The organism is Winogradskyella sp. KYW1333 (assembly GCF_003335675.1).
GTDB lineage: Bacteria > Bacteroidota > Bacteroidia > Flavobacteriales > Flavobacteriaceae > Winogradskyella.
Genome location: NZ_QPHL01000017.1, coordinates 403,701 through 461,371 on the forward strand (window position 1 = coordinate 403,701; position 57,671 = coordinate 461,371).

Here is a 57,671-nt window from a genome sequence, read left to right on the forward strand (position 1 = left end):
TCTCCGGCAAGACGAGTTAGGGATAATACGGTTAAACACACATTAACCAATGCAGAAGAGGTTAAAGAAGTTGTAATAAATGTAGTTAATTATGATTTGGTACATCAAATGTCACTGACTAGTACAGAATATCCAGAAGATGTCAATGAATTTGATAAAGCAGGATTAACAATGTTGCCTTCAGAAGAGGTAAAACCATTTAGAGTTGCAGAATCTCCTGTGCAGTTAGAATGTAAGGTCAATGATATAGTATATTTAGGTAAGGAAGGTGGTGCAGGTAATTTAATTATTTGTGAAGTTGTGAAATTTCATGTTGCAGAAGAAGTTTTAAATGGTGATGGTTCAATTAACCAAGAAGCGCTAGACTTGGTTGCTAGAGCAGGAGGAAGTTTTTACAGTAGAGCAAAAAAGGGGTTTTTTCAGATCCCCAAGCCATTAAAAACAATGGGAATTGGTGTAGATGCTATGCCAGAAGAGGTTAGAAACAGTATGATCTTAACGGGAAATAATCTTGGTATGTTGGCAAATGTGGAGGCCTTGCCAAGCAAAGAAGAGGTTAATAGTTTTATTAATCATATTAGTGAACGCTATCCAGATATAAAAAATACCACTCACAGAAAAAAACATAAATTGGCTCAAAATTATTTGAGTTATGGTGATGTAGAAAGTGCATGGAAGTTATTACTTTCGTAAACTCAATTAAAAATCAATATTAAAATAACATAGATTAAGTAAAAAATGGAAGTACAAGGAAGAATTAAGGTGATTGGAGAGACACAGACTTTTGGTAGTAATGGGTTTAGAAAACGTGAGGTTGTCGTAACTACAGAAGAGCAATACCCACAACATATTATGATAGAGTTTGTTCAGGATAAGTCGGAATTATTAAACAATTTTCAAGTCGGGCAACAGGTTAAAATCAGCATTAATTTAAGAGGTAGAGAATGGGTAAATCCACAAGGAGAAACTAAATATTTTAATTCTATACAAGGATGGAGAATTGAGGCGTTACAACAAGAAGCGGGTAATGCAGATATGCCACCTGTTCCTCCAACTGATGCTTTTGAGCCTATAACAGACTTAAATGAAGAAGACCACGATGATTTACCGTTTTAGTAAAAATACCAGGTAATAAATAATGAAGACTTGTTTTTTTAAACAAGTCTTTTTTATTTTTAAAATAAAAAAGTCCTGATGGTTAGTCAGGACTTAATGTTGTGGTTTTAGGTTTTGACCTTTACAAACAAACTTAAAAAAAAGCAATGATGAACAAAAATTTATAAATAAAGGTCGGGTCAAATATCAATAAAATTAAGTTACTATCAAAGTCAAAGGCCTTATTTAACAACAAAAACAATGAAAAAACCGTATTATAGCAAGTAAAATGCACTTTTTAAATCAAAAAATTGAATTTCCCGATGTCAATGAGGCTTCTATAGAAGGCTTACTTGCTGTTGGTGGTGATCTTTCTTCAGAACGACTCCTTCATGCATATGCTCATGGTATTTTTCCCTGGTATGATGCAGATGACCCAATTCTTTGGTGGTCTCCTGATCCTAGGTATGTTTTGTTCCCAGATGATTTAAAGGTATCTAAAAGTATGAAACAAGTCTTGCGTAAAAAACAGTTTAAGGTGACATATAACAAGGCATTTACTGAGGTAATCAATAATTGTGCATTGGCAAAGCGTGAAGGGCAAGAAGGCACATGGATTACAGAGGATATGATTGACGCTTTTATAAAACTTCATGAGCTAGGTTATGCAAAGTCTGTTGAGGTTTGGGAGAATGCGGAATTGGTAGGAGGTCTTTACGGTATTGACTTAGATAACAAAGTTTTTTGCGGTGAAAGTATGTTTGCAAAAGTTAGTAATGCTAGTAAAGCAGCATTTATAACCTTGGTTCAAAGTAATGAGTACCAATTGATAGATTGTCAATTACACACTAAACATCTCGAAAGTTTAGGTGCTAAGCATATTTCTAGAACGGAATTTTTAAAATCTTTGAAGTAGTTTATTAGACTTCGTTATATCTGAAGCACGACATTTCATGGTCGTTTACCATTCCAGTGGCTTGCATGTGTGCATAAATCACAGTAGTGCCAACAAACTTAAAATCACGATTTTTTAAGTCTTTACTGATGATATTACTTAGAGAAGTATTTGCAGGTGCATTTCGATGATCTTTAAGTTTGTTCTTTATTGGTTTGCCATTAACAAAAGCCCATATATAGTCTGAAAATGAACCAAATTCATTTTGAATTTTAATGAAAGCCTGCGCATTAGTAACCGTTGCTTTTACTTTCAGCTTATTTCTTATTATACCTGCATCTTGAAGTAATGCATCAATCTTTGATTGCTTGTAATTTGCTATTTTTTTATAATCAAAATTGTCAAAAGCTTTCCTAAAATTTTCACGTTTCCGTAATACGGTTATCCAACTTAATCCAGCTTGAAAAGTTTCTAATATCAAAAACTCAAACAACTTATTTTCATCATATAAAGGAACACCCCATTCCTCATCATGATATCTTTCATATAATGGGTCGCCTACACACCATCCGCATCTGTGTTTTTCCATTTTGTAAGTTTTTAAATTCTTTACTACTAATGTAACAACTGTTGCAAAATAAATTTCAACATAACCCTAATTTTACACTATGGAAGTTCAAGATAAATTAATGATAAACGATATAATTAAAGATAGCTTAAATAATAGTATTAGCTACAACGAATACAGAGATTTGGTTTTAAACCTTGTTGCAGTAAATTCAACAACTGGCAACAAGAAAACGGAAGCATTAGCTAATTATACAATGCTTAACGATAGACGAATGAAGCGTTGGGATAAAACTGTAAAACTGTCTGATAATACCAAGGAGAAGATTGAGTCTTATAACAAAAAGGTTACTTGGTTGGTAATAACAGAGAGTTGGTGTGGTGATGCTGCTCATATTATGCCTGTAATTAATAAAGTGGCAGAGTTAAATGATAATATTGACTATAGAATTGTTTTGCGTGATGACAACGATGATTTGATGAATGAATTTTTAACAAATGGAGGACGTGCTATTCCAAAATTGATAATGATAGATATATCTTCTAATGAAGTTGTAAATACCTTTGGACCACGACCAACAGTAGCAACTGAGATGGTTTTAGATTATAAAGCACAACACGGTAAATTAACGCCAGAATTTAAAGAAGATTTGCAGCGTTGGTATAATAAAGACAAAGGCCAATCAACAGTTGAGGATTTGGTAAATCTACTTAAGTAAATTAGTTTTTCCCTTTAAATAAAAATGTAATTGTGCCCAATTGATCTGTACGATCTGAAGCGTCAAATTGTACGGACTTAGCATAGTCAATGGCATGATAAATTAAGCATTGGTTTTCTGAATTTGAAGATCCGTTTATATAAGCATCAAACACATTACCCTTTTCATCCACTCTGATGGAAACAACAATTTTTCCACCTCTTTCACAAAGGTATCTCGGTATTTGATAATAACCCAAAGTACGACCCTTTAGCGAATAAGTCAATGTGCTTCTTCTATTGGCATGCTCATCAGCTATTTTTTGGTTTTCGAGGCGTTTGTTCAGTTTTTCCTGTAATGCTTTATAAGAATCGGTTTCTACATTATTTAATGCATAAGCATTATTGTCATTTATAGACTTATTTATGTTTCTTTCTTCAATTAAGTCTTTGGTATTATCAGTATTGTCAAGTTCCTTGGTGGTTCGCTGAAAATCGTTTGATGCTAAAGTTTTAAAGTTGCGCATCATCTGCTTGAATTCTTGATCTTCATTAAAAGCCTTATTGGTTGAAGGTCCTTTCATTTTCTCAAATTCCTCAATTAATTTTTCCTCTTCTGTTTCAGGTTCTATTTTATAATAGCTTTCTGATATTAGAGTACCTTTTTGCGTTAATTGAATTGTAAACAAACCTAAAACCACAATTCCTGATAACAGGAAGGTGATAATTGCAGCTTTATGTTTATCGATTAAATTCATAATGACTATATACAACCGTAATTGAATATACGAAATTTAAGGCTAGTTGGTTCTTGAATAGTATTTGCGCACTTATTGATGAAGAGGCAATTCATTAATAAATTCATCAATTGTTAGAGCATTTTCAACTTTAAAATCACCAATGCGAGTTCGCCTAAGTTCAGATAAATGTGCGCCAGAATCTATGGCTTTTCCAAAGTCATTTGCTAAGGATCGTATGTAAGTTCCTTTACTACAGACTACTCTGAAATGTAATTTTAAACCATCGATTTCTGTTATCTCAAATACTTTAATTTCAACCTGTCTAGATTTAATTTCAACATTTTCACCAGCTCTTGCAAATTCATATAATCGTTTACCATCCTTTTTAATAGCAGAAAAAACTGGAGGGAATTGGTTGATAATTCCTAAGAATTTTTTGGTTGTAGTATGAATAAGTTCTTCTGTAATATGTTCAGTAGGATAGGTTTTGTCAATTTCGGTTTCTAAATCAAAAGATGGTGTAGTACTTCCAATAGTGAATGTGCCTGTATATTCTTTGTCTTGTCCTTGAAATATGTTTATTTGCTTGGTCATTTTACCTGTGCAAATAACTAATAAACCTGTTGCTAAAGGATCTAAAGTACCAGCATGACCAACTTTAATCTTTTTTATGCTGAATGCCTTTCTAATTGCCCATCTTAATTTATTCACTACTTGAAAAGAAGTCCATTCAAGAGGCTTGTCTATTAACAACACCTGTCCATTCTTAAAATCTTCTGCAGTATACATTAAATGAAATTAGATTTATTGGCTCACCGCCCAAATTATAGCAATTAGGCCAACAATAGCGCAATAGATAGAAAAATAGGTTAGCTTGCTTTTTTTCACTAAGGCAATCATCCAGGTACACGCAAATAATCCTGCAATAAAGGCGGCTACAAATCCAACGCTGAGTGGTAAGAAATTTGAACTTTCATAGGTTAATTCACCGCTAAGGACATCTTTTGCAATTTTCCCAAAAATTAAAGGAACAACCATTAAAAACGAAAAACGTGCAGCCTTTGTTTTGTCATTACCCAATAATACTGAGGTAGAAATTGTTGCTCCAGATCGGGAAATACCTGGTAAAATGGCAATTGCCTGTGATACACCAATTACAAAAGCATTAGAAAAAGAAACACTTTTTTCAGTGTTTTTTGCTCTATCAGCTAAATATAGAAGTAAGGCCGTAATTATGAGCATAAAACCAACTAGCGCTATTTGCCCACCAAATAATAGTTCCAATTCTTCCTCGAAGAATACGCCAATTATAGTTGCTGGAATCATGGAAATCACGATTTTTGATAGAAACTTCATGTCTTCGTTCCATTCAAATTTTAAAATTCCTTTTATGATGTTAAGAATATCCTTTCTAAAAACTACAATGGTACTGAGAGCTGTTGCAAAATGAAGTACAACTGTAAAAAGTAAACTTTCTTTTGGTACTGAATTATCTCCCAATATAGCTTTTCCTAATTCTAAATGACCACTAGAGGAAACAGGTAGAAACTCAGTGAGTCCTTGGATTATTCCTAAAATAATTGCATCAATTACTTCCATGGAGCAAAAGTATCAATTAGAAACAAGTTTCAAAGCAAATGATCCTAAAATCGTTAATCCTAATTTTTATTTTAATTTTATAGGAACTAACTAATATAACCAACAACCAGGATCCAAATTTTCTTTCATGTATAAAACCAACCTAATTGAAGGCGCTAAAAAGGTGCTTAATTCTAATTTTAATGAAGAAAAAGGATTTACAATTCCGTGCGAAGGATTATATCCATTCCAGTGGCACTGGGACTCTGGATTTATAGCTATTGGTTATGCACACTACGATATTGAGAAGGCTAAGCGAGAAGTTGAATCATTATTAAGTGGCCAGTGGGAAAATGGATTTATTCCACATATAGTTTTTCATAATGAAAGTGACACCTATTTCCCTGGACCAGATTACCACAGATCAGATTTACATCCTTCTTCACCAAAAACTATAAAGACCACAGGAATTACACAACCACCAGTATTGGGATTTGTTTTAAAAGAAATCTATGATATAGCCAGAGATAAGCAGGATGTGTTAGAATTCATAAGACGAAATATCGATAAGATATTTAAGAATCATGAGCATTTTTATAAGTATAGAGATCCACATGATGAAGGCCTAGTATATATCTATCACAACTGGGAATCTGGCACTGACAATTCTCCTATTTGGGATGAAATTTGGAAGATAATGGATCCTCCTAAATACAAATATGAAAGAAAAGATACGACTCATGTTGATGCTTCTCAAAGGCCTACTAATAGAGAATACGACTGCTATTTACATTTATTAGAAATAGCAAAAGCACATAATTATGATGATGCAAAAATCGCTGAGTTATCTCCATTTTTAGTTCAAGATCCTCTATTTAATGCCATTCTTATTAAATCTAATGAAGCCTTGATTGAATTATATCATATTCTCGGAGGCAATGAGGATAAGGTTGAGGTATTAAAGTCCTGGCAAAATAAAGCTAAGGATAGTTTTGAGGCAAAATTATTTAATGAAGAATTAGGCTCATATGTGTATTATGATTTAAGAAATCAAAAGCAGATTGCATTTACTACATCTTCGTCATTTACACCGCTTTTTGCTGGTATACCCAATACAGGTAGAGCGAATAAATTGGCACATAGGTTGTTGAAAAATTTTGGAAGTGAAGATTTATTTTTTTGTGCCTCTTTTGATCCAAAGAGTGAGCAATTCAAGCCTAAAAAGTATTGGAGAGGACCAGTTTGGATAAACCTAAATTGGTTGATTTATAAAGGGCTAAAAAGATATAAGTACTATGAATTGGCTGAACGATTAAAACAAGAAACCATCAAATATATTGAGAAGCATGGTTTTTACGAATATTTTGATGCACGAAAGGATCAGTTTGAAAACGCTGCTTATGGCGGTAAGAATTTTTCATGGAGTGCCGCCTTAACATTAGACTTATTAAACGAATAATAAATTATTATGAATTGGTTAGACTATACTATAATTGCTATTTATCTCATAGGTTTTATTGCCATGGGCTATTTCTTTAAGGATAATAAAGATTCCAAAGACTATTTCTTAGGTGGTAAAAGTTTGGGTTGGTTTCCGTTGAGCTTATCAACCATGGCAACACAGTTGTCTGCTATAAGTTTTATTTCGGCACCAGCTTTTGTTGGTTTAAAGGCTAATGGTGGTATGAAATGGCTCACTTTTGAGTTCGCTGTACCTCTGGCAATGATTGGGATTATGTTTTTCATAATTCCACCGTTATACAAATCTGGAATAGTTAGTATTTATGAGTATTTAGAACAGCGATTTTCAAAATCTACTCGTAAAATAATAAGTGTTGTTTTTCAGATTAGTAGAGCATTAGGTACAGGTGTTATGGTATTTACCATGGCATTAATCATTCAAGCTGTCGTTGGTATTAGTTTTCATTATACCTTGATCATTATTAGTGTTGTAACCTTAGCCTATTCCTATCAAGGTGGTATGAAGGCTGTAGTTTGGGGTGATGCTATACAAATGATAATTCTTTTTGCCGGTTTAGTTATTTGTTTGATAGTTGGGTATTCTTTACTTAAGGATACAGGAACTTTCACTGGCTTTGACACTGACAGGTTACAAGTTATAGATTTTGATAACTTCGGAATATTTAGTGGTGACGAATATGGCTTTTGGCCTATGCTTTTAGGTGGATTGTTTTTGTATCTATCTTATTATGGTACAGATCAAACCCAAGCGCAGAGATTACTTTCTGCAAGAGATGAAGGTACCATCAAGAAACTATTAATGGCTAACGGATTATTGCGATTCCCTGTTGTATTGGTGTATTGTGTAATGGGATTGATAATTGGTTATTTAGTAAGCAACATTCCTGAGTTTTATGAAAGTATACAAGAGACGACTCGTATTCACTATCCAGGTGAATATGCTAAATCAGGGTTTAAGCCAGATCTAATGATACCTGTTTTCATAACCAATTATTTGCCAAATGGATTAATAGGAATTCTTATGGTGGGAGTAATGTCTGCTGCAATGTCTTCATTAAGCTCAACTATTAACTCATTAAGCGCTGTGACTATTGAAGATTTTTTCAATAGTGGCGAAAAGAAACTAGAAGGTAAACGTTACATGTTTATATCTAAGGGATTGGTTGTTTTTTGGGGTTCGGTATGTATTTTGGCAGCTTATTTATTCGGTAATAGCCAGAGTACAGTTATTGAACTAATAAATGCTATTTCTTCATTGTTTTTTGGACCAATATTAGCGGCATTTATATTAGCAATTTTCTTTAGAAAGGTCAACCATATTGGTATGAATGTGGCTATCATAACTTCGGTAGTTGTTAATTTGGTATTTAAGTATTTACCAGATTTAGTCTACTTGTTTAATCAAGGCGGTTTTTATAATGGTAATGCATCTATTCATAGCGCTTTAGCGGATACAGGTATTACAAATGTTCCAGATTTATTTTGGATATGGTATAACCTTACTGGATTTGCAATTGCATTAGTTGTGGCAGTTATTGTAAGCAAGTTAACAAGCAAAACACCTGCAAAGCAATTGGAAATACAGTATTCGTTCAATGCTAACGAACTAGTTCAAAAGGAGAGTGTCATATTGATTAGTTTCTTTGTATTGATATTAGTATTTAGTTATTTCTTACCAATAATTTTGGGTTAACTATATGCGTATAATATTAGCACCAGATAAGTATAAAGGTTCAATAACTGGTTTAGAATTTTGTAACATAATAGAACCAGTCCTTCGTAATCATTTTGATGCAGAAATTATCAGATTACCCATGGCTGATGGTGGTGATGGCACAATTGAAGTTATTGATTTTTATTTATCAGGACAGACAATCAAGACTAAGGTTAGCGATCCCTTATTTAGAACAATTGAAGCTTCATATCTATTTTCTGATGCTTCAAAAACTGCTTTCATAGAAATGGCCGAAGCTTCGGGTTTAAAATTATTGAAGCTAGAGGATCAAAACTGCATGAGCACCACATCATTTGGAACTGGAGAATTAATCCTTCATGCTTTAGATAAAGGTGCTCAGCATATTATTTTGGGTATTGGTGGTAGTGCAACGAACGATTGTGGCATTGGTATGGCATCAGCATTAGGCTATCAGTTTTTTGATGAAAGAAATAATCAAATCACACCAATTGGTAGAAACCTTGCAAAAGTTAATAGAATTGACGATTCTCAAGTAGAAAAACGCTTGGCCAAAGTAAAAATTCAGATTGCATGCGATGTAAAGAATCCTTTGTATGGCCCACAAGGTGCAGCTTATATTTATGGAAAACAAAAAGGCGCAAACCTTTCTGAAATTATGGACTTAGATAGTGGGTTACACAATGTATCTTCTGTAATAGACCATCACTTTGGGTTAAAAACTCAAGATATTATTGGCGCTGGTGCGGCAGGCGGAATGGGAGCTGGTACCGTCGCTTTTTTAAATGGAGAGCTAATTCCTGGGATTGAATTAATGATGCAGATTGCCGATTTTGAAAAGAAAGTAGAAGGTGCAGATTGGATAATTTCTGGCGAGGGCCGATTAGATGACCAGACATTATCAGGTAAAGCAATGAGCGGTATTATTAAATTGGCACAAAAACACAATATTAAAGTGGCTTCTTTTTGTGGTAGTACTGATCTAGACTCAAATGAAATTAGTGAAATGGGCATTAATTATAGTAGCACCATAATGGATAAGGCTAATAGTTTAGATGATGCCTTAGAGAATACAAAGCTATACTTAGAGCAACTGGTAGAAGATTTTATTTCTTCCCTTTAGATTTCTTTTTGTCAGGATTTAAAAGGATAGCGTAAACCTGCATGCCAAAACCAATCAACACTAAGGTTGGTGCTAATCGAATCCGTCTCCAACTAAAAATTGATGGATCAAAAACATTTGGATTATCACTTCCTCCACCTGCCATAAGGATAAAACCTAAAGCAATAAATGCCAACCCAATGAAAAGCCACTTATAGTTTTTCTTTCCAAAAATAAATTCTGCTTTAGAGTCTTGCTTACGTTTTTGTTCTCCCATTAGTTATTAAATTCTGTAAAGATAATTTCATCTTCAATGGCTAGTTGTGAAATATGTTCGGATGTCATGCCACCCAATACTTTAGCCAAGTGCAAAGTAACAGTTTTATTTAAAACTTTTGTCTTAAGAGAATCTAAATTTAATGCTCTTTCCAGGCCGCGGTTAATATAATAGAAGTCTGTGCTATCGTCATGGAATACAATATCTTTTACACCAGCTTCCGTAATATTGGTAACTTTTACTTTAACGACTACACAGTCTTCAGGTTTAGGATTTTGAATAATGCAAGACTTAAGCAATAAGAAACAAACGGTAATAATCGATAATCTAATTATAGAAGAAAGTATTTTTTTCACGATTGGTGGTTTTCAATAAAAACGGAAAGTCGTCTGATTTATTACACTAAACTTAATAATACAATTGGTCTGTCTTGAGATTAAGAAAGCGTTGGGTAGCAATAAAAGTGCTTATCCAAGTAATAACAACACCCAAAAGAAATATACCAATAAAAAGTGCAATGATTAAGATTGTATTTCTAAGCAATTCTAATTCCGGGAAAGTTAAATCAAGATAATATAGTACTACGGCCATCCCTGCTAATGCAACAACTGCACCGATGATTCCAAGTTGTACGCTCTTCCAAATAAAAGGTCTTCTAATAAAACTCTTAGTGGCACCAACCATTTGCATTGTCTTAATGATAAATCGTTTAGAATAAACAGCTAATCGTATGGAACTATTTATTAAGAGGACTGCAATTAATGTAAAAACACCACTAATTATGAGTACCCAAAACGTTATCTTTTTAACATTATCATTCATTAATTCAACCAAGTCATTATCATAACGAATTTCTTCGATAAAAGATTTGTTAGATAAGTTCTCAGATATTTCCGTAAGGTTTTCCGTAGTAACGAAATCTGCTTTTAAGTAAACATCAATCGAGTTTTTAAGCGGATTATATCCCACAAAATCCATAAAATCATCACCCGTTTCAGCTTTCATAAGAGCAGCAGCTTCTTCTTTAGAAACATAAAGTGCTTCTTTTGAGTAGTCTGCCATAGCCAAACTTTTCTTTAATTGATTTACTTCTACCTCTTTTGCAGTATCATTTAGGTAAATGGTCACAACCACTTGTTCCTTAAAGTGATCAGCAACTTTTTTGGCATTAATAACTAAAAGACCTAAGCAACCTAAAAGAAAAAGTACCAAAGCAATACTTATAACCACAGAGATATAAGAAGAGATAAGTTTGCGCTTTTGGTATTTGTCAAAGGATGAGGCCATGTAAAACGGATTAATGTTGTAAAAATAAAAAACAATTTAGTTATCTAGAGTATTACAACGTTTAGTTTTTAATTGTGTTGTAATACCACTAAATTTGCACCTTATTTCAAGGAAATTCTGGTAATGAGATACGAGTTTAACAAGATTGAGGAAAAGTGGCAAAAGTATTGGTCGGATCACCAAACCTTTAAAACTGAAAATAATTCAGACAAACCAAAATATTACGTTTTGGATATGTTCCCTTATCCAAGTGGTGCAGGTTTACATGTTGGACATCCACTAGGCTACATAGCTAGTGATATCTATGCGCGTTACAAGCGTCATAAAGGCTTCAATGTATTACATCCACAAGGCTATGATAGTTTTGGGTTACCAGCAGAACAATATGCCATACAGACAGGTCAGCATCCTGCTGTTACGACCGAAGCAAATATTAAAACGTACCGTAGACAGTTAGATCAAATTGGGTTTTCTTTTGATTGGAGTAGAGAAGTACGTACCTCAGATCCTAAGTACTACAAATGGACACAATGGATTTTTATTCAATTGTTTGAATCTTGGTATAACTACAATAGTGATAAGGCTGAAGAGATTGTATCCTTGGTTAAAATATTTGAGGCTGAAGGTAACGCAACTATAAATGCTGCCTGTGATGATGATATTGAAATCTTTACAGCTGAAGAATGGAAAGACTATTCGTCTGAACAGCAAGAAGAAATCCTATTAAAATATAGATTGACCTATTTGGCTGAGACCGAAGTTAACTGGTGCCCTGCATTGGGTACAGTTTTAGCTAATGATGAAATTATAAATGGAGTTTCTGAACGTGGTGGTCATTCTGTAATCCGTAAAAAGATGACGCAATGGAGTATGCGAATATCTGCATATGCAGAACGTTTGCTTCAAGGACTGGAAACTATAGATTGGACGGACTCATTAAAAGAAAGTCAACGCAATTGGATTGGTAAATCCGTAGGTGCTTCAGTTACATTTAATGTGAAAGATTATGATGCGAAAATAGATGTCTTTACAACACGACCAGATACCATTTTTGGAGTATCATTTATGACTTTAGCACCTGAACACGAGCTAGTTTCAAAAATTACAACACAGGAGCAAAAAGCTGAGGTTAAAGCTTATGTTGAAGCCACAGCAAAACGTTCCGAGCGTGATAGAATGGCAGATGTTAAAACTATTTCAGGCGTGTTCACGGGTGTCTATGCAGAGCATCCTTTTACTAAAGTACCAGTTCCTATTTGGATTGGTGATTATGTCTTAGCTAGTTATGGTACTGGAGCTGTAATGGCAGTTCCTTGTGGTGATCAACGCGATTATGATTTTGCTAAACATTTTAATATTCCAATTCCAAATATTTTTGATGGTGTTGATATTTCAGAAGAAGCTTTTGCTTCCAAGGACAATGTAAAAATCGGTAATAGCGATTTCTTAGATGGTTTAAATTATAAGAAGGCTACCAAACGTGCTATTTATGAATTAGAACAAATTGGTCAAGGTCAAGGTAAAACCAATTACCGTTTGCGTGATGCAGTTTTTTCAAGACAACGTTATTGGGGCGAACCATTCCCAGTATACTACAAGAATGGGTTGCCACAAATGATTGATGCGAAGCACTTACCGTTAACGCTTCCTGAAGTTGAAAAATACCTACCTACAGAAACAGGTGAACCACCTTTAGGTAATGCTAAAGTTTGGGCATGGGACAGCCTCAAGGCTGAAGTAGTCTCAAATGAGTTAATCGATAATGAGAATGTTTTTCCTTTAGAGTTGAATACCATGCCTGGATGGGCAGGAAGTTCGCAGTATTTTAATAGGTATATGGATCCACATAACGATGAGAAGATATTTTCAAAGGATTCCATTAACTACTGGCAACAAGTAGATTTATATATAGGTGGAAGCGAGCATGCCACAGGGCATTTATTGTACTCTCGTTTTTGGCAAAAATTTATGTTTGATAAAGGCTATGTACTACATGATGAATTTGCTAAAAAGCTCATCAACCAAGGTATGATATTGGGTACTAGTGCTTTTGTATATCGCAACAAAAACACAAATAAATTTTATTCCAAAGGATTAATAGACGGTAAGGATGTTCAACTTATTCATGCTGATGTTTCATTTATAAACTCATCAGACGAATTAGATATCGATGCATTCAAGAATTGGAGACCAGATTTTAAAGATGCTGAATTTATTCTTGAAGATGGAGTCTATAAAGTAGGGCGCGATGTAGAAAAAATGTCAAAATCCAAATACAACGTTGTCAATCCAGATGAGATCTGTGAGCAATACGGTGCAGACAGTTTAAGGCTTTATGAGATGTTTCTTGGCCCATTAGAACAATACAAACCATGGAATACTGCTGGTATTACAGGTGTGCATAGTTTTCTTAAGAAATTATGGAAACTTTATGTTGGGCAAGATGGACTGAATGTTAATGACGCGGAGGCATCAAAGGATAATTTAAAGACCTTGCATAAAACTATTAAAAAGGTTGAAGAGGATATTGAGAATTTCTCATTCAATACATCAGTTTCAACTTTTATGATTGCTGTAAATGAATTAACAGCACAAAAGTGCACTAGTAAGGATATTCTTGAGCCATTATTAATTCTTATTTCACCTTATGCACCACATATAGCTGAAGAACTTTGGGAGCGTCTGGGAAATTCAGATTCTATTTCTACTGCACCATTCCCAAAATTTGATGAGAGCCACTTAGTGGAGAGTAGTAAGAACTATCCAATTTCTTTTAATGGTAAAATGCGATTTACTTTAGAATTACCGTTAGATATGAGTAAGGAAGAAATTGAAAAGACCGTGATGGCTTACAAAAAAACACAAGAACAGCTTCAAGGGCGTACGCCAAAAAAGGTGATTGTTGTACCGGGAAAAATTGTCAATATAGTAGGATAGACGGAAAAATAGGAATGATGATAAAGCTCAAAAGAAACGATAAAATTGGATTGGTTTTCTTTTTAGCATTTATTATTAGTATGTCCCTTGTTTGGCTTTTTGAAGAACGATTTGATCAAGAGCAATGGCGAAGCAATCCAGGTAAACGCTACAAAATGGCAAAGAACATTATTGAGCAAGATCTGTTGGACAATAAATCTAAAGAAGAGGTAATTCAAATTTTAGGAGAACCTGTTACTGCTGAATTTTCAGATAATAATATTTTAATTTATCAATTAGGTACACCACCAAGTTTTTTTGATGAAGAGCCTCAAGAATTAATAATTGTCTTAAAAGATTCTAAAGTAATTCATGTATCTGTAAATCAAGAAGAGTAGTTGCTTTACTAGAAGAACCTGACAAATTTTCTTAACTCAAGTTTGGCTTATTTTTTGTTATTCATTTAGTAATTTTACAATAACTAATAGTTAAAAATATGTTTGGATATTATATATTAATTGGAGCAATTGCATTAGTCAGTTGGTTAGTAAGCAATAAACTGAAGCAGAAGTTTGCTTTTTATTCTAAAAGACAATTACAAAATGGAATGAGTGGTAGAGAGATTGCTGAAAAAATGCTTGCCGATAATGGTATTTATGATGTTGAGGTAATTTCTGTAAGAGGACAATTAACAGATCATTATAACCCAAAGAATAAAACTGTAAACCTAAGTGAAGCGGTTTATAACCAACATAATGCTGCCGCTGCGGCTGTTGCTGCGCATGAAGTTGGACATGCAGTACAACATGCACAAGCGTATAGTGCGTTGGGCATGCGCTCAGCCTTGGTGCCTATTGTAAGTGTAACATCTGGTATGTCGCAATGGTTAGTTATAGGTGGTTTGGTTTTAGGTGCCGCGGCCGGAGTTGGATTAGGATATTGGGTGGCTGTAGCAGGGCTTGCATTTATGGGATTTGCTACACTTTTCAGCTTTATAACTTTGCCAGTTGAGTATGATGCAAGTAATAGAGCGTTAGCTTGGCTAAAAAATAAAAATATGCTGAATCAGCAAGAATATGAAGGCGCGGAGGATGCTTTAAAGTGGGCGGCAAGGACGTATCTAGTAGCTGCAATTGGAGCATTAGCTTCACTATTATATTGGGCGTTGCAAGTTTTTGGTGGTAGGGATTAAACAATAAATAAAAATGAAAGCTCTGAGAAATCAGAGCTTTTTATATTTTTATCTGTCTATCAATCTGTTGTTGTAAAGAAATGAAAGTTTCAGTCCTTGAAACCCCAGTGATAATTTGTATTTGCGTGTTTAAAACATGCATTAAATGTTCATTGTTTTTAGATAAAATTTTAATAAAAATACTCCACTCTCCTGTAGTATAGTGACATTCTATAACCTCAGGTACCTTTTGGAGTTGTTTTACCGCATCAGGATTACTCACAGCTTTATCTAAATAAACACCGACAAACGCCATTGTTGTATAGCCTAGAACTTTAGGATTAATTATAAACTTAGAGCCAGCAAGTAATCCGGATTTTTCAAGTTTTTTGAGTCTTTGGTGTATTGCGGCACCAGAAATACCAACACCTCTAGCTATTTCCAGAATAGGAGTTCTGGCGTCAGACATTAGAGCTCTTAGTATCTTTTTGTCAATACCGTCTATAAAAACACCCTTATCGTTAACCTTCATTTCAAATATTGTTTAAAAATGAAAGTCAAAAATAAGAAAAGGATTTCAAAATATAATTATTCGAGATTTAAAGGATTATAACCTAAGTAGGGCACTTTCTTCTCATTAAATACAATGCCATAAGACTTTAACTCATCTAAAATTGGAGTATATATTTCTTTCGAAATAGGAATTTGTACACCTGGAGTTCTGATTTTTTTATTCAGAATACCTAACGTTGCAATTGCGACAGGTAGACCAACAGTTTTTGCCATTGCGGTATAAGTTTGGTCTTCTCCGACAACTACCATAGTAGAATCAATTTGAAGTTTTTCACCATTGATTACATAGCCAAATTTATGATACATTACAATCATATCCTTATCATCTTGGCTCAATGTCCAACTATCCATTAATATTTTTTGAAGAATTTGAGCTGGTGTAGCTTTTTCTAATTCTACCATTTTAGTGGCACTAAACAAGTCTAGTTCTAAAAATTTATCCCACACAATATCGTCTTGATCAATTTTTAAGGCATGTCTAAATTTTAATTCTACAGAATCTGTTGGGCTGTATGGTAAAAATGAATTAACATAATCACGATAAGTCATATTAGCACTATCGTCTATAGTATAACTATCATCTGTCATACCGAGCTGGACAAATACATGCCATGCTTTGCTGAAACCTACACGTCTCATTGTGCCACGATATAATGTTTTAGTATTATCAAGGCCATAAGAGTGTTGGTACTTTAGAGAATCTCTATTAGCGTAGGCTTCAAATCTGCCAAATCCCTCTACCTCCAGAAATTCAGTGCGTCTAAATAGTCTGTGGTATGGGATATATTTAAACTGGTTTTCTTGTAAAAATTTGGCGGCACCACCTTGTCCAGCAACAACAACATTTCTTGGGTTCCAGGTAAATTTATAATTCCAAAGATTGTTATCACTTTCGGGTGCTACCAGTCCACCAGTAAATGATTCGAATAGAATTATTTTACCTCCCTTATATCTAATGCGATCAATCACCTGCATTGCACTCATATGATCTATACCAGGATCAACACCAATTTCATTCATAAAAATCAAACCATTTGCTTTTGCCTCTGTATCTAGTGCTTCCATTTCCTTACTAACATAAGATGCGGTTACCATGTGTTTTTTGAAGGTTATACAGTCTTTGGCGACTTCGGTATGCATTCGCGCTGGTAACATTGATATCACAATATCAGCACTTTTAATGGCTTCCTCCCGTGATTTTGAATCGAATACATCCAAGTGAATAACTTCAACATTTTGTGCGTCCTTTTCCAATAATTTAGTTGCATTCTCTACATTAATATCTCCAATAGTAATTTTAAGATTCTCAGTAATAGATTTATCTACTAAATATTTGATAAGATAAGAGGATGATTTACCGGCACCAATAATTAAAATTTTTCGCATAATGGCTTTATATGACTAATTTTGTATAACACGAATGTAATAAATACAAAAGGGATTTTAAATGAATATTCTAGTTTAATTATGAACAAAACAATTTTAATTACAGGATCAATTTTAGGGCTATTAGGAATTGTTTTAGGAGCATTTGCGGCACATGGATTAGAAAAATTGATTGATGAAAATGCAATAGAATCTTTTAAAACTGGCGTAAGGCAGCAAATGTATCACGCCTTTTTACTTTTAATTATTGGAGGTACAGGTTTTGTAAAAGAAAAGATTAAAAAGAGTATTTTCTACTTGGTGTTAGGTGGTATAATTTTCTTTTCAGGATCAATTTATGGTCTAGCAACAAATACACTTACAAGTTTTGATTTTAAAACCATAGCTATGGTAACACCTATTGGAGGATTGTTTTTAATTTCTGCTTGGCTAATTATGTTAATTGGTATAATAAAAAGTAAGATCGATTAATGAGTTTCTTGACCATTAATATAAAATAAAATTATAATTTTGCGACCTAAACAATACTAAAATTATGGCAAACCATGCTTCATCAGCGAAAACGATTTCGTTAGATAAATATGGCATTAAACATGCTCAAATTCACTATCAACTTTCACCAAAAGATCTACAGGCTATAACCATCGAAAAAGGAATGGGACGTGAAACCAATAATGGAACTTTGGCAATAAATACAGGTAAGTTTACCGGCCGTTCTCCAGAAGACAGGTTTTTGGTAAAAGACAATTACACTGAAGATAAAATATGGTGGGGAGATTCTAACAAAGCAATCTCACCAGAAAACTTTGATTTTTTACAAAGTGAAATAGAGCAATATCTATGTAAGAAAGAGCTTTTTGTTAGAGATGGATATGTATGTGCAGATCCAGAGTATAAAATGAATGTTAGAACTGTTACAGAATATCCATGGTCTAATATGTTTATTTATAATATGTTCTTGCGTCCAGAAGCAGAAGAACTCGATGGGTTTGAAGAAGAATGGTTCGTATTATGTGCACCTGGTTATGAGTGTCTAAACCCTGAACAACATGGATTAAGACAAGGAAACTTTTCAATTCTTAATTTTACAAAGAAAATTGCACTAGTGGCTGGTTCAGCATACACTGGCGAGATGAAAAAAGGAATTTTTACGGCATTGAATTTTATTTTACCAGTTGAGAAAAATGTATTACCGATGCACTGTTCTGCGAATGTTGGTGAAAATGGTGAAACAGCAATCTTCTTCGGTTTATCAGGAACCGGTAAAACCACATTGTCTACAGACCCAAATAGAAAGCTTATCGGAGATGATGAACATGGTTGGACTGAAGAGAACACAATCTTTAATTTTGAAGGAGGGTGTTATGCGAAAGCTATTGATTTGAGTGAGGAAAAGGAGCCAGACATATACAGAGCCATAAAACCGGGAGCCATTTTAGAGAATGTAATCTTTAAAGAAAATGGTGAAGTTGATTATATGGATAGTACAATTACTCAGAATACACGCGTCAGCTATCCGATTTATCACATTGACAATATACAGCAACCATCTTTTGCAGCTAATCCCAAGAATATATTCTTTTTAACGGCAGACGCTTTTGGAGTGTTGCCTCCAATTTCTAAGCTGACTCCGGCTCAAGCAGCTTATCACTTTATTTCTGGTTATACAGCTAAAGTTGCTGGAACTGAAGCAGGAGTTGTTGAGCCACAACCATCTTTTTCCGCTTGTTTTGGAGCACCATTTATGCCACTGCATCCAACAGAGTATGCAGACATGCTGAGTAGAAAAATGAAAGAGGCAGGAGTAAATGTTTGGTTGGTAAATACCGGATGGACAGGAGGGCCATATGGTGTCGGGACTAGAATGAAATTAAAATATACACGTGCTATGATTACTGCAGCCCTAAATGGGGATTTGGGTAATTATACTTATGAAGATTATCATATACATTCAGTATTTGGTGTTGCACAACCTAGATCCTGTCCTGGTGTGCCAACTGAGGTTTTAAGCCCAAGAACTACATGGAATGATGATGACGCTTATTATAAAATGGCATTTAAATTATCTAATTCGTTTAGACATAATTTTAAAAAGTTTGAGTCTTATGCTTCTGAAGAAATCAGACGTGGAGGCCCACAACGATATGCACATTAAACTAGATATTAAAAATTAAAAAAGCGATACTTTAGAATCGCTTTTTTAATATGTTAATTGTTTGATAATAAATTATTTATATCTTTAGATCTGATAACAAGACTTAAATTATTCAAATTAACATGAAAAATAAGTTCTTCTTAGTTCTATTATTAGCTTCTCTTCAACTATCGTTTTCTCAATTTAAAAAGAAATATACAATCTATTTAAACTTTGATTCATCAAAAGAGCAAATGATTACATCAGAAAAGAAAATGAGTGATTCAATTTGGGTTAAAACGTTTAACTTTCCCAAAGATGTTTTAACTGAGAATTGTAAGTCTGCACTAACAATTGACAGTACTGGAAGGTTGATTAAGCAAATTGATAGAGGCAATACAGAAAAAAAAGAAGATAAAATAGTTCTTTATCATTATTCATACAGAAACAAAATAGTTTCATTAGATCAATTACCACAGTCTAATATTATTGAATATGATGATTTTATCAATTCTGAATTTATAAGTTTTAGCAAAATTTTGAAAAATGCGGAAAATGTTTACGTAATTGATTCGGGTGAATCCAGAGATTCTAGTGATTCTATTAAAGCCTATCAAGTTGTGTTTTAAAACAAAAAAGCTCAACCAAAAGTTGAGCTCTATTTATTCTAGTTGCAAAAATTCTTCCTATTTCCCCTTATTTACAGAATCAATATATTTCTGTAATGCCATGGTCATTGAAGGTGTTTCTGGTGTCGGCGCAGCAATATCCACTCTTAATCCTTTTTTCTCTACCGCTTTTACTGTAGTGTTACCAAATACAGCTATGCGCGTGTCGTTTTGTTTGAAATCTGGAAAATTATGGAAAAGTGATTCAATTCCGGATGGGCTAAAGAATACTAAAATGTCATAATATACATCAGCTAAATCAGATAAATCACTTATTACGGTTTTGTAAAAAGTGGCCTGTATCCAGTTCACCTCAAGATTATCCAAAATTTCTGGGATTATTGGCTTTAGCTTGTCAGTTGTAGGGAGTAAAAACTTTTCCTCTTTGTATTTTTTGATTAATGGAGTTAAATCTTCAAAATTACGTTTACCAACATAAATTTTACGTTTTCTATAAACAACATATTTTTGCAAGTAATAAGCTACTGCTTCTGATTGGCAGAAATACTTCATAGAATCAGGTACCTTAAAGCGCATTTCTTCTGCAACTCTAAAGAAATGATCAACAGAATTTCTACTAGTAAGAATTATTGCAGTAAACTTGCTTAAGTCAATTTTTTGTTGTCTTATATCTTTGGCAGATACTCCTTCAACATGTATAAAAGGTCTAAAATCTACTTTTACCTTTTGTCTTTCTTGGAGATCAAAGTATGGAGAGTTCTCTATTTTAGGCTCTGGTTGCGATACTAAAATTGTTTTCACTTTCATACGTCTTTCTTTGTTTTATACGTTATAGTCCTTAATTATCTTATACAAAAGTATATAAGGTCCAATTTCGAGAGCGCAAAGATACAACAAAAAATAGAATAAATTAAGATTTATTGTGTTTTGATAGGTTTTAAATGAACTGTAGAATCCAATAAGATTCAATATGCAAATGACGCAAATTACTGAGATTATGATAATTTCTGGAACGCTATTTGTATAAATTAAAAACAGGTTGGCAACTAATAAAATTAACCCTGAATAATTTTTAAATGTAGTTTTCTGAAATAAATAAACATCTATAATATTGTCAATTTCAAAAAGGCTTGCAACTAGACGTTCCACCAGAACCTTAATAATTAATATAGTAGCAATTGCAAAGCTTAGTTTCAAAAAGGAATTCAAATCAAATACTATAGTTTCAACAAATTGAGTATAGCAGAAGTATGTAAATATACTGAGGCAAATTGTTAAATTAAAAAATAAGAACCCATCAAAAGTATCAATGAATTTTTGATCCCTAGAATAGATTTTCAGGTATTTTGAGTTGCCCACAACATAAAGGAAATCATTAAATCTTATGCTGTGAAGAGATTTGGCTATAACAACTGAAACAAGGGCTAAAACAATAAAAATTGTAAACCATTCATATGTAATAAATTCTCTCATGTAGCTAAATTATGAAGAAAATGTGGCATTTATCAGATTAAAATAGGCAATAATCAAATAAACAAATTCCAGTATATAATCCATTAAAAACTTTACTTTTGTCAAAATCTAAGAATACTTAAAATACGACTTCAAATAATTGAATTAATGTCTGACGCTTTAGTAATTATACCTACATATAATGAAATTGAAAATATAGAGTCTATTATAAGAGCTATATTTTCTCAAGATAAGGCATATCACATATTGGTAGTTGATGATAAGTCACCAGATTACACAGGTAAAAAGGTAAAGCAGCTAAAAGCAGAATTTTCAAATTCCTTATTTCTATTGGAGCGTAAGGGGAAAAAAGGTCTTGGATCTGCATATATTGATGGGTTTAAATGGGCTTTAGAACGTTCTTATAGCTACATTTTCGAAATGGATGCCGATTTTTCACATAATCCTAATGATCTCATTAAATTGTATGAAGCCTGTGCTATAAATGGGGCTGATATGTCAGTCGGCTCTCGATATGTAAAAGGGATTACTGTTGTAAATTGGCCAATGTCAAGGATTTTGTTGTCCTACGGTGCATCCAAATATGTAAGGATGATAACTGGAATGAATGTAAATGATTCAACGGCTGGTTTTATTTGTTACAAGAGAGAAGCACTAGAAAGTATAGACTTAAATAAAATAAAATTTGTGGGTTATGCATTCCAAATTGAAATGAAGTTTAAAGCTTACAAGAAAGGGTTTACAATTGCTGAAATACCTGTAATATTTAAAGATAGAACACAAGGTAAATCTAAGATGAGTAGAGGTATTATATCTGAAGCTGTGTTTGGAGTAATTAGTTTAAAATTAAAAAGCTTATTTGCTAAGTCATAATATCATGAAGCGAAATACCCTCATAAAAAACGCGAAAATTGTTAACGAAGGAAAAATATTTGAAGGTGATATTCTCATTGAGAATAACAGAATCGAAGCGATAGATTCATCAATAAGCGTAAAATCTGCAGATATGATAGTGATTGATGCGGAAGGAAATTATGTTTTACCTGGCTTAATTGATGATCAGGTACATTTTAGAGAGCCTGGATTAACTCATAAGGCAAATATAGAGTCAGAATCAAAAGCAGCAATCGCAGGTGGGATTACTTCTTTTATTGAAATGCCAAATACCAAACCTCAAACCACTACGATTGAAAAACTTGAGGAAAAGTTTGCTATAGCAGAAAAGACCTCGTATGCTAATTATTCGTTCATGTTTGGTGGCACCAATGATAATTTGGATGAGATTTTAAAAGTTGATCCAAAATCTGTTGCAGGATTAAAACTATTCTTGGGTTCGTCTACAGGAAATATGCTAGTTGATGATCCAGAAGTTCTGGAAGAAATATTTTCAAGTACAGATATGGTAATTTCAGTACACTGTGAAGATGAAGCTACAATTAGAAAAAACCTTGAAAAATATACGGATGAATATGGAGATGATATTCCAATGGAATTACATCCTATTATCCGAAGTGAAGAAGCTTGTTATTTATCCTCATCAAAAGCAATAGAGCTGGCGAAAAAAACGGGAGCAAGGCTACACATATTTCATTTGTCTACAGCTAAGGAAACCAGTTTGTTTACGAATAAAATTCCACTTAAAGATAAGAAGATAACAGCTGAGGTTTGCATTCATCATTTATGGTTTTCTGATGAAGATTACAAGACTAAGGGAAGTCGGATAAAGTGGAATCCGGCTGTAAAAACAGCGAAGGATAGAGATAAATTGTGGGAAGCATTGTTGGATGATAGAATTGATGTTCTGGCAACGGATCATGCACCTCATACAAATGAAGAAAAGAACAATCCATATACAAGCGCACCATCTGGTGGGCCTTTAGTTCAACACGCACTTGTAGCATTATTAGAAGCACATCATAAGGATAAGATTTCCATAGAAAAGATTGTTGAAAAAGCTTGCCATAATCCTGCTATTTTGTTCGACGTTGAAAAACGCGGATATGTTAAAGAAGGTTATTTTGCCGATTTGGTAATTGTAGATTTAAATAGCCCTTGGACAGTAAATAAGAGTAATATACTTTACAAATGTGGCTGGTCTCCATTTGAGGGCAATACCTTTAAAAGTAGAGTAACACATACATTTGTTAATGGAGAGTTGGTTTATAATAATTTTAAAGTTCTAGACGTTAAAGCTGGTCAGAGACTTACATTCAATAGATAGTATGTTAAAAAAGATAGTTGTATTAATATTAACGATGGTAACTTTCTTGTCTTGTGACAATAAAGATAGACCACCTAAACCATCAAATCTTATCCCAAAAGAAAAGATGGCTGATATTATATACGACCTTTATATTATAAATGCGGCAAAAGGTGTTAATCGAAAAGTTTTAGAAAAGCGTAATCTGGTGCCTCAAAATTATGTGCTTACTAAATTTGAGATAGACAGTATTCAATTTGCTCAGAGTAATAATTATTATGCCTTTGACACAGAAGATTATGCCTTAATTGTCGAATCAGTAAAATCTCGATTAGAAAGAGAGAAGAAGGAGATTGAGGACTTACAAAAGCAGGAACAAGTTGAAGCGAAACGAAAGAGAGATTCATTAAAAGCACTTAATACAGAAAAAAAAGAGCAGAAAAAAGTATCGAAAGATTCTACGACAATAAAGTAACTCAGACTTCTAAATCTTTCAGGTACAAACTACAAACCTCTTTAATAGACTCATCGATAGATTTAAATTTAAAACTGAGAGTTTCCTTAATCTTAGAATTGTCGTATTTAGTAATACTTGTCAAAGATTTGGCAGTTTGCTTAGTTAAACTTCTACGTTTCCCCAATAATTTATGGAGTAACCAGTCCATTCGCCATATCAAATTGAGCAGCCATATTTTAGCTTCTTTTTTAGGTGCTTTAACTTTTAAAGATGTAGCTACTTTATTTTGAAATGACTCAAACGATAAGTTTTCTGAAATGACAATATAACCTTCATTGGTGATATTACTTTTCATTAATTGGTGCATTATTTTTACAACATCAAAAACGTCTACATATCCAACAACACCTTTTACATAAAAAGACATACCGTTATAGATTTGCTGAAATAAATTGCCACTGCTACCACCGTTCCAATATCCTGCACCTAATACCACTCCTGGGTTAACAATTACTGCATTCAGTCCTTCCTGTGTGCCTCGCCATACTTCAAGTTCAGCACCATATTTAGTTATTCGGTAAACATTATTGTCTTCTTCTGGATTCCACGGTGTGGTTTCATTAATTAAATCATTTGGGTTTTCTGTGTGTCCTATGGCAGCAATGGAACTTACATAGCATAATTTTTTCACAGAATTACTCAGGCATAAGTTCACTATATTGGCAGTACCTTTAATGTTTATTTTTCTTAGTAATTTATATTTGTCTGGTTCAAAAGAAACAAGAGCCGCACAATGGTAAACATGGGTAATTCCAATAAAAGCGTGTTGTAGTTTTGGGATATCATTTAAATCAGCTTCAACCCAATCAATTCTTTTAAAAAGTGTTTCAGGTTCATCAGAAAAATAGGAGAAAACGTGTTCTACACGTTTTAAGGTTTTTTCTCGTCTATAAATTGCTCTCACATTTTCATTATTGCTAACCAATTTATATAACAAATGCGAGCCAACTAATCCTGTACCACCAGTAACTAATATCATAATGTAAAATTACGTTTTTTAGAATTGTCTTTTGTCTTTAAAAGTGGAAACATATCTTTGCTAAAATTTAATTACAACTATAATAGAATGGGACAGAATTTTGTAGAAGAATTAAAGTGGAGAGGAATGCTACATGATAGTATGCCAGGTGTAGAAGAACATCTCGCAGAAGCAATGAGAAGTGCGTATGTTGGTTTTGATCCTACGGCCGATTCTTTGCACATAGGTAACCTTGTCCCAATTATGCTCTTGGCACATTATCAGCGCTGTGGTCACAAACCCGTAGCTTTAGTGGGTGGTGCTACCGGAATGATTGGAGATCCCTCTGGAAAATCAAGTGAACGTAACTTGTTAGATGAAAAAACGCTTCGCCATAATCAAGATGCTATTAAAAAACAACTATCTCATTTTTTAGATTTTGAAAGTGATGCTCCTAATGCAGCGGAACTTGTAAATAATTACGACTGGATGAAGAAGTTCTCCTTTCTTGGATTTATAAGAGATGTTGGTAAGCATATCACTGTAAATTATATGATGGCAAAGGACTCAGTAAAAAACAGAATTTCTACTGAAAATACTAGTGATGGAATGAGTTTTACCGAGTGTACCTATCAGTTGGTGCAAGGCTATGATTTTCTTCATCTATATAGAAATCAGGAGTGTACTATTCAAATGGGAGGAAGTGATCAGTGGGGAAATATTACAACAGGTACCGAGTTAATAAGACGAATAGGAAATGGTAAAGGATACGCCATAACATGCCCTTTGATTACAAAAAGCGATGGATCTAAATTTGGGAAATCAGAAGGTGGAAATGTTTGGTTAGATGCCAACCGTACTTCACCGTACAAGTTTTACCAGTATTGGTTAAACTCTAGTGACGAAGATGCAGAAAAGTATATCAAAATCTTTACTTTTTTATCTGAGAATGAAATTGAAGCTTTAATTAAGAAGCATTCTGAAATGCCTCATATGAGATTTTTACAAAAGAAACTAGCTGAAGAAATCACGGTTATGGTACATTCTCAGGAAGAATTTGAAAATGCTGTAAAAGCATCTCAAATATTATTCAGTAAATCTTTTAAAGAAGATATTACAACCTTAGATGAGAAGACATTTTTAGATGTATTTGAAGGTGTGAAACAAGCCGAATTAACAAAATCTGAGTTTAATGAAGGTTTAGATATGATAGGAGCACTTGCTGCCAAAACCAATTTCTTAAATTCAAATGGCGAAGCACGAAGAGCACTAAAAGAAAATGCTATAGCCGTAAATAAAGTTAAAGTGAAAGATGATTACCTGCTGTCTTCAGAAGACTTAATAAACGATAAGTACATCATTTTAAGTAGAGGAAAGAAAACAAACTTTATTCTAAAAGTCATATAAAAAGAGAATGCCCGAATGAAATTCGGGCATTAACTAACCAATCAATCAACTAATGAAAAATCTTTCTTTTTCATAAGTAATTCATTAGTCGTTTTTGTTTTCGATTCCTTACAAAACCATAAGATTGCAGCCACGAATATCAGAATTATCAAAACGGCCTATAACTTCAAAACCACCATTGTCATGCACTTTTCCTAAATCTTGTGTTGCAATAAAGGAACACGAATTTAGATTGGCTAAATCAATAATGTTTATTCCACCTGATTTATTAGTTTTTTGAAGTGTCAATGCATCTTCCGTATCTCTAATAAGGACTTTCATCCAAGGAGGGCTTTCAAAAACACCATTGCCTTTAGAATATGCCTGACTTAAAAGCTCGGTCATACCATATTCACTATGTATGTGCTCTATACCAAATCCTTCTTTTAGGATAGTATGTAATTCAGTGCGGATCATTTCTTTTCTTCTTCCTTTCATACCACCAGTTTCCATTACTATAGTATTTTTTAATTTAATGCTTTGAGACTCAACAAAATCTAATAAGGCAAAAGATACACCAACTAAAATAGTTTTTTGATTTAGAGCCTCTAGAGATTGAATAGCTTCAGCTAATTCACCAAGGTTGTTTAAATAAAACCCGCTTTTAGGATGATTTGATTTTTGAATTAAATAATCAACCATATAAATCAAGGAGGAGCCATCTCTTTCTAGATAAGATGGGAGTAGCCCAAGTATTGCATAGTCATCAATATTACCATAGAAATACTCAAATCCGTTTTTAAAACTCGACTCATAAATATGTAAATCTGTGACAAAATGTTTGCTAGTTACATTTCCTGTTGTACCAGAACTTGTGAAGATTTTCTGAGGAGGCTGAGTGGAACTTAAGACTTCGTGAGATTTAAAAAACTGAATAGGTAAGAAGGGAATTTCTTCTATAGAATTAATATCAGAAGGATGCTTAAAGAGAAGGTCACAAAAGGATCTATAGACAGCATTATTTTCAAATTGAAACTTGAAAACTCGGAGTGCAATTGACTCGAATTCGTCATTAGTTTTAATATTAAAAATATCCTTTTCTGACAGCATATTGCAAAAGTATGGAAAATAAAAAAGCGCAACTTGAGCAATCAAGTTGCGCTTTTCATTATAACAATACCACTATTTAATAACTAATTTTTTAGTAACTGACGTATTATTTTGATTTATCTTAACAATGTATAACCCCGATTTTAGGCTAGACACATTGAGGTTGTTATTTGTGATTCTTTGATTAATTACCTGCTTACCTAAAACATCAAACACTTGTATATCCATCACATCATTATTGGTAGACGTTATAGTTACATTACCAGTGTTTGTTGGGTTAGGGTAAATTGAAAAATCAATATTAAACGCTTGGTTAACAGACAACAGATTTCCAGAAGGATAAGGACTAGTTGAGTTATTGTTTAAGGTACCATCCAACTGACCAACACCACTAAAACTCCAATTGGCAAGAACAAAAGTTGATCCGTCTGGACCTGTACCTGTATTGCGATATGCCCAACCATCTGTGTATTCCCATTCAGGACATGGTGATGAACCAGCATTTGGATCACAATCAATTATACCAAATACATCTATTACTTGACCACTTTCAAAAAGTTCTATTGCATCGTCACCATTTATGCTTGCAGCAGTAGTTTCATAAGGTGATAAGTTTACGCCAAAGAATGTATTAAAATCTACTGATTGCCCTGAGTTTACAATATAAATTAAATCACCAGTCAATGCACTTACTGAAGGGAATGTAAATTCTTGCCCATCTGTACCACCACCATTATTTGCACCACCAATACCAAAAATACTCAAATCTGGTATATCACTTAACACTTCTAATTCGATACCTTTAGGGCTACTTCCGTCTTGTGCATCGAATACACCGCTGATTCTCATCGCATTTGTTGGTGGATTTGTAACAGATCCATTTAAAGAAACAGTTCTAGGTGTTGCATCAGTGCTAGTAACATCGACATCTTCAATATAATTTCCAACCGGTAAACCAGAAATTAACCTTGTAAAAATTATTGAACTTACAGCTCCTGCATTTTCCTGTAAAACTATAGGGGCGGTAACATAAGGACCACCTGTTGTCGTAGAGATTTCATAGTTCGCAGGCGGATCTACTGTAATGTCATCTATCAGATCTGATCCTTCTACAGTGAAGGATCCTTCCACTGATGAAACGCCGTTGCCTACTTCATACCCTAAATTAGAAACATCACTACCTACGGTAATTGTTGGTGAGGTAGGTACAGATCCAGAGACAAACAATACATTATCTAAAAAGAGAGATTCACTACCAGAATTACTTGAAAATTCCACAACTAGTTGCAAATTAATATTATCAGACAAACCAGATGAAGAACCTGTTATCCAAGCACCTTCAATACTTAAATCATCGATATCGGAACCATTTGTATCTAATATAATTATTTCAGTTCCATTAGTTAAATCTCTAACATATATTTTAATAAAATCAGCCGACTCCCAACCTGTGGAACCTACAAAATAATCAATGTTAACCGAAATATCTGTATAGGCTGTCATATCAACTGAGTCAAATTCTAAAACCATAATACCATCGATGTCACTAAACTGGTACCCTTGATTTCCGTCGGTATAACTACCTACTGTACCGGTGAAACTAGAGACACCAACAAAATCCCCATCTGTAAGACCAACACTAGGGGTATCATAGGGAATATAACTTGCATCGAAACCTATTTCGCTTGCACCAACACCAGGGACATAATCTACGTCAGACTCACCAACATTATTTATTAGATCGTGAGCTATACTAGCGTCACCAGTATCGACATATTGAGCACCCGCGGCAGGCTCTTCAAAACTTGTAGAAGCGACAGTTTGCCCATACGACAAATTGCTTAGCATTAAACTAAAAAGTAAAAAGTAAAGTTTTTTCATAATTGGTTAAAATAAAATTAGATTATAAATATAAGAACTATTTATGAGTAAAAGGAGTGATTTTTATTAACAATTAATGATTTTACAAAATCATAACATTGATTTTAAATAGACTTTTAAAAAAATTAGAATTAAAAATCCAATGTTAGGTAATTGTTATCAATTGAAAGCATATGATAAACATAATAAAGATATATTTTATATTTACGAAACGTTAATACATTAGCTCTAGAGTGAAAAAGAAGGATATTAAAATATTATTGGTTGATGATGAACCAGATATTTTAGAAATAGTAAGATATAACTTGTCGTCACAAGGGTATCAAATTATAATAGGTAAAAATGGTATTGAAGCTGTTGAAAAAGCCAAAAAACATAAACCACATCTTATAATTTTAGATGTTATGATGCCAGAAATGGATGGCATTGAGGCTTGCGAAAAGATAAGGGAATTACCAAACCAAAACGATACAATAATTACTTTTTTAACTGCAAGAGGAGAGGATTACTCTCAGGTTGCTGGTTTTGATGCTGGTGCGGACGATTATATCGCAAAGCCTATTAAACCAAAAGTGTTAGTTAGTAAAGTTAAAGCACTACTTAGACGCCTCAAGGAATCTGATAGTTCTGCTGATAGCATTGTAAAAATTGGTGATCTTATTATTTATAAGGATGAATATAAAATCACCAAAAAGGGCGAAGAAATTACTTTACCTAGAAAAGAGTTTGAATTGTTATCTTTGTTAGTGAACAAGCCTGGGAAAGTATTTAAACGCGACGAGATTTTAGATAAAGTATGGGGCAATGAAGTTGTTGTTGGTGGACGAACAATAGACGTACACATTAGAAAACTCCGTGAAAAAATTGGCGATAAGTCTTTCAAAACCGTGAAAGGTGTTGGTTACAAGTTTGTTGACTAATGCAAGAAAGTAATTTTAAGAAAACCTATAAGTTCGCTACAATAACATCGTTATATGTAACGCTATTTGCAACACTCCTTGTGAGTGTTTTTTTATGGTATTACCATAATTTTAATTGGCAGGTGATCTTCTTTGCACCTCTATGCTATGTCATTTGTTTTTTTGTTATTCAGTATAGAGTTGAACGCTTTATTTACAGAAGGGTTAAGAAAATCTATGATGATTTAACGCTTTTAGAAGCGGCATCCTTAAGACAACAGCCTATAACTACTGATATGGGAACACTTACCAAAGAAATTGATAAGTACGCTCGAGATAAAAAATTAGAAATTGAAACGCTTAAGGTCAGGGAAGAATATCGAAAGGAATATATGGGTAATATTTCCCATGAAATGAAAACACCATTGTTCACAGTTCAGGGCTATATCTTAACCTTATTAGATGGTGCCATGGGTGATGAGAAACTCAGAACAAAATATTTAAACAGAGCAAGCAAAGGTGTTGAGCGATTAATTTATATAATTAAAGATTTGGATATGATTACTAAATTAGAAGTTGGTGATCTTAGTCTAAACAAGGAAAATTTTGACATTGTAGAATTGGTAAAGGGAGTTTTTGACTTGTTTGAAATGAAGGCTTCAAAAAGGAAAATTACCCTAACTTTTGATATGGATTATAACCAGCCAATCATGGTTTATGCAGATCGAGAAAGGATTCAGCAAGTGCTAACAAATTTGATTGTAAACTCTATAAAATATGGTAATGAAAAGGGTACCACTGAAGTCAGTATAGAAAACCTAATAAAAAATAAGGTAATAGTAAGAGTGACGGATAATGGAGAAGGAATCGATGAAAAAGATCTTTCAAGGCTTTTTGAACGATTTTATAGAGTTGATAAAAGCGGTTCAAGAAATGAAGGTGGTTCTGGTTTAGGGCTTTCGATCGTGAAACATATTATTGAGGCACATGAAGAAAAAATCTATGTTGAAAGCCAAGCTGAAGTAGGTAGTGAGTTTTCTTTTACCCTAGAAAAGGCTGAATAGGTTTTCAAAATCTACTTGAAAAGGATTTGATTTAAAACCTGAATAATCTTCAATATTGTTTAGCATTTCTATTTTAAAATCATCTTGACTACAACATGGTATAATTTTGAGTTCATTCAACCTATTTGCTAAGTACTCTTGTTCAAATTGACCTGGTGTTGGAATAAAAAAGGCTTTCTTTTCTAGTTTCGCTAAATCCATTATAGTTGTATAACCAGACCTGCTCAAAACAATTTCACTTTTATTAATGGCTTCTTCTAATTCGCCACTTGTCATATAATTGTAAATAGTTATGTTGTTATTATTCTGTTTCTTCTGAGTTGTTTCAATTAATCCTTTCACAAACAATACTGAACCATTAAAATATTCAAGTTCATTAAGGAGTTTCTGTTCTAAAAATGTGCGCTGAGGTTCAGGTCCTGATAGTAGAACTAACAGATCATATTTTATTTCCGAATTATGTTTTTGAAATCGACTTAGTGGACCTATGTATTTAGTTTTTGTGGATTTTACATTGTCTTGCCCTAAATCCCCACTTAGATTATGTTCTCCTTTGTGGTCTGGCACCCAACATTCATCAAATTTTGAAATTATTTTTTGATGTAATTTGGTGCTTAACCAAGTGGTATTGCCACTTAGTACTTTTAATTGGTGCGTAATGAAAACAGAGGGAATGGCTTTATGCCTTACCCCAAATCTGTTATCCGAGATAATCCCAGATATAGTTTCTCTTTCTACAATGCTTTTGACGGCCTTTTTCTCTTTTTTAATAGTCTTTATAAGATGAGGAGAATCCTTAATTAATTTCGCTCTGAAGTTGCTACCTTTATTAGGGTAATTTATGTTGTATGATGGTAACTCAATAGACCTTAGACTCGGAAATTCCTTTTTCAATAAGGCTAATGCATTACCATCGCTTGCAATAACAGGGTCAAAATATAGGGTTTTAAGCGCATTGATTATTGGGATACATCTTGTGGCGTGTCCTAAACCCCAATTTAGAGGTGCTACTAATATTTTTTTCTTGCCACTATTTTCCAAAAAGTAACTAGGAGTTTAAATTTTGAAAACAAAGATAAAGCTAAATTGTTTCCTTAATTTTACGCCATTATTAAACTAGTGCATAAAAAAAAGTGGGTAGTAAAAATAAGCTAAAACGATTCAAAGAAAATGAGACATTTCATAATGTCTATCAGCCAACACGTGAAGAACTTTTGAACAACTCTTATGATAAGAAAGGCCATTGGCGTGAGAAAGTATTTAATAATAATAATCCAATTGTATTAGAATTAGGATGTGGCAAAGGTGAGTATACTGTAAGCTTGGCTGAGCGTAATCCAAATATAAACTATATTGGTATAGATATTAAAGGTGCAAGATTTTGGCGTGGTGCCAAAACTGCAATAGAAGAAAACTTATATAATGTCGCTTTTATAAGAACCCAAATAGAATTGGTTGAATATGTATTTGGAGAAAATGAGGTTGATGAAATTTGGATAACTTTCCCTGATCCACAGATAAAATATAAGCGTACAAAGCATAGAATGACCAATTTGGCTTTTATTGAGCGTTATAGAAAAATTTTAAAAGCAAATGGAATAATGCATTTAAAAACAGATAGTGAATTTATGCATGGTTATACACTTGGGTTGTTGCATGGTGTTGGTTATGAAGTGATTTATGCGAACCATAATGTTTACAAACTCGAGGGAAGCTCAAAAGAAGTAACCGATATTCAGACGTTTTATGAAAGTCAGTATTTAGAGCAAGACAAAGCAATTACGTATATTAGATTCAAAATCAACTAGGGTTTGAGCATTACAGTAATTTTCTTTCTTGGACTATTTGTTGCGCTTCTTGGCGTTATACCTCCTGGATTACTTAATATGACAGCGGCTAGAATTAGCCTTAAAGAAGGTCCTGGAAGAGGCATTACATTTTCATCTGGCGTATGTCTTATTGTATTTGTTCAAACTTATATAGCAGCAATATTTGCTAGATACCTTTCTAACAGATCTGATATTGTTGAAATTCTCCAACGGGTAGCTTTTGTAATTTTTGTATTGATTACTATATATTTTTTAATCATTGCTAAAAGTCAAAAGGAGCAAAAACTAAATCCTGATATTAAAAGTAAGCAGAGCCGTTTTTTTCATGGTATGTTTTTGTCTTCATTAAATGTTTTCCCAATTCCATATCAAGCTTATATGACTATAACCTTAGCTTCTTTTGGTGTTATGGATTTTGAAAGATTGAGTATAATTACCTATGTAACTGGAGCAGCAATGGGTACTTTTGTGATGCTGTATTTCTATATTTTCTTTTTTGAAAAAATAAAAGACAAAAAGATTACGTCACAGAAAAGTATGAATTATAGTATTGGTATTATTACAGGTCTTGTAGCACTGATTACTTTTATAAATATATTAAGAGAACTCTAATGAAACCTGAAACACTCGGTTTTTTTGAGAAAGTTTATGATGTGGTAAGACTGATTCCATATGGTAAGGTTACTAGTTATGGTGCTATTGCAAAGTATCTTGGAGCAACAAAAAGCGCTAGAATAGTTGGTTATGCTATGAATGCTTCACACACTAAGGATGTACCAGCGTACAGAGTGGTTAATCGCAAAGGATTATTAACAGGTAAACATCACTTTGAAGGGACGAATTTAATGCAACAATTGCTCGAAAATGAAGGTATTGTTGTCATTGATAATCAAATTCAGAATTTTGAAGAAATCTATTGGGATCCTTCCAAGGAACTTCCCTGATATACTGTATATTATAAAATCAAATTCAACTATTATCCAATTCAATTTTGGAGCTTCAGAATATGAACTTTTAGCAGTATCTTTGCATTTAGAATTAATCTAGATAATGGTAAAACTAAACAAACAAGATATACTCAATGCACTTAAAACCATTACAGCTCCTGGTGAGGGTGAGAATATGGTTGATAGTGGTGCGGTAACAAACGTAGTTACATTTGCAGATGAGGTAATAGTTGATATAACGATTAAAAACCCAAGTCTTCAGGCAAAGAAAAAAACTGAGGTTGAGATTCTACAGACCATTCATAGAGAGGTTTATGAAAAAGCCAAAATAAAAGTTAATGTTAAGGTAGATGCGCGAGTGCAAGCGGCTGTAAACGAAATAAAAGGTAAACCAATTCCAGGCATACAAAACATCGTTGCCGTAGCTTCTGGTAAAGGTGGTGTTGGTAAATCTACGGTTACCGCAAACCTTGCTGTCACTTTAGTAAAAATGGGATTTAAAGTAGGTGTGTTAGATGCTGACATTTATGGTCCATCAATTCCTATAATGTTCGATGTGGCTTCAGAACGTCCAATATCAGTAACTGTAGGTGGTAAGTCAAAGATGAAACCAATTGAAAATCATGGTGTAAAGGTGCTTTCTATAGGATTTTTTACTAAACCAGATCAAGCAGTTATCTGGAGAGGACCAATGGCTTCAAAAGCATTAAATCAAATGATTTTTGACGCTGCTTGGGGACAACTTGATTTTTTACTTATAGATTTACCTCCAGGTACTGGTGATATTCATTTAAGTATAATGCAAGCACTGCCCATTACTGGATCTGTAGTAGTGAGTACACCACAGAATGTTGCACTTGCAGATGCAAAAAAAGGTGTGGCAATGTTTCAACAAGAAAATATTAATGTACCGGTTTTAGGAATTATAGAAAATATGGCCTACTTCACTCCAGAAGAACTACCAGAGAATAAATATTATATATTTGGTAAGGAAGGCGCAAAATATTTGGCAGAGGACCTAAGTGTACCGTTTTTGGGGGAAGTTCCAATTGTGCAAAGTATTCGTGAGGCTGGTGACTTAGGAAGGCCAGCAGCATTACAAACAGCAACGCCAATTGAAAAGGCATTTGAGGCCATTACTCGTGAAATAGTACAGCAGTTAGTACATAGAAATGAGGATTTGCCAGCAACTGAAGCAATTAAGATTACAACTATGGCAGGATGTTCTGCTGTTAAAAAGAAATAAATGAACTCAGAAGAATTAAAATTAAATGTTGAAAAAGCGTTAGAGGAAATTCGCCCTTTTTTACAGAGTGATGGAGGAGACATCAATTTATTGTCAATAGATGATGAGAAGTTGGTTAAGGTGCAGCTTGTTGGAGCCTGTACATCTTGTAGTGTCAATCAGATGACATTAAAATCTGGCGTAGAAATGACCATTAAAAAGTACGCGCCACAAATAGAACGAGTGATTAATGTTGAATAGTAATGTGTTTATCATCACATTAATGATATTGCAATAATTTGTGTTGCTTCCATTTTTAAATTCATGATTACAACTGATATACTTATTATAGGAGCAGGCCCCACAGGTTTATTCACTGTTTTTGAGGCCGGATTATTAAAATTAAAGTGCCATCTAATTGACGCTTTACCTCAACCAGGTGGCCAATGCTCTGAAATTTATCCTAAAAAACCGATTTATGATATTCCTGCCTATCCAGAGATTCTGGCTGGAGATTTAACTGCTAAACTTCTTGAGCAGTGTAAACAATTTGAACCTGGTTTTACACTTGGCGAACGAGCGGACACCATAGAAAAACAAGAGGACGGTTCATTTATTGTAACTACAAATAAAGGCACAAAACATAAAGCACCTGTGGTAGCAATTGCAAGTGGATTAGGAAGTTTTGAACCTCGTAAGCCTTTAATCAATAACATCACTGATTTTGAAGAAAAAGGCGTAGATTATATGATTAAAGAACCAGAAGTGTATCGCAATAAAAAAGTGGTTATTGCTGGTGGCGGTGATTCAGCATTAGACTGGTGTATCTTTTTAAGTGATATTGCATCAGAGGTTACCCTTATACATCGACGCAACGAGTTTCGAGGTCACTTAGATTCAGTAGAAAAAGTGCAGGAACTAAAGAATGCAGGAAAGATAAATTTAATAACACCTGCTGAAGTAATCGGTATTGTTGGTGATGAAAAAGTAAATGCAGTAGTTGTAAAACAAGCACAACATAATGAAAAAGAAATTGAAATAGAATGTGATCATTTCGTGCCACTCTTTGGTTTGTCTCCAAAACTTGGACCCATTGCAAATTGGGGACTCGAGATAGAGAAGAATGCTATTAAAGTGAATAATGCTTTAGATTACCAAACGAATATTCCAGGAATTTTTGCTATTGGAGACGGTAATACCTATCCAGGAAAGTTAAAACTAATTCTTTGTGGTTTTCATGAAGCTACTTTAATGTGTCAAGCGGCATTTCAAATTATTAATCCAGGTAAGAAAAATGTATTAAAATATACTACAGTTACTGGCATAGATGGATTTGATGGCACTAGAAAAGAGGCGCCTAAGGCTGTGGTAAAAGCAATTGATTAGTGAATCAGCAAGATGTAAAAATAACGATTATTGATCGTGATGGTGAAACCCATAGTATAGCTGCTCCAACTGATATGGCCATGAATCTTATGGAAGTCGTTCGGTCATATGAACTTGCACCTGAGGGTACAATTGGCGTATGCGGTGGTATGGTAATGTGTGCTTCTTGTCAATGTTATGTTTTAAGTGATACGAACTTACCAGAAATGACTGATGATGAAGAAGCAATGTTATCTGAAGCTTTTTATGTAAAAGAGAATAGCAGATTGGGATGTCAAATACCAATAACTCCAGAAACTGAAGGTTTGGAGGTAGAGCTGGCTCCTGAATCTTAGAGCATTTAATTTATCATTCAGTTGATAAAAGATTAGAGGAGTTGGGCCTTCTAATAATACCCTTATAATTTTTAATGTACCATCATCTGCTGTAAAACTTTGCCATTTTATAAGCTTTACTTAATCTACGTTTTGAAGATATAAATCGAATTTAAGCAATTTATTCCATTAGTATTTCATATGCTAAGGGAAGTAATTGAGTAACTAATTGAGAATAGGCAAATCCAGAAGGGTGCAAATTGTCTGGTGCTATGAGTTCAGGATTTGTTAAACCTTCAAAAATTAGATTTTGAGCATCAACTAAGTTGTAGCTGTTTTCATTACAGAAATTCTCGATATATGTGTTGTAAATTGTTAATTCATCTGTAATAGTTGATCCTCCAAATACTTGACCAAAACCTGTATTGGCATAATCGGGAATTGATATTATAATTACATTTTCTTTTTCGCCTTTGGCTAGTTCTGTAGCCTTATTTACTAGCTCTGGGAAATCTTCTTCGAACCAAGTGAATGGTCTGTTTTGAAATTGATTGTTGACTCCAATTAATAGTGTTACCAAGTCATGGTCATTTGAGTGGTTATCCTCATTTATTGCACTTATCAAATTTGAAGTATTCCATCCAGTTTCAGCAATTACCTTAAGGTTAAAAGTGTCTTGCACATTAAACTTTGTAACTAAACTATCTTTTAATTGCACTGGGTATCCGCATGTATCACATACGCCTTGGCCTTTTGTGTAGCTATCTCCTAAGGACAGAATTTTAAATGATTTGGGTATAATAGAATCATTATCGTCTGAATTACAGCTAAATGAGCAAATAAATATGATCAGTAGATATACCCTTTTCATACTTGTAAAGATACAACAAACTCAAACCAAACATGCCTCAATAGAGTGAAGGCATTTTCTATTTTTATTGACTGCTTGCTCTCTATTTAAAAGCGTTTAAACCCGTTATATCTAAACCAGTAATAAGTAGATGAATGTCATGCGTTCCTTCATACGTAATTACACTTTCTAAGTTCATCATATGCCTCATTATACTGTATTCTCCTGTTATGCCCATTCCACCAAGTATTTGCCTTGCTTCACGAGCTATTTTAATTGCCATCTCAACATTATTTCGTTTTGCCATTGATATCTGAGCTGATGTTGCTCTGTTTTCATTTTTTAATTGACCTAATCTAAAAGCAAGAAGTTGTGCTTTTGTGATTTCGGTAATCATTTCTGCAAGCTTTTTTTGTTGCAACTGAAATGCTCCAATTGGCTTACCAAATTGAATACGTTCTTTAGAATAACGCAATGCAGTATCATAACAATCCATGGCCGCGCCAATAGCTCCCCAAGCAATTCCAAAACGTGCAGAATCTAAACAACCTAAAGGTGCACCTAAACCAGACTTGTTAGGAAGTAAGTTCTCCTTTGGCACCTTAACATCTTGAAAAATCAACTCTCCTGTAGCAGAAGCTCTTAAAGACCATTTATTATGAGTCTCAGGTGTAGAAAATCCTTCCATGCTACGTTCTACAATAAGTCCATGGATGCGACCCTCTTCATTCTTTGCCCAAACTACAGCCACATCACAGAACGGGGAATTACTAATCCAAAGTTTCGCACCATTTAAAAGATAGTGGTCTCCCATGTCTTTATAGTTAGTAGTCATTCCGCCAGGATTGCTACCATGGTCAGGTTCAGTTAGACCAAACGAGCCCATCCATTCTCCAGAAGCTAATTTCGGTAAATATTTTTGACGTTGTTCTTCAGTACCGTATTTCCAAATAGGGTACATAACTAATGAAGATTGTACTGAGGCTGTACTTCTGACACCAGAATCACCACGCTCAATTTCTTGCATTATGAGCCCATACGATATTTGGTCCAATCCTGCACCTCCATATTCTTCAGGAATATAAGGTCCAAACGCACCAATTTCTGCCAATCCATTTATAATTTGTTTTGGGAATTCCGCTCGTTGTGCGTAATCTTCAATAATAGGTGAGATATCTCGTTTTACCCATTCTCTAGCGGCATCTCGTACTAATTTATGTTCTTCTGTAAAAAGATCATCAAGATTATAATAATCTGGAGCTTCAAATAAATCTGGCTTCATAATTGCAATAAAATTTGTAAGACAAAAGTAACGAAAACGTTTTCATTGCCCAACCTAAAGTCTTACATTTTCAAGTAAAAACTTTTGGTTAATTTTATATAGTCCTTTGTATAATTATGACGCGAATTTTCAATGATTAAATTTGATATTTCTGGTTCGTGAGAATGAAATGAAAAGGACATTAAACTTCTTTTAATTTCTGAATTTTCAGTGCCTTTAACTCTAGTAAGTTTTATCAGCTTCAGATGAGCTTGATTTGCTAAATCTATAAAGTTTTTTTCTTCTTTGTAAGGTATTATTGTTGAGAAAATGCCATCAGGACTTAATAGTTTTGAAATCCCATAAACAAGGTGTTCAAATGGCATAGCGTCATTAAATCTAGCAATATCGCGAGCTTTGTTATTGGACTTATAATTTTCAGAATAAAAAGGAGGATTACATATTATGGAGTTGTATTGCTCATCTACTTCCTCAACAAACTCTAATAGGGATGCGTGGTAGCAAAATAGACGATTGTTCCATGGTGAATTCTCGAAATTTTCTGAGCACTGTTCATAAGCATCACCATCAATTTCTATAGCTTCAATAATTTGTGCGGTACTCCTTTGAGCGAGCATTAATGAAATGATTCCTGTACCCGAACCTATATCTAAAATTGAAAAGGGTTGATGGTCGATAGGAGACCATGAACCAAGTAAAACACCATCCGTGCCAATTTTCATGGCACATTTGTCTTGGTTTACCGAAAATTGTTTGAATTCAAATGGCTTTGACATCTATTTATATTGCCTTTAAAGGTAGAGATCTATTAAACCTTCAGGTGTATTAACATGTATGGTTTTGTTTTTCCTGTCAACTTTAACAATAAATTCGTCGTTCATAGGAATTAGGATTTCAGTCCCATCACTATCAATTTCAAAAAGTGCCTGAGCTGTAGAATCATTTATATTCTTTATAATACCAACTTCACCAAAATTTTTGTCCTTAATACTAAAGCCAATAACCTCATGGAAATAAAATTTGTCATCTTCTAGTTTAGGTAACAAATCTAATGGTAAATAAAGATCTGATTTAAGAAGGGAATCGGCATCAGCTTCGCTGTCAACATCTTCAAATTTTAGTCTAAGCAAATCAGATTTATGTAATTGCGACCGTTCAATGAAAAAAGGAACCATATTTCCGCGTAAATCAACGAATATGGCATCAAGATTACTATATAAATCAGGTTCATCAGTATCTAATTTTGCCAATAGTTCACCCTTGAAACTGTATTTTTTTACAATCTTACCTAAATAGAAACATTCATCCTTTTTCATGATAGTAATAAATAAAAAACTCCGATAGTTTCTATCGGAGTTTAAAAGTATAAAAATTTAATTTTTATTCTTCTTCGTTTGAAGCTGTTGTTTCTTCAGAAGTAGCGACTTCAGCCTCTTCTGCTTCTTCAACTGGTGCCGCAGCAGCAATTCTGGCTTCGTTGACAGCTTTCTCAGCTTCTAAAGCTAATGCTTTAGCCTCTGCGTCTGCTTTAGATAAACCATCTGCTTTAGCTTGAACTTTCGTTGCTTTTTCTTCTAACCATGCATTGAATTTTTTCTCTGCTTGTTCTTCCGTTAAAGCACCTTTTTTTACACCACCAGCCAAGTGATTTTTCAGTAGAGCACCTTTATAAGATAAAATAGCTCTAGCGGTGTCAGTTGGTTGCGCACCATTCTGTAACCATTCTACAGACTTATCTAAATTCAAGTCAATAGTTGCTGGGTTAGTGTTTGGATTGTAAGCACCTAATTTTTCCAGGTATTTACCATCTCTCTTTGCGCGAGCATCTGCCGCTACAATCCAGTAATAAGGTTTTCCTTTTTTACCGTGTCTTTGCAATCTGATTTTTACAGGCATAATTATTAATTAGTGAGGTTCTCGACCTCTGTTATTAATGAGGGCGCAAAGATAATATATTTTTTTAATTTTCAAGGATTTAATGAATATTAGTCAGTTTTAAAAAATATTATACTTTTGACTGGCTTGATTCGTTATTTTTGAATCGATGAAAATTTTGAAATTCAGAATGAAAAAAACACTTCTCTTATCTCTGTTATGTCTATTAGCTTTTGGTTGTGGTGATGAAATACAATTTAATACTCCTGCTTTTCAAGGTGATAGAGAAAATAAACTTTGGAGAGCCAAAGATTTTTATGCTAGTATTGAAACAAATGGTTTTTTAACTATTGTAGGAACTAACAATATCGAGACAGTAGAGTTAAAAGTACCATCTGCAACTGAAGGAACTTACATTGTTGGTGATGTTAACACTATTGAAGCTGTTTACAGAGACGCTTTTAATACTAGGTTTTCTACAAATAATAGGCCAGATGAAAGTGTATCAGTTTATCCTGAACTTGGCGAGATTATAATAGATGAAATAGACTTGGTTAATGCAACTTTTACAGGTACATATAGATTTTTAGCTTTTGATGAATCCGGTTTGAATTCAATTGGATATACAAATGGAATTTTTTACAAAGTACCACTAGAGTTTGGTGCATTCCCAGCAGATCTGATAACTTGTGATGATGTTCAAGCTGATGTTCAAGCTAGAATAGCATATGAAGCGACTTTTACACCAGAATTATATTTTATTAATCCAATCTACATTAGCAAATGAATTTAACAACTATGCTGTTGCATTGAATACGTAACGAAATTATTGTGGTGATGTAGATGGTGCTATTCAGGTAATTATAGATTCTTTAGGAGGTTGTCAAATTTCATGTGAATAAACTATCGCCAATAGACTCGAGGCTGAATCACAATTTAGTGGCGCAACAAGAGGAACTTATGTAGCCCTTTGCGAGCAATATAGATTTTACCTTCTGTAGGAAATAAATACTTATGGGTCTAGAGATAGTAGTACCCAGTTAATCTTTAATGCTCTTAATTGTAATGATAACGATGGAGATGGAAATGTTGACTATTTAGATAATGATGATGATGGCGATGGTATTTTAACTATAAATGAAAATGCTGATCCTAATCAATATGGTAACCCATTGGATGCTGTGGATACAGACGGAGATGGTATTTCAGATTATATAGATAGATACATAAATAAATTATTAAATATTATTCAAAACGCTATCGAAGAGGTGGCGTTTTTTGTTTACAACTGTTTATAACTTCATTTTATTAGAGTACCATAATTTGTTAATTTTAAAGTTCTGATTTTTTAAGTCAAGAGAGCTCTATGTATTTAATTTTTGACACCGAAACTACAGGTTTACCAAAGCGTTGGGATGCACCCATAACAGATACGGATAATTGGCCTAGGGCTATCCAGATTGCGTGGCAGTTGCATGACTCAATGGGGAATTGCATAGAGCACCAGGATTATTTAATTCAACCAAATGGATTTAATATTCCATTTGATGCAGAAAAGATTCATGGTATATCTACGGAGTTAGCTCAAGAACAGGGAGTTTCTTTAATTGAAGTATTGGATAAATTTAATGATGCGTTAAATCGTGCAAAGTTTGTTGTAGGTCAGAATGTGAAATTCGATCTAAATATAATGGGAGCAGAGTTTTTTAGGGAAAATGTAGCTAATCCACTTCAAGAGTTACCAGTTTTAGATACATGTACAGAACACACAGCATTACTTTGTAAAATACCAGGAGGTAGAGGAGGAAAATTTAAGTTACCTACTTTAACTGAATTACACCAGTATTTATTTCATCAACCCTTTGCTGAGGCACATAATGCTACTGCTGATGTAGAAGCTACGACAAGGTGTTTTCTCGAATTAATTCGAAGAAGAGAATACACAAAAGAAGAACTAGATGTTCAGCCAGATTATTTTGAAGCGTTTTCTAAAGTTAATCCAGAGTCAATTCAATTAATTGGTCTGAAACACATTAATTTAAAGCGTGAAAGTGCCAAGATTAATGAAAGATTACAAAGAGAACAATCTGAAACAATTTCAGTAGAAACTAGTCAGAAGACAAAACAATTACTTGCAGATGTTGATTTTGTGCATCTTCATAATCATTCTCAATTTTCAATTCTGCAATCCACGATTAGTGTTAAAGATTTGGTTGAAGCATCTGCAAAAGAGGAAATGCCAGCAGTTGCCTTGACAGATCATGGTAATATGATGGGTGCATTCCATTTTGTAAGTGCTGTCTCAAATCATAATAAAAGTATCAGGCAACAACATAAAACGGCAGAGGAAAACGGTACAGAGAAAAAGGGTAAAACTATAAAGCCTATAGTTGGTTGTGAGTTTTTTGTTTGTGAAGATCATAAAGATAAAACCAGAAAGGATAATGGCTATCAAATAGTTCTTTTAGCTAAAAATAAAAATGGCTATCATAATCTTGCTAAACTATCTTCTGTGGCATTTACAGATGGATTTTATTATGTTCCGAGAATTGATAAAGTCTTAATTGAACAATACAAAGCAGATTTAATCTGCCTTACAGGTAACCTTTATGGTGAGGTGCCAAGTAAAGTGTTGAATGTAGGAGAAAATCAGGCTGAGGAAGCACTCATTTGGTGGAAAGAGACTTTTGGTGATGATTTATACATTGAGTTAATGCGTCACAATCAAGAAGATGAAAATCGTGTTAACCAAATACTCGTGCAATTTTCTAAAAAGCATGATATAAAATTGGTAGCAACCAATAACACCTATTACGTTCAGCAGGAAAATGCTAACGCCCATGATATTTTACTTTGTGTAAAAGATGGTGAAAAACAAAACACGCCAATAGGTAGAGGTAGAGGTTATCGTTATGGATTGCCAAATCAAGAATATTATTTTAAGTCTTCAGAAGAAATGAAGGCACTGTTTAGAGATATTCCGGAGGCAATAATCAATATTCAAGAGATTATAGAAAAAATTGAACCATATCAACTTGCAAGAGATGTGTTGCTTCCTGCATTCGATATTCCAGAGGAGTTTAAAGACTTTTTGGATTTAGAAGATGGAGGTAAAAGAGGTGAAAATGCTTATTTAAAGCACTTAACGTTTGAAGGTGCAAAAAAGCGTTATGGCGAATTAACCCTAGATATAAAAGAGCGTATTGACTTTGAACTTAGTGTTATTGAAAATACTGGATATCCTGGGTATTTCTTAATAGTTGAAGATTTTATTCGAGAAGCACGTAATATGGATGTATCCGTTGGCCCAGGTCGAGGATCTGCTGCCGGATCTGTTGTTGCGTATTGCCTCTGGATTACAAATATTGACCCAATAAAGTACGACTTACTTTTTGAGAGATTCCTAAATCCAGATCGTGTCAGCATGCCAGATATTGATATAGATTTTGACGATGAAGGACGAGGACGGGTGATGCAATATGTAATCGATAAATATGGTGCTAATCAAGTAGCTCAAATCATTACTTATGGAACAATGGCTGCTAAGTCTTCTATAAGGGATACAGCTCGAGTTTTAGATTTACCACTAAATGAGGCCGACCATATTGCCAAGTTAATACCTAACATGTCAAAGTTGGGCAAGATATTTGGTAAAAGCGAAAAAGAGTTAGCGCAAAAATTTAGGCAAGAGGAACTTTTAAAGGTTAATCAACTTCTTAATATTTCAGAGGGTGAAGATTTACAAGCCGAAACAGTAAATCAGGCTAGAGTTTTAGAAGGTTCTGTTAGAAATACTGGTATCCATGCCTGTGGAGTTATTATAACTCCTGGCGATATTACTAATTATGTGCCTGTTGCAACGGCTAAAGACTCTGACCTATATGTAACCCAGTATGATAACTCTGTAGTAGAAAGTGCAGGGCTTCTAAAAATGGATTTCTTAGGCTTAAAAACCTTGACATTAATAAAGGATACCGTAAAAATTGTCAAAGCAAAGCATGGCATTACTCTCGATCCTGAAAATTTCCCATTAGATGATGAAAAGACATATGAACTTTTCCAAAAAGGTGAAACTGTAGGGATATTCCAATACGAATCACCTGGAATGCAGAAGCACATGAAACATCTTAAACCAACTGTTTTTGATGATTTAATTGCTATGAATGCATTGTATCGTCCTGGACCAATGGAGTATATTCCTAGTTTTATTAATCGGAAACATGGTAAGGAGGAAATCATTTATGATTTACCTGAAATGGAGGAATATCTTAAGGAAACATATGGTATTACTGTCTATCAAGAGCAAGTGATGTTATTATCTCAAAAACTAGCCGATTTTACTAAAGGTGAAGCTGATGTTTTGCGTAAAGCAATGGGTAAGAAACAAAAGGCGGTTTTAGATAAAATGAAGCCAAAGTTTATAGATCAGGCGGCAGCCAAAGGTATGGACAAGGAAAAGCTCGAAAAAATATGGAAAGATTGGGAGGCATTTGCTAGTTATGCTTTTAATAAATCACATTCGACTTGTTATGCTTGGATTGCCTATCAAACAGCATATTTAAAAGCACATTATCCTGCAGAATATATGGCAGCTGTACTCTCAAACAATATGAATGACATTAAGTCTGTGACATTCTTTATGGAGGAATGTAAGCGCATGCGGTTACCAGTTTTGGGACCAAGCGTTAATGAAAGCTATTATAAGTTTTCGGTAAATCAGGATAATGCTGTTCGCTTTGGAATGGGTGCTATTAAGGGTGTAGGTCATGGTGCTGTTAAAACTATTGTGGAGAATAGAAAAAAAGACGGCAATTTTAGATCTATTTTCGATTTAGCGAAGCGCATTGATCTAAGGTCTGCAAATAAGAAATCATTTGAAGGATTAGCAAATGCTGGTGGATTTGATTGCTTCGAAGGTACCCATCGTGCTCAGTATTTTGCACATGATGGAGATGGTATTACCTTTTTAGAGAAAGCCATAAGGTTTGGAGCCAAGTACCAAGAAAATGAGAACTCCGCTCAGGTAAGTTTGTTTGGAGATTCGAGTGATGTACAGATAGCGGAGCCACAAGTTCCACCAAGTGAGGATTGGGGAACAATGGAAAAGTTATCCCGTGAGAAAGAGGTAGTGGGTATTTATATTTCTGGTCATCCCTTAGATGATTTTAAAATTGAAATGCAAACATTTTGTAATGGTGATATCTCTGCTTTTAATGATTTAGATTCGATTTTAAACCGAGAAATTACTTTTGGAGGTGTGGTTACAGATGTGCAGCATAGGGTGAGTAAACAAGGTAAAGGCTGGGCATTGTTCACAATAGAAGATTATGCAGATAGTTATGAATTCAGGATTTTTGGTGAGGACTATTTAAAATTTAGACACTTTTTTGTTATCAATTCATTTGTCTACGTACGTTCATTTGTAAAAGAGGGATGGACAAACAGAAAAACAGGAAAGAAATATGATCCACAAATACAATTTAATAATTTTCAATTGTTACATGATGTTATGGATACATATGCGAAGAAGTTATCAATTCAACTAAGTATAGATGACTTAGGTGAGGGTAAAATTTCAGATTTGAAAGAGATGTTTAATATGCACGACGGAAAGCATGCTTTGAACTTCGTAATTTACGATAACACCGAAAAATTAAAATTGATTATGCCAAGCAGAAAGCAAAAGGTGAAAATTTCACAAGAACTCCTGAATGAATTAGAAGAATGTGATGTAAAATATAAGTTGAATTAGCATAAAACCAAACAATGGCTGCATTGTCAAAACAAATACAGCCCATGTAAGGTTTGGTATTTTTTTTGACTAATATTGCATAAGAAACGGATGTAAAAAACATTAAAATAAATATTATGGCATTAGAAATAACAGATGCAACGTTTGAAGAAACAGTATTAAAAAGTGATAAGCCAGTAATGGTAGATTTTTGGGCAGCTTGGTGTGGGCCTTGTCGCATGGTTGGACCTATAATCGATGAGATAAGTAAAGAATATGAAGGTAAGGCTGTTGTTGGAAAAGTAGATGTAGATTCAAATCAGGAATTTGCTGCTAAATATGGTGTTAGAAACATCCCAACAGTATTGGTTTTTCAAAACGGAGAAGTTGTAGGGCGTCAGGTAGGTGTAGCACCCAAAAATGCTTATGCGGATGCTATAGACGCATTATTATAAGCTATACTCTAAAAGAAATTAAAAAAGGTTTGTCTTTACGGCAAACCTTTTTTAGTTTCGGTACGATATGGATTTAAGATCAGAATTAAATAAAGTCGGTGGATTTAAAAACCTAGAGTTGCTTGCAAAACAAGTTGTCGAAGGCTTTATTGCTGGGATGCATAAAAGTCCGTTTCATGGTTTTTCTGCTGAATTTGCTGAACATAAAATTTATAATCATGGAGAAAGTACTAAACACATTGATTGGAAATTATATGCAAAAACAGACCGATTATATACTAAGCGTTATGATGAGGAAACAAATCTTAGATGCCATCTCATCGTAGATAATAGCAGCTCAATGCATTATCCAGAATGGACAGGGGTGACAATTGATAATCTTAATAAAATTGCATTTTCAGCACTTGCCAGTGCATCATTGATGAATATACTTAAAAAACAACGTGACGCTGTTGGATTAAGTATATTTAGTGATAAATATGACTTTTATTCACCAGAAAAGGGAAGTGAAAGACATCATCAAATGTTGCTGACAAAGTTAAGTGAAGCTGTAGTTGTAAAGCCTAAGACTCAAACTACGGAGACGTACAAATATTTACATCAAATTGCAGATAAAATTCATAGGAGATCTTTGATATTTGTTTTTACAGACATGTTTCAAACATCAGAAGATGATGAAAAGTTATTCGAGGCACTAAGGCATTTAAAACATAATAAGCATGAAGTAGTTCTTTTTCATGTTTTTGATAAGGAAAAGGAACTTACTTTCAATTTTCACAATGGACCAAAGCGTTTCATAGATATAGAAACAGGAGAGTTTATTAATCTCTATCCAGATAATGTTAAAGTTAATTATGAGAAGGCAGTATCAGACTACTTTGATAACCTAAAATTAAAATGTGGTCAATACAGAATAAAATATGTTGAGGCTGATATAAATTCAGGGTTTAATAATATCCTTACGACCTACATGATAGAGCGACAAAAATTTGTTTAGATAAATACCTAATTTTTCTCTTTTTTGTTTGTGAAATTAAAAATGCAATGTATATTTGCCCTCGCAATTACGCAACGGTCTGGTAGTTCAGCTGGTTAGAATATCTGCCTGTCACGCAGGGGGTCGCGGGTTCGAGTCCCGTCCAGACCGCAAAAAGCTTCTCCAAAGAAGTTTTTTCAATATTAAGATGTTGTGTTGTGCTCAGATTAATTCTGAGACGTTGTAGAAATCCAATAAAATTGGATATTTACCAATGAAAGGCTTTCCTTTTTTCTAATAGAAAATCGGGATGCTTTTTTGTTTTAGAGTCTTTCTCTGGTAAAATTCAATGATTTTTAAGGTGATTTATTAATGAAATTAACGCTCTTAAACGATTAAATAATTCACTTTATCGTCTAAATATTTGGAAATTTAAGAATAACATGTATCTTTGAAGCTCTTGGAAGCCCTATTTTCACTTTCCAAGGAACAATCCATTAAACTTATTACATAAAACTTCCCTCGTTTTATTTAGTACAATTTAGGCATAGCCTACAATAGTTAATTATCCATACCCTTCCCTCATTGCTGCGATAATCGTTGCAATTATTAGTGTTGACTATTTAATGAATCCTAAATTGATGTTTATGAAAACTCTAAAAATTACTTTGACTGTAGTAGCTATTGCTTTGCTAACCGTTTCAGGTGTACAATCTGAAGACGTGGTTGTAGAAAATAGTGATAAGAATCAACCTGCAAAGATTGATTTATTAGCAGGCGGTAAAAAGCTGAAAACTCAACTACCTACTCAAGGGTAGATTTAATTACTATATTTAATAGCCTATAGTTCATTGAATTATGGGCTTTTTGTGCTTTTGTAGATTACCAACATTTATAATTTTCTATACCTAAAAAAATTTTAACTTTGAGAGTGAATAAATTAATTACTTTTGAGGTATATAATACTCCTATTATTTTTCATACTTGCGATTCCGAATTATTCGCTGGCTCAAGAAAATAAGACACTTTTAGATTCTATATATATATTGCGAGATTTATCTCAGGATAATACCTTGACTAAGGATCTTCGTATTGAATATGGAACGAGAGCTGTTGATTTATCTCAACGCACTAGATCTGATACTACCAAGCTTATTAGTGAACGAAAACTTGCGTTTGTCTATTTACTAACCGGTGAATATGATCTTTACGAAACCAGTTCCTTGATAAATTTAGAAACGGCAAGAGAACTTAAGGATTCCTTGGGTATTGCCCATATTAATGCTGGCCTGGGTTACCTCAACAATGAAATAAAATTAGACAAAGCAGAATCTTATAAATATTACCTAGAAGCTTTAAAGTATTTTGATGCTTTGAATCTGCTTAATGATAAGGCTAATACTCTTTACAATATTGCTTCCATTCAAGATGACGAAAAGGATTATTTAGGCAGTGAACAGAATGCTATAAAGGCATTACGTATTTTAAATAATCTAGATTTGGATAATATAGATTCTAGGAAGTATAATATTCTAAATTTATTAGGCTTGGTCTCATTAAAACTTCAAAACTTTGATGAAGCAATAGCATTCCATAATCAGGCAATCGAATTAACCAAAAATTTAGATGATGGTAGACAGAGTGCCATTGAATCTTTAAATAATATTGCCTTTACCTATCGTGTAAAAGGAGATTATGTTAAGGCTTTGAAATTATTTAAAGAAATCATTGAAAACCCTCAATTGAATGAGGATATGTCTTTCAAGGCATTAGTGTTGAGTAATTTTGCATACACCAAGTTTTTAGGTGGTAAATATGACTATAATGAAGTAGAAAATGATTTAAAGAAGGCTTTAAATATTAGTGAACGGCTTGGCGATGATTATACAAAATTAGTAGCTTCTCAAGATCTGGCAAGATTTTATGAAGTCAATAAAATTGCCGATTCATCATTAAAGTACGCAAGACAATCGTATAAATTAGCTAAGGCAATACCAATAAACGACTTTTATTTGGAGTCCATGCTTATTCTTGCACGTCTAACTAAAGGTCAAGAAAGCAATTCCTATTTAGAACAACACATTAGATTAAGTGATAGTTTAATGGGCATTGAGCGAGCAACACAAAACAAATTTGCAAGAATTGAGTATAAGACAGATGAGCTGGAAGCAGAGAACGAACAAATCTCTAAAGAGAATCTTTATCTATTGCTATTGTCCATTGGGCTACTTTTAACAGCCATAATAATCTATTTGGTTATATCCCAACGAGCCAAAAATAGAAAGCTAAAATTGATACAGGTTCAGTCAAAAGCAAATGAGGACATTTATAATCTTATGCGAGAACAGCAAGATAAGGTTGATCAGGCAAGGGTATTAGAGAAAAAACGTATTTCAGAAGAATTACATGATGGTGTTTTAGGGCGATTGTTTGGAACAAGGTTAAGTTTGGATAGCATAAACTTTAAGGATGGTAAAGAAGCAATGAATTCTAGAGCAGAATATATTACTCAACTTAAAACCATTGAAGAAGACATCAGAAAAATTTCACACGAGTTAAATACAGATTTTGTTTCAGGATCTGGTTTTACAAACCTTGTTTCTGAGTTAATCTCTAATCAAACCAATGCCTATGGTTTAAAATATGAATTTGAACATGATGATGAATTAGACTGGAAATCGGTCAATAATAGAGTTAAAATAAACATATATAGGATTATACAAGAATCTATGCAAAATGTTTACAAACATGCCAATGCGAAGAAAATTAAAATTAGTATTTCACTCCAAAAAGATGTAATTTGCTTAGCTATCATTGACGATGGAGATGGATTTGATACTTCAAAAAATCGCAAAGGAATAGGGTTGAAAAACATGACTTCTAGAGTTGAGAATATTGGAGGAGAAATTGATTTCTCGTCTAAAGTTGGAAATGGTACAGTTGTTAATGTTAAGATTCCCTATTTAAATCAATCAACATGAAACATATAAACATTTTAATGGTAGATGATCATCCTATTATTATAGAAGGTTATCAAAATGTTTTAATGACTACTAAGGAGGAAGATCAAACTCTTTTAATTGATACGGCAAACAATTGTGATACTGCTCAACTGATGATTAATAGAGCATCAAAAGGCACACCATATGATGTTTGCTTTTTTGATATTAGTTTACCTGCCTCCGAAGATGGTAAATATGCCTCTGGAGAAGATTTAGCGTTGTTAGCACAAAGAGTTATACCAGAAGCAAAAATAATCATCCTTACTATGTTTAATGAATCTTTTAGAATTCATAATATTATTAAAGAAATTAATCCTGACGGATTTTTAATAAAAAGTGATTTAACCTCTATGGAACTTGCTGATGCCTTTCAGCAAATATTAAGATTCCCGCCTTATTATAGTAGTACGGTAAGTAATTATATTAAAAAGACTATTTCTAGTGAAATATATGTAGATGATATCAATAGAAAGATATTGCATCTGTTGTCACAAGGAGTAAAAACTAAAAGCCTTAGTGAATATATCCCACTTTCAACAAGTGCAATAGAAAAACGCAAAAAACAGCTTAAACTTTTGTTTTCTGCTAGTGATGGCAAAGACGAAACTTTGCTCCAAGAAGCGCGAGAAAAAGGTTATTTATAGTGTAAATAGTTAAAAAACAGCTGATTTCTCAATCTAGTTTAACAGCCGTAAGTACTATAGATGCTGAAAACTACGGATTTACCACATCAAGTTTGTGGATTTACCACAACAAAAAGATAATCATCTAACATATATTTACACCAGTCAACAAGATTAATTAATCCCTCTTAAGTCATTGTTGAGTTAATAGCAAGAAAATAAACCTGATAGTATTCGCTGTCAGGTTTTTTATTTGTATCTCTGTTTACTTAGAACCACGCACCCTTATGATTAGATAGTTTGATGATAAAAAAACCAAGAAATATTAACGCTACAATAAATTTTAAAAATGAAGAAGCGATAAATCCAATAAAGGAACCAAACGCTGCTTTAAGCGCCTTTTCTATATCATTCCTATGAATCATTTCACCAATAAGGGCGCCAATAAATGGTCCGATGATTATACCAAAAGGAATTGGCGAAAGTAAACCAACGATTAAACCTAGCGTTGTTCCAATCATTCCAGACCTACTTCCCCCAAATCGTTTTGTACCAATTGCAGGTATCATATAATCTAGGATATAAATAAATACGGCTATAGCAAGGGTTGTTATTAAAAAGGTATGACTCAATTCTATGCCATCGGTAAAATGTAAAACCAACAATCCAACCCAACTAGTTAACGGACCAGGTAATATTGGCAAAAAACTACCGATAATACCAAGTAGCATAAGCATTAGTGCTATAAAGACTAAAAATAATTCCATTAATATAATTTCAATTTAATGGTATGACGCATTGGCTTTAGTAATGTTACATTATATCATTTTTTTTGATATAGTTGTTTTATCAAAAAATTGTACTTTTCGGTATCTTAACTGAACCGATGAGATCACTAATGTTTCTTTTTATTTTATTGTTTGCTACATCCTGTGATTACTTTGAAAAAAAGAAGGTGTATTCTGAAGATTTATTGAATGAGGAGTTGCAGACTTTTTATTGGAATGAAGTAGATACATATCCAACTTTTAGTAGTTGTGATTCATTAACTTCTAAGGAAGAGAGTAAAACCTGCTTCCAAAATACTTTACTCAGTAATGTAAATAGTTACCTAAGTAATCAAAACCTAATAGTAACTAATGACGTTAATGATACGATAAAACTTCAAATTGTAATAGATAAAAATGGTGAGCTAAATGTGGAGTCCATGACTTATAAACCAGAGACTAAAACCGAAATCCCAAATATTGATAGTCTTTTAATCAACAGTTTAAAGACCATTCCTAAAATTTATCCTGCAATCAAACGAGGGCAACAGGTTACAACTTCCTTTGAATTTCCAATAGTTGTGAGGATAGATTAGAACCTAATGGCTAATTTTTGCATTAGTCTTAATACTTCAATATAAAGCCAAATCAATGTTGCAAAAAGTCCCCAAGTAGCCAACCATTCTTTGTACTTTGGCGCTCTGCCTTTATAGCGTTCTATATAATCAAAGTCTAAAAGTAGCGCAAAGGTTGCAACAATTGCAGTGACCACATTAAAGGCTATGGCAAACCAAGATGTCCCCCAGATATATGTCTTTATTCCAAAATAGTTCAAAATGAATGAAACCAAATAAACGACCATAATACTTATAGTTGCTGCTATAATTACACTTCTCAGTTTTTTGGACACAACAATTATCTGCAATTGATAGAGAATGAGCATTACAAAAAAAGTAACAATAGTAACACCGATGGCTTGATAAGGTAATTCAGGAAAATTTTTATGTGCATATGACGAAAATCCTCCTAAAAAGAAACCCTTAGCAACAACATAAAGTGGTACTAAAAAATGAGCCCAATGCTTTCTAACTGAAATAACAATGCATATTACAACAGAGCCTAACATACCACCTAAGGTAAACCAACGCATTCTCATACCTTCCTCGCTAAGCTTCCATAAGTATGCCGTAATTGTAGCAATTATAATAATCCCAATCATGGATTTAATGAAAATACCAGCAACAGACATTGTTTTAGATGACGATATATCTTCTTTCCAAAAGTATCCGTTAAAAACAGGATTGGACGTCTTAAAATTCCGAAGATTCATTAAAGATTAAATTTATAACCAACTGAGATGTCAGTTGAAAAATTTCCTTGATTATCTAAAAAAGCAGCAAATAGCTCACCATAAATAATGGTTATAAAACTGTTTTCTCCTACCTTGATATCAGATCCAATTCCAAATATTAGAGGTATATCAAAAGCTGTTACATTTATATTTAATTCAGAATTATTACTTCCGATAACCGTAGCAGTAGTAAAGTTGAGTGTTGCAAACTTTACCTGTCCATAAATGGAAAAAGTAGATTTGTTTAAAAACCTATATCTATAACCTAGAGAAAATTCTGTAGTACTGTATTGAAGTTCATCGCTTTCAAATGCATACCGTACTTGCAAAAACCCTGAGTGTCTAATTAAACTATTTTCTTCAAATACTTCTAGCTCAGTTCCTATCAAGGGCGCTATTTTATTTTCCGGATTTCCTACAAAAGGATTGTTAGTAATTCCTCCTGAAAAACCAAGTCTAATTTTAACTTTACTTTCCTTTTGAACAGAAGTATAACTACTATCTGCAGAAGCATTGTAATTGTCTAGAAATTTTTTCAAATCAAAAATTGTAAGTTTAAGTTTTTCAGTTGATTGTCCGTTTGTTAATTTGCTTAAAAGCGATTTGTATTCTTCTTGGAATTTATTGTCCGTTCCTTTAGTGTTTTTAAGCTCTTGTATTTGCCCATCTTCAGTTCTTACAAAGTATCTGTATTGGCCATTAAATGTATTCCAAAGCAGGTCTAATTTGCCATCTATTTCGGTTTTAAGCTCTAATTGTTGGTCATTTATAGTATAGGTGTTTTGACTGTAATTGTATTGAACGGCTAAAAGAAAGATCAGTAGAAACAGTATTTTTCTCATTTTAGAATGATTTGGTTTTAGTAAAGCTACCAAAAATATTCAATATGTTATTTCTTAAATATTCTCCCTTTCCATTTGTAAGGTTTAAAAAAACTAAGTGTGGCCACATAAATATTAAAGATTGGATAAAGTAAACTTGAAAATATAAAAGCAGATAGTTGATGTTCTTGCTTAAAAAACCGAGCGGATTTGAAGAGTAACAAAAAGTCAACACTAATTTTTATTACTAATAAAGCTGTAGCAATCCTAATATTAATTGCATTTAAAAGAAGCAGAACCAATATTATGTTGAAAATCAAATTGCCAAGAAGAACAATTAAGCCTGTTATTTTGGAATACCAATTTGAATAATTATTTGTTTTAGAAGCCCATCTCAATCGTTGTTGAATAAGCGAATTTAGGTTGCTTTCTCCTTTTGTATGCACAATTGCTTTTTCTGATTTTAGGTAATGAACTCTGGCTTTATATTGTTTATGGATTTTTTCAAGAAGAAATAAATCATCTCCACTCGCAATGTTGTTATTACCCTCAAAACCGTTACAGTCTTTAAAAACAGATTTTTTATAACAAAAATTTGCACCATTGCACATAAAAGGAAACCTAATACCAAAGCTACCTAGTGTTACACCTTGAAGTGCGAGAATTTCTAAGGTTTGAAACCTATTGAGAAACGATGAGGTTGTTATTAAGTTTACAGGACCAACAATTGCAACAGTATCACTGGTTTGAATTTTTTCATCAAAAGCATCTAGCCAATAGGAGGGTAATAAACAATCTGCATCTGTGGTAATAATCCAATCATAATTGGCATTATTTATCGCTAAAGTAATAGCATCCTTTTTTGGTGAATTGGATTGTCTGTAATTATCAATAATTCTAATATTTTTTAATGGTGATTTTTGCTTTTTTAAGAATGATTCTATAGCATCAATTGAAGTATCCGTTGAATCATCATTTACCAATATGATTTCATAATGTGTTTTTGGATAATTCAAATTTGAGACTGAAAGTAGTAGAGCTTCCAAATTCTCAGCTTCATTCCTAAATGGAATAACAACAGTAAACTTAGTTCTTGAAGGTAAATCACTGAGCGAAAAACTTTCAACCTTGTCAAATCCAATAACAAATAAACCCATTAAGAGGAGGTAAAAAATGGTGCATATTATAAGAATAGTTGAAATGGTCATTACTCTGCGTTTGGAAGTCTAAAATTTAAAATATAATAACCACCAAAAACACTAGGTATCACAAAATTCAGTAACCACATGGAGGTTATTATAGTAAGAATTGTTAGTTCATTTATTTTTAAAAAACTAAACAGAAAAACAGCTACACTACCTTTTATAACAACATCAAAAATTGAGATAGAAGGAATAATTGAAGCCAAAAAATACATACTAGTTATTACCACCATGGCATCTAGGTAATCAATAGCAACACCAAAGACACTGAGGAAAAAATAAAATTGAAATGAAAATATAAGGTATCTAATCAATGAAAAGACCAAGGTCTTTGCTTTAACATTTATTGTTATACTTTTAATGAAATCTATAAGATCCACATAAGAATGCCCCTTTACTTTAAATCGTCTGTGTTTTACTCCAAAGAATGATAATATGGCTATTATTAAGAGGATAAACACAAACCTTGTTACCCTATAATAATTTATGTCTACTTGGTAAAAGTTTACAAATATGGTTAATCCAATTACCCCAAATACCGTTGTAATAGTCATTTGGGATATGTTACCAACTAGGTTTAAGAGTACAATTTTTCCCTTAAACCTATTGGTATAGTACATTACTTTTGCACCGTAATCTCCAATTCTATTTGGTGTAACTAATGAAGCAGTTAAACCACCTAGACTTTGTTCTAGAGAATCTTTAAATGAAATTTTTTGTACAATCTGAACTAGTTTCTGCCATTTCAAAATTTCAAAAAACCAATTAAAAAGGGTTAAAAAGACTAAAAAAAGTACATTTTTTAGCGAAAATGGATCATTTTCAATTAAAAACGCAATATATGTGCTAAAAAGGAGGTTTTCATTTAAAAGGAGTTTACTGTAGATAAAATAACCAGCACTTACCACAATACTTAATTTAATAAGCACAAATAAGAATTGCTTAGTTTTGTAAGGCACGTTGTAAACCATGTTACAAAGTAAACTAAAAACTTAAAGATGCGCCATAACTTAAAAAAATACCTACTGCTTTTTAGTTTCATCGTCGTTGTGTTAAACTCTAGTGCGCAATTAAAGGAAACGAGTAAATGGAAAGCACTTATTGCATTGGGATTTAATAGTACAAATGAAGACGGATTTGTAGAAGGAGTAAAGGCCCAATTTTTAAATTTCCCTACCGTTAATTTAGGGATACAACACATGTTTAAAAATCAATACGGATTGAGGCTAGATTTCGGTTTTAACCGTTTTAAAAACGATGATAACGTACCAGATTTTAAAGTAAATTATTCAAGGATTAATGCTCAATTTGTGTTTGATCCTTCA

At 33.4% G+C, this 57,671-nt stretch carries 60 protein-coding genes and 1 tRNA gene (2 of these 61 cut by a window edge); 36 read left to right on the forward strand and 25 right to left on the reverse strand.

Annotated elements, in window-relative coordinates; translation table 11 throughout:
• From DUZ96_RS11610 to aat, 3 genes are all read left to right on the forward strand, one after another.
• Window positions 1–693 carry the 3' portion of a flavin reductase family protein gene (locus DUZ96_RS11610; protein ID WP_114302102.1) on the forward strand. The gene continues 177 nt to the left of window position 1, outside the view, so 693 of the gene's 870 nt are visible here — the last part of the coding sequence; its start codon lies off the left edge, out of view; its stop codon occupies window positions 691–693.
• 45 nt (window positions 694–738) lie between these two features.
• A complete protein-coding gene (locus DUZ96_RS11615) occupies window positions 739–1,116 on the forward strand; it encodes a DUF3127 domain-containing protein (protein ID WP_114302103.1) in 378 nt (125 codons plus the stop codon).
• Between the two features lie 268 nt (window positions 1,117–1,384).
• Window positions 1,385–2,011, forward strand: a complete 627-nt coding sequence (gene aat, locus DUZ96_RS11620; RefSeq protein ID WP_114302104.1) for a leucyl/phenylalanyl-tRNA--protein transferase — start codon at window positions 1,385–1,387, stop codon at window positions 2,009–2,011.
• Window positions 2,012–2,015: 4 nt separating this feature from the next.
• Here aat and DUZ96_RS11625 read toward each other — a convergent pair whose 3' ends face one another.
• Window positions 2,016–2,579 (reverse strand): DNA-3-methyladenine glycosylase I, encoded by a 564-nt coding sequence (locus tag DUZ96_RS11625; RefSeq protein WP_114302105.1) that lies wholly within the window; start codon window positions 2,577–2,579, stop codon window positions 2,016–2,018.
• 79 nt (window positions 2,580–2,658) lie between these two features.
• On the opposite strand from DUZ96_RS11625, the gene DUZ96_RS11630 reads away from it, so the two are divergent.
• Entirely contained in the window at window positions 2,659–3,276 is a 618-nt protein-coding gene (locus DUZ96_RS11630; RefSeq protein WP_114302106.1) for a thioredoxin family protein, read from the forward strand.
• Window position 3,277: 1 nt separating this feature from the next.
• On the opposite strand, the gene DUZ96_RS11635 is transcribed toward DUZ96_RS11630, so the two are convergent.
• From DUZ96_RS11635 to DUZ96_RS11645, 3 genes are all read right to left on the reverse strand, one after another.
• Window positions 3,278–4,012 carry a hypothetical protein gene (locus tag DUZ96_RS11635; RefSeq protein ID WP_114302107.1) on the reverse strand — a complete coding sequence of 245 codons (735 nt, stop codon included), beginning with the start codon at window positions 4,010–4,012 and terminating at the stop codon, window positions 3,278–3,280.
• Between the two features lie 72 nt (window positions 4,013–4,084).
• A complete protein-coding gene (gene truB / locus DUZ96_RS11640; protein WP_114302108.1) occupies window positions 4,085–4,783 on the reverse strand; it encodes a tRNA pseudouridine(55) synthase TruB in 699 nt (232 codons plus the stop codon).
• Between the two features lie 15 nt (window positions 4,784–4,798).
• On the reverse strand, window positions 4,799–5,593 hold the full coding sequence (locus tag DUZ96_RS11645) for an undecaprenyl-diphosphate phosphatase (protein ID WP_114302109.1): 795 nt from the start codon (window positions 5,591–5,593) through the stop codon (window positions 4,799–4,801).
• 127 nt (window positions 5,594–5,720) lie between these two features.
• Here DUZ96_RS11645 and DUZ96_RS11650 point away from each other — a divergent pair, with 127 nt between their 5' ends.
• The 3 genes from DUZ96_RS11650 to DUZ96_RS11660 are packed head-to-tail and all read left to right on the forward strand — an operon-like array spanning window position 5,721 to window position 9,870.
• The gene (locus DUZ96_RS11650; RefSeq protein WP_114302110.1) at window positions 5,721–7,031 is read left to right on the forward strand and encodes an amylo-alpha-1,6-glucosidase; all 1,311 of its coding nucleotides are present in this window, start codon (window positions 5,721–5,723) and stop codon (window positions 7,029–7,031) included.
• A gap of 9 nt (window positions 7,032–7,040) precedes the next feature.
• Window positions 7,041–8,747, forward strand: coding sequence for a sodium:solute symporter family transporter (locus DUZ96_RS11655; RefSeq protein ID WP_114302111.1), 1,707 nt, complete (start codon window positions 7,041–7,043; stop codon window positions 8,745–8,747).
• A 4-nt stretch (window positions 8,748–8,751) separates the two neighbouring features.
• Window positions 8,752–9,870 (forward strand): glycerate kinase, encoded by a 1,119-nt coding sequence (locus DUZ96_RS11660; protein WP_114302112.1) that lies wholly within the window; start codon window positions 8,752–8,754, stop codon window positions 9,868–9,870.
• Here DUZ96_RS11660 and DUZ96_RS11665 read toward each other — a convergent pair.
• Genes DUZ96_RS11665 through DUZ96_RS11675 form a run of 3 tightly spaced genes read right to left on the reverse strand, consistent with a single transcriptional unit; the run spans window position 9,854 to window position 11,413 of the window.
• Window positions 9,854–10,126, reverse strand: coding sequence for a DUF3098 domain-containing protein (locus DUZ96_RS11665; protein ID WP_114302113.1), 273 nt, complete (start codon window positions 10,124–10,126; stop codon window positions 9,854–9,856). The two genes, DUZ96_RS11660 and DUZ96_RS11665, sit on opposite strands and share 17 nt — an antisense overlap.
• Window positions 10,126–10,482: a hypothetical protein gene (locus tag DUZ96_RS11670; protein ID WP_147267082.1), complete on the reverse strand. Its 357-nt coding sequence runs from the start codon at window positions 10,480–10,482 to the stop codon at window positions 10,126–10,128. Before DUZ96_RS11670 ends, DUZ96_RS11665 begins: the two co-directional genes overlap by 1 nt.
• 52 nt (window positions 10,483–10,534) lie before the next feature.
• Window positions 10,535–11,413, reverse strand: coding sequence for an ABC transporter permease (locus DUZ96_RS11675; protein ID WP_114302115.1), 879 nt, complete (start codon window positions 11,411–11,413; stop codon window positions 10,535–10,537).
• A gap of 123 nt (window positions 11,414–11,536) precedes the next feature.
• Here DUZ96_RS11675 and leuS point away from each other — a divergent pair, with 123 nt between their 5' ends.
• The 3 genes from leuS to DUZ96_RS11690 all read left to right on the forward strand — a co-directional run bounded on the left by leuS (window position 11,537) and on the right by DUZ96_RS11690 (window position 15,521).
• Entirely contained in the window at window positions 11,537–14,350 is a 2,814-nt protein-coding gene (gene leuS / locus DUZ96_RS11680) for a leucine--tRNA ligase (protein ID WP_114302116.1), read from the forward strand.
• Window positions 14,351–14,367: 17 nt separating this feature from the next.
• Complete coding sequence (locus DUZ96_RS11685; RefSeq protein WP_114302117.1) at window positions 14,368–14,727, forward strand: hypothetical protein; 360 nt, start codon at window positions 14,368–14,370, stop codon at window positions 14,725–14,727.
• 98 nt (window positions 14,728–14,825) lie between these two features.
• Complete coding sequence (locus tag DUZ96_RS11690; protein WP_114302118.1) at window positions 14,826–15,521, forward strand: zinc metallopeptidase; 696 nt, start codon at window positions 14,826–14,828, stop codon at window positions 15,519–15,521.
• 40 nt (window positions 15,522–15,561) lie between these two features.
• Here DUZ96_RS11690 and DUZ96_RS11695 read toward each other — a convergent pair whose 3' ends face one another.
• Entirely contained in the window at window positions 15,562–16,032 is a 471-nt protein-coding gene (locus tag DUZ96_RS11695) for an Lrp/AsnC ligand binding domain-containing protein (RefSeq protein WP_114302119.1), read from the reverse strand.
• A gap of 56 nt (window positions 16,033–16,088) precedes the next feature.
• A complete protein-coding gene (locus DUZ96_RS11700) occupies window positions 16,089–17,459 on the reverse strand; it encodes a saccharopine dehydrogenase family protein (protein ID WP_114302120.1) in 1,371 nt (456 codons plus the stop codon).
• 81 nt (window positions 17,460–17,540) lie between these two features.
• Here DUZ96_RS11700 and DUZ96_RS11705 point away from each other — a divergent pair, with 81 nt between their 5' ends.
• From DUZ96_RS11705 to DUZ96_RS11715, 3 genes are all read left to right on the forward strand, one after another.
• Window positions 17,541–17,930 (forward strand): DUF423 domain-containing protein, encoded by a 390-nt coding sequence (locus DUZ96_RS11705; RefSeq protein WP_114302121.1) that lies wholly within the window; start codon window positions 17,541–17,543, stop codon window positions 17,928–17,930.
• A 64-nt stretch (window positions 17,931–17,994) separates the two neighbouring features.
• Window positions 17,995–19,614: a phosphoenolpyruvate carboxykinase (ATP) gene (gene pckA, locus DUZ96_RS11710; RefSeq protein ID WP_114302122.1), complete on the forward strand. Its 1,620-nt coding sequence runs from the start codon at window positions 17,995–17,997 to the stop codon at window positions 19,612–19,614.
• Window positions 19,615–19,736: 122 nt separating this feature from the next.
• A complete protein-coding gene (locus DUZ96_RS11715) occupies window positions 19,737–20,222 on the forward strand; it encodes a hypothetical protein (RefSeq protein ID WP_114302123.1) in 486 nt (161 codons plus the stop codon).
• 57 nt (window positions 20,223–20,279) lie between these two features.
• Here DUZ96_RS11715 and DUZ96_RS11720 read toward each other — a convergent pair whose 3' ends face one another.
• Window positions 20,280–21,029 (reverse strand): uroporphyrinogen-III synthase, encoded by a 750-nt coding sequence (locus tag DUZ96_RS11720; RefSeq protein ID WP_114302124.1) that lies wholly within the window; start codon window positions 21,027–21,029, stop codon window positions 20,280–20,282.
• A 15-nt stretch (window positions 21,030–21,044) separates the two neighbouring features.
• A complete protein-coding gene (locus tag DUZ96_RS11725; RefSeq protein ID WP_114302125.1) occupies window positions 21,045–21,695 on the reverse strand; it encodes a DUF4271 domain-containing protein in 651 nt (216 codons plus the stop codon).
• 147 nt (window positions 21,696–21,842) lie between these two features.
• On the opposite strand from DUZ96_RS11725, the gene DUZ96_RS11730 reads away from it, so the two are divergent.
• The 3 genes from DUZ96_RS11730 to DUZ96_RS11740 are packed head-to-tail and all read left to right on the forward strand — an operon-like array spanning window position 21,843 to window position 24,370.
• Window positions 21,843–22,568: a polyprenol monophosphomannose synthase gene (locus tag DUZ96_RS11730; protein WP_114302126.1), complete on the forward strand. Its 726-nt coding sequence runs from the start codon at window positions 21,843–21,845 to the stop codon at window positions 22,566–22,568.
• Window positions 22,569–22,572: 4 nt separating this feature from the next.
• Entirely contained in the window at window positions 22,573–23,916 is a 1,344-nt protein-coding gene (locus DUZ96_RS11735) for a dihydroorotase (RefSeq protein WP_114302127.1), read from the forward strand.
• Window position 23,917: 1 nt separating this feature from the next.
• Window positions 23,918–24,370, forward strand: a complete 453-nt coding sequence (locus DUZ96_RS11740) for a DUF4296 domain-containing protein (protein WP_114302128.1) — start codon at window positions 23,918–23,920, stop codon at window positions 24,368–24,370.
• A 1-nt stretch (window position 24,371) separates the two neighbouring features.
• Here DUZ96_RS11740 and DUZ96_RS11745 read toward each other — a convergent pair whose 3' ends face one another.
• Complete coding sequence (locus DUZ96_RS11745) at window positions 24,372–25,391, reverse strand: NAD-dependent epimerase/dehydratase family protein (RefSeq protein ID WP_114302129.1); 1,020 nt, start codon at window positions 25,389–25,391, stop codon at window positions 24,372–24,374.
• 87 nt (window positions 25,392–25,478) lie between these two features.
• Here DUZ96_RS11745 and tyrS point away from each other — a divergent pair, with 87 nt between their 5' ends.
• A complete protein-coding gene (gene tyrS / locus DUZ96_RS11750) occupies window positions 25,479–26,777 on the forward strand; it encodes a tyrosine--tRNA ligase (protein ID WP_114302130.1) in 1,299 nt (432 codons plus the stop codon).
• Window positions 26,778–26,885: 108 nt separating this feature from the next.
• On the opposite strand, the gene DUZ96_RS11755 is transcribed toward tyrS, so the two are convergent.
• Both DUZ96_RS11755 and DUZ96_RS11760 read right to left on the reverse strand, forming a co-directional pair.
• Entirely contained in the window at window positions 26,886–27,866 is a 981-nt protein-coding gene (locus DUZ96_RS11755; RefSeq protein WP_114302131.1) for an acyl transferase, read from the reverse strand.
• A 72-nt stretch (window positions 27,867–27,938) separates the two neighbouring features.
• The gene (locus tag DUZ96_RS11760) at window positions 27,939–29,747 is read right to left on the reverse strand and encodes a T9SS type A sorting domain-containing protein (protein WP_114302132.1); all 1,809 of its coding nucleotides are present in this window, start codon (window positions 29,745–29,747) and stop codon (window positions 27,939–27,941) included.
• A 233-nt stretch (window positions 29,748–29,980) separates the two neighbouring features.
• Between DUZ96_RS11760 and DUZ96_RS11765 the strand changes: the two genes are divergently transcribed.
• Together DUZ96_RS11765 and DUZ96_RS11770 are read left to right on the forward strand one after the other, a co-directional pair.
• Window positions 29,981–30,667, forward strand: a complete 687-nt coding sequence (locus tag DUZ96_RS11765) for a response regulator transcription factor (protein ID WP_114302133.1) — start codon at window positions 29,981–29,983, stop codon at window positions 30,665–30,667.
• Window positions 30,667–31,710, forward strand: coding sequence for a cell wall metabolism sensor histidine kinase WalK (locus tag DUZ96_RS11770; protein WP_114302134.1), 1,044 nt, complete (start codon window positions 30,667–30,669; stop codon window positions 31,708–31,710). The genes DUZ96_RS11765 and DUZ96_RS11770 overlap by 1 nt, the downstream gene beginning before the upstream one ends.
• On the opposite strand, the gene DUZ96_RS11775 is transcribed toward DUZ96_RS11770, so the two are convergent.
• Window positions 31,693–32,751 carry a glycosyltransferase gene (locus DUZ96_RS11775; RefSeq protein ID WP_114302135.1) on the reverse strand — a complete coding sequence of 353 codons (1,059 nt, stop codon included), beginning with the start codon at window positions 32,749–32,751 and terminating at the stop codon, window positions 31,693–31,695. The genes DUZ96_RS11770 and DUZ96_RS11775 overlap by 18 nt on opposite strands.
• Window positions 32,752–32,843: 92 nt before the next feature.
• On the opposite strand from DUZ96_RS11775, the gene trmB reads away from it, so the two are divergent.
• From trmB to DUZ96_RS11810, 7 genes are all read left to right on the forward strand, one after another.
• Complete coding sequence (trmB, locus tag DUZ96_RS11780; RefSeq protein ID WP_114302136.1) at window positions 32,844–33,518, forward strand: tRNA (guanosine(46)-N7)-methyltransferase TrmB; 675 nt, start codon at window positions 32,844–32,846, stop codon at window positions 33,516–33,518.
• Between the two features lie 3 nt (window positions 33,519–33,521).
• Window positions 33,522–34,151: a lysine transporter LysE gene (locus DUZ96_RS11785; RefSeq protein ID WP_114302137.1), complete on the forward strand. Its 630-nt coding sequence runs from the start codon at window positions 33,522–33,524 to the stop codon at window positions 34,149–34,151.
• Window positions 34,151–34,483 (forward strand): MGMT family protein, encoded by a 333-nt coding sequence (locus DUZ96_RS11790; protein ID WP_114302138.1) that lies wholly within the window; start codon window positions 34,151–34,153, stop codon window positions 34,481–34,483. The genes DUZ96_RS11785 and DUZ96_RS11790 overlap by 1 nt, the downstream gene beginning before the upstream one ends.
• 106 nt (window positions 34,484–34,589) lie before the next feature.
• Complete coding sequence (locus DUZ96_RS11795; protein WP_114302139.1) at window positions 34,590–35,732, forward strand: Mrp/NBP35 family ATP-binding protein; 1,143 nt, start codon at window positions 34,590–34,592, stop codon at window positions 35,730–35,732.
• A complete protein-coding gene (locus DUZ96_RS11800; RefSeq protein WP_114302140.1) occupies window positions 35,733–35,972 on the forward strand; it encodes a NifU family protein in 240 nt (79 codons plus the stop codon). It begins immediately after the preceding gene.
• A gap of 63 nt (window positions 35,973–36,035) precedes the next feature.
• Window positions 36,036–37,097 (forward strand): NAD(P)/FAD-dependent oxidoreductase, encoded by a 1,062-nt coding sequence (locus tag DUZ96_RS11805; protein ID WP_114302141.1) that lies wholly within the window; start codon window positions 36,036–36,038, stop codon window positions 37,095–37,097.
• On the forward strand, window positions 37,097–37,432 hold the full coding sequence (locus DUZ96_RS11810; RefSeq protein ID WP_114302142.1) for a 2Fe-2S iron-sulfur cluster-binding protein: 336 nt from the start codon (window positions 37,097–37,099) through the stop codon (window positions 37,430–37,432). The genes DUZ96_RS11805 and DUZ96_RS11810 overlap by 1 nt, the downstream gene beginning before the upstream one ends.
• A gap of 160 nt (window positions 37,433–37,592) precedes the next feature.
• Here DUZ96_RS11810 and DUZ96_RS11815 read toward each other — a convergent pair whose 3' ends face one another.
• The 5 genes from DUZ96_RS11815 to DUZ96_RS11835 form a co-directional block, all read right to left on the reverse strand.
• A complete protein-coding gene (locus DUZ96_RS11815; protein ID WP_114302143.1) occupies window positions 37,593–38,282 on the reverse strand; it encodes a GDSL-type esterase/lipase family protein in 690 nt (229 codons plus the stop codon).
• An 82-nt stretch (window positions 38,283–38,364) separates the two neighbouring features.
• On the reverse strand, window positions 38,365–39,543 hold the full coding sequence (locus DUZ96_RS11820; protein WP_114302144.1) for an acyl-CoA dehydrogenase family protein: 1,179 nt from the start codon (window positions 39,541–39,543) through the stop codon (window positions 38,365–38,367).
• Between the two features lie 62 nt (window positions 39,544–39,605).
• Entirely contained in the window at window positions 39,606–40,319 is a 714-nt protein-coding gene (locus tag DUZ96_RS11825; protein ID WP_114302145.1) for a tRNA1(Val) (adenine(37)-N6)-methyltransferase, read from the reverse strand.
• A 15-nt stretch (window positions 40,320–40,334) separates the two neighbouring features.
• Window positions 40,335–40,859 carry a ribosome maturation factor RimM gene (gene rimM, locus DUZ96_RS11830; RefSeq protein WP_114302146.1) on the reverse strand — a complete coding sequence of 175 codons (525 nt, stop codon included), beginning with the start codon at window positions 40,857–40,859 and terminating at the stop codon, window positions 40,335–40,337.
• A 64-nt stretch (window positions 40,860–40,923) separates the two neighbouring features.
• The gene (locus tag DUZ96_RS11835) at window positions 40,924–41,439 is read right to left on the reverse strand and encodes a 30S ribosomal protein S16 (RefSeq protein ID WP_114302147.1); all 516 of its coding nucleotides are present in this window, start codon (window positions 41,437–41,439) and stop codon (window positions 40,924–40,926) included.
• Window positions 41,440–41,608: 169 nt separating this feature from the next.
• Here DUZ96_RS11835 and DUZ96_RS11840 point away from each other — a divergent pair, with 169 nt between their 5' ends.
• The 8 genes from DUZ96_RS11840 (at window position 41,609) to DUZ96_RS11880 (ending at window position 52,226) form a co-directional block, all read left to right on the forward strand.
• Window positions 41,609–42,205 carry a DUF6252 family protein gene (locus DUZ96_RS11840; protein WP_147267083.1) on the forward strand — a complete coding sequence of 199 codons (597 nt, stop codon included), beginning with the start codon at window positions 41,609–41,611 and terminating at the stop codon, window positions 42,203–42,205.
• Window positions 42,206–42,784: 579 nt separating this feature from the next.
• Window positions 42,785–47,170 carry a DNA polymerase III subunit alpha gene (dnaE, locus tag DUZ96_RS11850; RefSeq protein WP_114302149.1) on the forward strand — a complete coding sequence of 1,462 codons (4,386 nt, stop codon included), beginning with the start codon at window positions 42,785–42,787 and terminating at the stop codon, window positions 47,168–47,170.
• A 116-nt stretch (window positions 47,171–47,286) separates the two neighbouring features.
• On the forward strand, window positions 47,287–47,604 hold the full coding sequence (gene trxA / locus DUZ96_RS11855) for a thioredoxin (protein ID WP_114302150.1): 318 nt from the start codon (window positions 47,287–47,289) through the stop codon (window positions 47,602–47,604).
• Between the two features lie 67 nt (window positions 47,605–47,671).
• Window positions 47,672–48,601 carry a DUF58 domain-containing protein gene (locus DUZ96_RS11860; protein WP_114302151.1) on the forward strand — a complete coding sequence of 310 codons (930 nt, stop codon included), beginning with the start codon at window positions 47,672–47,674 and terminating at the stop codon, window positions 48,599–48,601.
• Between the two features lie 76 nt (window positions 48,602–48,677).
• A tRNA-Asp gene (locus tag DUZ96_RS11865) sits at window positions 48,678–48,751 on the forward strand.
• A 476-nt stretch (window positions 48,752–49,227) separates the two neighbouring features.
• On the forward strand, window positions 49,228–49,398 hold the full coding sequence (locus tag DUZ96_RS12955; protein WP_181855277.1) for a hypothetical protein: 171 nt from the start codon (window positions 49,228–49,230) through the stop codon (window positions 49,396–49,398).
• A 132-nt stretch (window positions 49,399–49,530) separates the two neighbouring features.
• Window positions 49,531–51,561 (forward strand): tetratricopeptide repeat protein, encoded by a 2,031-nt coding sequence (locus DUZ96_RS11875; protein ID WP_114302153.1) that lies wholly within the window; start codon window positions 49,531–49,533, stop codon window positions 51,559–51,561.
• Complete coding sequence (locus DUZ96_RS11880; protein WP_114302154.1) at window positions 51,558–52,226, forward strand: response regulator; 669 nt, start codon at window positions 51,558–51,560, stop codon at window positions 52,224–52,226. The genes DUZ96_RS11875 and DUZ96_RS11880 overlap by 4 nt, the downstream gene beginning before the upstream one ends.
• Window positions 52,227–52,474: 248 nt before the next feature.
• Here the strand turns inward: DUZ96_RS11880 and DUZ96_RS11885 are convergent, their stop codons facing one another.
• Window positions 52,475–52,972, reverse strand: a complete 498-nt coding sequence (locus DUZ96_RS11885; RefSeq protein WP_114302155.1) for a DUF456 domain-containing protein — start codon at window positions 52,970–52,972, stop codon at window positions 52,475–52,477.
• 119 nt (window positions 52,973–53,091) lie between these two features.
• On the opposite strand from DUZ96_RS11885, the gene DUZ96_RS11890 reads away from it, so the two are divergent.
• The gene (locus DUZ96_RS11890) at window positions 53,092–53,568 is read left to right on the forward strand and encodes a hypothetical protein (protein ID WP_114302353.1); all 477 of its coding nucleotides are present in this window, start codon (window positions 53,092–53,094) and stop codon (window positions 53,566–53,568) included.
• Here DUZ96_RS11890 and DUZ96_RS11895 read toward each other — a convergent pair.
• From DUZ96_RS11895 to DUZ96_RS11910, 4 genes are read right to left on the reverse strand one after another with little or no spacing between them, the layout of a single operon-like run.
• Entirely contained in the window at window positions 53,565–54,302 is a 738-nt protein-coding gene (locus tag DUZ96_RS11895) for a Bax inhibitor-1/YccA family protein (RefSeq protein ID WP_114302156.1), read from the reverse strand. The two genes, DUZ96_RS11890 and DUZ96_RS11895, sit on opposite strands and share 4 nt — an antisense overlap.
• Window positions 54,302–55,165: a hypothetical protein gene (locus DUZ96_RS11900; RefSeq protein ID WP_114302157.1), complete on the reverse strand. Its 864-nt coding sequence runs from the start codon at window positions 55,163–55,165 to the stop codon at window positions 54,302–54,304. The genes DUZ96_RS11895 and DUZ96_RS11900 overlap by 1 nt, the downstream gene beginning before the upstream one ends.
• Before the next feature lie 47 nt (window positions 55,166–55,212).
• A complete protein-coding gene (locus DUZ96_RS11905; RefSeq protein WP_258774382.1) occupies window positions 55,213–56,301 on the reverse strand; it encodes a glycosyltransferase in 1,089 nt (362 codons plus the stop codon).
• Window positions 56,302–56,351: 50 nt separating this feature from the next.
• The gene (locus tag DUZ96_RS11910; protein ID WP_258774383.1) at window positions 56,352–57,275 is read right to left on the reverse strand and encodes a flippase-like domain-containing protein; all 924 of its coding nucleotides are present in this window, start codon (window positions 57,273–57,275) and stop codon (window positions 56,352–56,354) included.
• Window positions 57,276–57,344: 69 nt separating this feature from the next.
• Here DUZ96_RS11910 and DUZ96_RS11915 point away from each other — a divergent pair, with 69 nt between their 5' ends.
• Window positions 57,345–57,671 carry the 5' portion of a cell envelope biogenesis protein OmpA gene (locus DUZ96_RS11915; protein ID WP_114302160.1) on the forward strand. Its footprint extends 312 nt past the window's final position, so 327 of the gene's 639 nt are visible here — the first part of the coding sequence; the start codon lies at window positions 57,345–57,347; its stop codon lies off the right edge, out of view.

What these genes read in the sequence shown, in the direction of transcription:
- DUZ96_RS11615 (WP_114302103.1), top strand. Translation starts at nt 739, where the DNA reads ATGGAAGTACAAGGAAGAATTAAGGTGATTGGAGAGACACAGACTTTT.
- aat (WP_114302104.1), top strand. Translation starts at nt 1,385, where the DNA reads ATGCACTTTTTAAATCAAAAAATTGAATTTCCCGATGTCAATGAGGCT.
- DUZ96_RS11625 (WP_114302105.1), bottom strand. Translation starts at nt 2,579, where the DNA reads ATGGAAAAACACAGATGCGGATGGTGTGTAGGCGACCCATTATATGAA.
- DUZ96_RS11630 (WP_114302106.1), top strand. Translation starts at nt 2,659, where the DNA reads ATGGAAGTTCAAGATAAATTAATGATAAACGATATAATTAAAGATAGC.
- DUZ96_RS11635 (WP_114302107.1), bottom strand. Translation starts at nt 4,012, where the DNA reads ATGAATTTAATCGATAAACATAAAGCTGCAATTATCACCTTCCTGTTA.
- truB (WP_114302108.1), bottom strand. Translation starts at nt 4,783, where the DNA reads ATGTATACTGCAGAAGATTTTAAGAATGGACAGGTGTTGTTAATAGAC.
- DUZ96_RS11645 (WP_114302109.1), bottom strand. Translation starts at nt 5,593, where the DNA reads ATGGAAGTAATTGATGCAATTATTTTAGGAATAATCCAAGGACTCACT.
- DUZ96_RS11650 (WP_114302110.1), top strand. Translation starts at nt 5,721, where the DNA reads ATGTATAAAACCAACCTAATTGAAGGCGCTAAAAAGGTGCTTAATTCT.
- DUZ96_RS11655 (WP_114302111.1), top strand. Translation starts at nt 7,041, where the DNA reads ATGAATTGGTTAGACTATACTATAATTGCTATTTATCTCATAGGTTTT.
- DUZ96_RS11660 (WP_114302112.1), top strand. Translation starts at nt 8,752, where the DNA reads ATGCGTATAATATTAGCACCAGATAAGTATAAAGGTTCAATAACTGGT.
- DUZ96_RS11665 (WP_114302113.1), bottom strand. Translation starts at nt 10,126, where the DNA reads ATGGGAGAACAAAAACGTAAGCAAGACTCTAAAGCAGAATTTATTTTT.
- DUZ96_RS11675 (WP_114302115.1), bottom strand. Translation starts at nt 11,413, where the DNA reads ATGGCCTCATCCTTTGACAAATACCAAAAGCGCAAACTTATCTCTTCT.
- leuS (WP_114302116.1), top strand. Translation starts at nt 11,537, where the DNA reads ATGAGATACGAGTTTAACAAGATTGAGGAAAAGTGGCAAAAGTATTGG.
- DUZ96_RS11685 (WP_114302117.1), top strand. Translation starts at nt 14,368, where the DNA reads ATGATAAAGCTCAAAAGAAACGATAAAATTGGATTGGTTTTCTTTTTA.
- DUZ96_RS11690 (WP_114302118.1), top strand. Translation starts at nt 14,826, where the DNA reads ATGTTTGGATATTATATATTAATTGGAGCAATTGCATTAGTCAGTTGG.
- DUZ96_RS11695 (WP_114302119.1), bottom strand. Translation starts at nt 16,032, where the DNA reads ATGAAGGTTAACGATAAGGGTGTTTTTATAGACGGTATTGACAAAAAG.
- DUZ96_RS11700 (WP_114302120.1), bottom strand. Translation starts at nt 17,459, where the DNA reads ATGCGAAAAATTTTAATTATTGGTGCCGGTAAATCATCCTCTTATCTT.
- DUZ96_RS11705 (WP_114302121.1), top strand. Translation starts at nt 17,541, where the DNA reads ATGAACAAAACAATTTTAATTACAGGATCAATTTTAGGGCTATTAGGA.
- pckA (WP_114302122.1), top strand. Translation starts at nt 17,995, where the DNA reads ATGGCAAACCATGCTTCATCAGCGAAAACGATTTCGTTAGATAAATAT.
- DUZ96_RS11715 (WP_114302123.1), top strand. Translation starts at nt 19,737, where the DNA reads ATGAAAAATAAGTTCTTCTTAGTTCTATTATTAGCTTCTCTTCAACTA.
- DUZ96_RS11720 (WP_114302124.1), bottom strand. Translation starts at nt 21,029, where the DNA reads ATGAAAGTGAAAACAATTTTAGTATCGCAACCAGAGCCTAAAATAGAG.
- DUZ96_RS11725 (WP_114302125.1), bottom strand. Translation starts at nt 21,695, where the DNA reads ATGAGAGAATTTATTACATATGAATGGTTTACAATTTTTATTGTTTTA.
- DUZ96_RS11730 (WP_114302126.1), top strand. Translation starts at nt 21,843, where the DNA reads ATGTCTGACGCTTTAGTAATTATACCTACATATAATGAAATTGAAAAT.
- DUZ96_RS11735 (WP_114302127.1), top strand. Translation starts at nt 22,573, where the DNA reads ATGAAGCGAAATACCCTCATAAAAAACGCGAAAATTGTTAACGAAGGA.
- DUZ96_RS11740 (WP_114302128.1), top strand. Translation starts at nt 23,918, where the DNA reads ATGTTAAAAAAGATAGTTGTATTAATATTAACGATGGTAACTTTCTTG.
- DUZ96_RS11745 (WP_114302129.1), bottom strand. Translation starts at nt 25,391, where the DNA reads ATGATATTAGTTACTGGTGGTACAGGATTAGTTGGCTCGCATTTGTTA.
- tyrS (WP_114302130.1), top strand. Translation starts at nt 25,479, where the DNA reads ATGGGACAGAATTTTGTAGAAGAATTAAAGTGGAGAGGAATGCTACAT.
- DUZ96_RS11755 (WP_114302131.1), bottom strand. Translation starts at nt 27,866, where the DNA reads ATGCTGTCAGAAAAGGATATTTTTAATATTAAAACTAATGACGAATTC.
- DUZ96_RS11760 (WP_114302132.1), bottom strand. Translation starts at nt 29,747, where the DNA reads ATGAAAAAACTTTACTTTTTACTTTTTAGTTTAATGCTAAGCAATTTG.
- DUZ96_RS11770 (WP_114302134.1), top strand. Translation starts at nt 30,667, where the DNA reads ATGCAAGAAAGTAATTTTAAGAAAACCTATAAGTTCGCTACAATAACA.
- DUZ96_RS11790 (WP_114302138.1), top strand. Translation starts at nt 34,151, where the DNA reads ATGAAACCTGAAACACTCGGTTTTTTTGAGAAAGTTTATGATGTGGTA.
- DUZ96_RS11795 (WP_114302139.1), top strand. Translation starts at nt 34,590, where the DNA reads ATGGTAAAACTAAACAAACAAGATATACTCAATGCACTTAAAACCATT.
- DUZ96_RS11800 (WP_114302140.1), top strand. Translation starts at nt 35,733, where the DNA reads ATGAACTCAGAAGAATTAAAATTAAATGTTGAAAAAGCGTTAGAGGAA.
- DUZ96_RS11805 (WP_114302141.1), top strand. Translation starts at nt 36,036, where the DNA reads ATGATTACAACTGATATACTTATTATAGGAGCAGGCCCCACAGGTTTA.
- DUZ96_RS11815 (WP_114302143.1), bottom strand. Translation starts at nt 38,282, where the DNA reads ATGAAAAGGGTATATCTACTGATCATATTTATTTGCTCATTTAGCTGT.
- DUZ96_RS11820 (WP_114302144.1), bottom strand. Translation starts at nt 39,543, where the DNA reads ATGAAGCCAGATTTATTTGAAGCTCCAGATTATTATAATCTTGATGAT.
- DUZ96_RS11825 (WP_114302145.1), bottom strand. Translation starts at nt 40,319, where the DNA reads ATGTCAAAGCCATTTGAATTCAAACAATTTTCGGTAAACCAAGACAAA.
- rimM (WP_114302146.1), bottom strand. Translation starts at nt 40,859, where the DNA reads ATGAAAAAGGATGAATGTTTCTATTTAGGTAAGATTGTAAAAAAATAC.
- DUZ96_RS11835 (WP_114302147.1), bottom strand. Translation starts at nt 41,439, where the DNA reads ATGCCTGTAAAAATCAGATTGCAAAGACACGGTAAAAAAGGAAAACCT.
- DUZ96_RS11840 (WP_147267083.1), top strand. Translation starts at nt 41,609, where the DNA reads ATGAAAAAAACACTTCTCTTATCTCTGTTATGTCTATTAGCTTTTGGT.
- dnaE (WP_114302149.1), top strand. Translation starts at nt 42,785, where the DNA reads ATGTATTTAATTTTTGACACCGAAACTACAGGTTTACCAAAGCGTTGG.
- trxA (WP_114302150.1), top strand. Translation starts at nt 47,287, where the DNA reads ATGGCATTAGAAATAACAGATGCAACGTTTGAAGAAACAGTATTAAAA.
- DUZ96_RS11860 (WP_114302151.1), top strand. Translation starts at nt 47,672, where the DNA reads ATGGATTTAAGATCAGAATTAAATAAAGTCGGTGGATTTAAAAACCTA.
- DUZ96_RS12955 (WP_181855277.1), top strand. Translation starts at nt 49,228, where the DNA reads ATGAAAACTCTAAAAATTACTTTGACTGTAGTAGCTATTGCTTTGCTA.
- DUZ96_RS11880 (WP_114302154.1), top strand. Translation starts at nt 51,558, where the DNA reads ATGAAACATATAAACATTTTAATGGTAGATGATCATCCTATTATTATA.
- DUZ96_RS11885 (WP_114302155.1), bottom strand. Translation starts at nt 52,972, where the DNA reads ATGGAATTATTTTTAGTCTTTATAGCACTAATGCTTATGCTACTTGGT.
- DUZ96_RS11890 (WP_114302353.1), top strand. Translation starts at nt 53,092, where the DNA reads ATGAGATCACTAATGTTTCTTTTTATTTTATTGTTTGCTACATCCTGT.
- DUZ96_RS11895 (WP_114302156.1), bottom strand. Translation starts at nt 54,302, where the DNA reads ATGAATCTTCGGAATTTTAAGACGTCCAATCCTGTTTTTAACGGATAC.
- DUZ96_RS11900 (WP_114302157.1), bottom strand. Translation starts at nt 55,165, where the DNA reads ATGAGAAAAATACTGTTTCTACTGATCTTTCTTTTAGCCGTTCAATAC.
- DUZ96_RS11905 (WP_258774382.1), bottom strand. Translation starts at nt 56,301, where the DNA reads ATGGGTTTATTTGTTATTGGATTTGACAAGGTTGAAAGTTTTTCGCTC.